The organism is Cytobacillus solani (assembly GCF_001420595.1).
Taxonomy (GTDB): domain Bacteria; phylum Bacillota; class Bacilli; order Bacillales; family Cytobacillaceae; genus Cytobacillus; species Cytobacillus solani.
In genome coordinates this window covers 4942792-4991450 of sequence record NZ_LJIX01000006.1, presented here as the reverse complement: position 1 = coordinate 4991450, position 48659 = coordinate 4942792, and the positions used below count along the sequence as shown (strand labels likewise).

The window sequence follows — 48659 nt, the reverse complement described above, 5'->3', positions numbered from 1 at the left end:
AGTAAGATTAGCTCTTAAGTTTTAAAACTTGAATTAACGTTGACGTTTTTTTGTTCGTTCAGTTTTCAAAGAGCAATTCATTAATAACGCACTTCTTTTTTAGAAGCAACTTTATTAATATACCATATAGGTTTCTGTGAGTCAAGAAGATATTTTCCTCTTTTAAGGAAACTCGTCTCCTGCTGACTTGAATTATTATATCAATCTAATATTATTATTGCAAGCATTTTTTAGTAAATATAAAATAGACCGTGTAATTACGGCCTATTTTAGTACTTCCTCTATAAATAATTGGCGGTTTTTTTCTAAATGGATAATCTCATCCGTATTGCTAATTTTTACGAGTGGTCTCGTCGGGGACTTTTCTTCAATAAATAGAATTTCTGCTACTCGATCATCGGATAGCTTTACGCTGCTCCCGATTGAAAATGTCATAATACCTGATCCAATAGCTTGCATTGCAGTAATATCATATTTACCAAACATATCTTGAAGCATCATTTCTAACACTTTAAACGGCGATTGTTTTCGTCTGTATAAACGGCTGCATGTCATAGCATGGAACGTATCAGCAACACCAATGATTTTAGCAAAAATATTAATTTTATTATTCTTCTCTCCTAAAGGGTACCCGCTGCCATCTAATCTTTCATGATGCTGCAAGATACCAATTTTTGTGCTTTCCCTTAAAAGAGAGATATTCTGAACCATTTTGTACGAATAGGTCGTATGTTTTTTCATTTCCTCAAATTCCTGTTTGGTTAATGTAGATTTCTTATTTAAAATTGCTGGTTTAATTTTTGCCATTCCAGCATCAGATAAACATCCTCCAATAGCTAACTGAACAATATCCCCTTTATTCATTCTAAGCTTTTTTCCTATAAACGCACTTATTAATCCAACTGCAACCGCATGTTGAAATAAATACTCATCTTGCGTTGATAGATGATGCAAGGAGAATAATTCAGATGGGGTTATTTCTGACTTCTCTACGAGAGGGATCATAATATTCCTAATTTTTGAAATATCAATAGGAAGACCTGCTTGCCAATTATTAAATTCTTTCTTATAATCCCTGACACCCATTAAAAATGAATCTTCTAAACTAGCCTCAATTATGGATGGGGCAATTTTTTGCTCATTTCCGTCATCATCCAAAATTTCCTTCGGCAGAAATGGAGAGCCGTTAACCATCAATTTGTCTACAGGAACCTCTTTAATTAAAAAAGCTTTTAATATTTCAATTAATTCATTCGTAATAATCGTCTTTTTACTAATGATTGGGCGATTTGTCAGACTATATATATCTTCTGTTAAAATACACCCTTCTTGAAGTTCATTTATATTTACACGCATGTCTTCACACCTCAAATGTCATGAGTCCTTAATACTATTCTACTCCATTTTAATAAAAAAGAGGAACACTAAATTGTGTCCCTCCTGCTTATTATTATTCTTGCTCATTATTCCCATCATCTTCAAGGTTTGCATCAGCACTTTCAATTGGCTTTGTTAATTCTTCATCTGATTTATCCTCATCTTTTTCAACCTTCGTAACAGTAGCAACAAATTCATTCTGACTTTCATCTAAACGGATCAATCTTACCCCTTGGGTATTACGACCCATTGTTGAAATATCACTTACTGCCATACGAATAAGGACTCCACCCGTTGTAATTAACATTAAGTCTTCTTCTCCAGTTACAGCCCGCATGGAAACAAGATTGCCGTTTTTCTCGGTTATATTACATGTCTTGATTCCTTTTCCGCCTCTTCCTTGAACTCGATATTCTTCAGAAGGAGTACGTTTGCCATAACCATTCTTAGTCACAATTAATATTTGAGATTGTTCTTCTAAAACTTCCATTCCAACAACTTCATCATCGCCATTTAAACTAATTCCCTTCACACCTGTGGCTGTACGCCCCATTGAACGAACATCCGTTTCTGGGAATCGAATAAGCAATCCATTACTTGTTCCAATAATGATTTCCTTATTGCCATCTGTTAAGCGAACAGAAATTAATTCATCATCTTCTCTCAAATTCAATGCAATTAATCCATTGTTTCTAATATGGGCAAATGAGCTTAAAGGGGAACGCTTGGAAATCCCCATTTTTGTTGTAAAGAATAAGAACCAGTCATCAACAAATTCTTCTACCGGAATGATCGCATTCACCCATTCATCCTTCTCAATTCCAAGGAGATTGATGATCGGTATCCCTTTAGCTGTTCTGCTGAATTCTGGAATCTCATACCCTTTTGAACGATAAACCTTCCCCTTATTTGTAAAGAAAAGGATCGTATCATGGGTGCAAGTAGTAATTAAATGCTCGACAAAATCGTCCTCATTTGTTCCCATTCCTTGAATTCCGCGACCTCCGCGCTTTTGAGAACGATAAGTCGATACAGGCAGTCGCTTAATATAACCCTTATGAGTCAGTGTGATGGCAATATTCTCACGCGGAATAAGGTCTTCATCTTCAATTTGCTCAATTCCACCTGCAACAATTTCTGTGCGGCGCTCATCGTCAAATCGTTCCTTGATTTCAATTAATTCTTCACGGATAATATCCAATAGTTTTTCTTCATCCGCTAAAATAGCTTTAAGCTCACCAATTAGTTTAACTAAGTTAGCATATTCTTCTTCAATCTTTTCACGTTCTAATCCAGTCAAACGCTGAAGACGCATATCAAGAATCGCCTGTGCTTGCTTATCGGATAAATTAAACTTCGACATTAATCCTTCACGCGCGATATCTGTTGTTTGGGAACTGCGGATTAATGCAATGACTTCATCTAAATGATCCAGTGCAATGCGCAAACCTTCCAGAATATGTGCACGAGCTTCTGCTTTTCTTAATTCAAACTCTGTTCTGCGGCGAATAACAACCTTTTGGTGGTTTAAGTAATAAACTAAGCATTGTTTTAAGTTTAATACCTTAGGTTCCCCATCAACTAAAGCAAGTAAATTAATACCAAAACTTGTTTGTAAAGCTGTCTGCTTATATAAATTATTCAATAAAACATTAGCATTTGCATCTTTACGAACCTCAATAACAATTCTCATACCTTCGCGATCAGATTCATCCCGAAGGTCAGTAATGCCATCAATTTTTTTATCCCTTACAAGCTCCGCAATTCTTTCTATCAATTTTGCCTTGTTCACTTGATAAGGAATTTCATTGACAATAATGACTTCCTTGCCACTTGGCTTTTGCTCAATTTCTACCTTCGCTCTTAAAGTAATGGAGCCTCTTCCAGTTTCATAAGCTTTACGAATCCCGCTGCGCCCCAAAATAATACCAGCAGTTGGAAAATCCGGGCCTGGAATAATATCCATTAGCTCTTGAATGGTTATTTCAGGATCCTTACTTACTGCTAAGACACCGTCGATCACTTCTCCAAGCTGATGTGGCGGAATATTCGTTGCCATCCCTACCGCAATCCCTGAAGTTCCATTAACTAATAAGTTAGGAAAACGTGCGGGAAGAACAACTGGCTCTTTTTCTTCTCCATCATAGTTATCTTGATAATCAATCGTATCTTTATTAATATCTCGTAGAAGCTCCATTGAGATTTTAGACATCCGAGCTTCTGTGTAACGCATAGCTGCGGCAGAGTCCCCATCAATAGAACCAAAGTTTCCATGTCCATCCACGAGCATATATCGATAGTTAAAATCCTGTGCCATCCGGACCATTGTTTCATATACCGCTGAATCACCATGAGGATGGTATTTACCAATAACATCCCCAACAATACGAGCTGACTTTTTGTACGGCTTATCCGAGTGCATACCAAGGTCATGCATCGCATATAGAATACGACGGTGAACAGGCTTTAAACCGTCTCGAACATCGGGTAATGCACGAGATACAATAACACTCATCGCATAATCAAGAAATGACTCACGCATTTCTGTGCTTATATTTCTTTCTTTTACCTGAGACTTCGGAGTTTCGGCCATTTAAAGAACCTCCCTTTTAAGTGAAACTTCCAGCATGTTTACATGCTTATCATCTGGCGACTTCATGCCTTTTCTCTTGTATCGAGGCCGGGCAGTCACCTTCGCTTTTCTACTTGTCCAGCTGCGGCTCCTAGCTCCTCGAGGTCATAAGCCAATCTAGCTAGAAGGTTAAAGAACAACCTTCCAGCTAGCTCGTCTTATGCTTGTCGGAGCTGGGCAGTCGCCTTCACTTTTCTATGTAAAACCAGGATAGAATAATCTTGTATCTATCCTGGCATCCTATTATATATCTAGATTTTTTACATATAGTGCATTTTCTTCGATAAAGTGACGACGTGGTTCAACTTTATCGCCCATTAATATTTCAAATGTCTCATCAGCTTCAATCGCATCTTCTAGATTCACTTGCAATAACGTTCTTGTTTCAGGATTCATTGTTGTCTCCCAAAGCTGCCCAGGGTTCATTTCCCCCAAACCTTTATATCGCTGTACATTTGGCTTTGGCTGACTTGGCAACCTATTCATGATTTCCTCTAGCTGACGGTCATTGTATGCATATTCAATTTTCTTCCCTTGCTGCACCTTATATAACGGCGGCTGGGCAATGTAAATATACCCGGCTTCAATAATTTGTCTTAAATATCGGTAAAAGAAGGTTAATAATAAAGTACGAATATGAGCGCCATCGACATCCGCATCCGTCATAATGATAATTTTATGATATCTCGCTTTGGAAATATCAAAATCTTCTCCTATACCGGTGCCTGCCGCTGTAATCATCGCTCGTACTTCATTATTTGAAAGAATACGATCCAATCTTGCTTTTTCGACATTCAGGATTTTCCCTCTTAAAGGGAGAATCGCTTGGAAATGGCGATCTCGCCCCTGTTTAGCTGAACCGCCCGCTGAATCACCCTCAACAATATAAAGCTCAGATATGGAAGCATCTTTAGAAGAGCAGTCTGCCAATTTCCCAGGCAAGCTTGACACTTCAAGCGCGCTCTTTCTTCTCGTTAATTCACGTGCCTTCTTTGCTGCAAGTCTTGCACGTGCTGCCATAAGGCCCTTTTCCACAATTTTTCTGGCAACTGATGGATTTTCTAATAGAAACTTTTCAAGTGTTTCTGAAAAAATAGTATCTGTAATTGCTCTAACTTCAGAATTTCCAAGCTTAGTTTTTGTTTGTCCTTCAAATTGCGGGTCAGGATGCTTTATAGAGATAATTGCAGTTAATCCTTCACGTACATCTTCTCCCGAAAGATTTGCATCATTTTCTTTAAATATCCCATTTTTTCTAGCGTAGTCATTAATGACTCGGGTTAACGCAGTTTTAAACCCTACTTCATGCGTTCCGCCTTCATACGTGTTGATGTTATTAGCAAAGGAATGGATATTTCCAGTGAAACCGTCATTATACTGCATGGAAACCTCAACATTTATACCGTCACGATCCCCTTCAATATAAATCGGCTCTTCGTGAATAACATCCTTCGTACGATTCAAGTGTTCAACATATGACTTGATTCCACCTTCGTACATATATTCACTTTTTTTATTTTCTTCACGTTTATCTTCAATCGTAATCTTTAATCCGCGATTTAAGAAAGCGAGCTCACGAATACGATTAGCAAGTGTGTCATAATCATATTCAGTTGTTTCCGTGAAGATTTCACTATCTGGCGTGAAGTGAGTAGTTGTCCCGGTATGATCTGTTTCACCAATTACTTTAAGATCCGCACAAGGAACTCCTCTTTCAAATTTTATATAATGGATCTTGCCATCACGATGGACATACACTTCCAGTTCTGTGGAAAGGGCATTTACTACCGAAGCACCAACACCATGTAATCCACCTGATACTTTGTATCCGCCGCCGCCAAATTTCCCTCCAGCATGCAGAACGGTCATGATGACTTCAACAGCCGGGCGACCCATTTTTTCTTGAATACCTACAGGAATTCCCCGGCCATTATCCGTTACGGTTATACTATTATCCTTTTCGATGCACACATTAATTTCTGAACAATATCCGGCTAATGCTTCGTCAATACTGTTATCAACAATCTCCCATACAAGGTGATGAAGACCTTTAGCACTGGTAGAACCGATATACATTCCAGGACGCTTCCTTACTGCTTCAAGACCTTCTAATACCTGTATCTGATTCGCATCATAGGACTGTTCCTGTGCAGCCTTTTGCTCTATTGACACATCGATCACCTACACTTTCATTATGCATAACTTACAAATCAATCATCTATATAAAAGCTGACGTTTAATGTCAGGTTATTTTTTTACTAGCTTCTCAATTATTTAGTAATCGTGGGTAACTGAATGTTGCGTACGTCTTTTCAATGTTCCTGAAGCTAGTGAGGAAAAATAGACTTTCTTTGAAGTGATAACTACTGATTTAAAAGACCCTTTAGAAAGGTTTACAACAGAATCATTCTGGCATTCTAAAAACTCTTCTATATACTTAGAAGAGTTAACACTTTCTTTATCTAAAATCGCAATGATATCCTTTGAACGAACTAAAATATCTTCTCCGACATGGATATACAAACACTCACCTCATTGAATCTTAGTTATTCCGCCAGCTTTAACATTAAATGCAGCTGCTTCTTTTAATGTTTGGTGATCAATTCCATCGACACTCGTTGTTGTTACAAAGGTTTGCACTTTCCCTTGTATTGTATTTAATAAATGGGACTGACGGTAGTCATCCAATTCAGAAAGAACGTCGTCAAGAAGAAGAATCGGATACTCGCCAATTTCTGAATGAATGAGTTCAATCTCTGCTAGCTTTACAGATAAAGCTGTTGTCCTTTGTTGCCCTTGCGACCCAAATGTTTGGACATCTCGGCCATTAACAAAAAAAAGAAGATCATCCCGATGTGGCCCAAATAGAGTAGTTCCGCGTTCTATCTCTCTATTTTTTATTTTAGCAAATTTTCCCTCGTACACATTTATCATTTTCGACAATTCTAGCTGTTCTGATACATCTGCTGACGGCTTGTACTCTATTTTCAGCGTTTCAAGTCCTCTAGATATGCCCTCATGGATGGGCAGCGCCCATTTTTCAAGCATCCTCAAAAATTCAAAACGCTTAGATACAATCTTCACAGCTATCTGAATAAATTGCTCTGTCAAAATTTCAAGCATCGTATGATCGGATTGTTTCTTTATTTGCATCTGTTTTAAATAATGATTACGCTGTTGTAATGTTTTTTGGTACTGGCTGATATCATGTAAATAAACGGGGGACACTTGGCCAATTTCCATATCAATAAAACGGCGTCTTACTTGCGGACTGCCTTTTACAAGATGAAGGTCTTCGGGAGCAAACATGACAACGTTCATATTTCCTACATACTGACTTAACTTTTTCTGTTCAATATGGTTACATTTAGCCTTTTTCCCCTTTTTGGAAATGATCAATTGCATTGGCAATGAACCATAGTTTTTTTGTATCCGTCCTTCTATTTTAGCATATTCTTGATCCCAGCGTATAAGATCTTTATCATTTGATGTTCGATGAGACTTTGCCATGGCTAATACATAGATGGATTCCATCACATTTGTTTTCCCTTGCGCATTCTCGCCTAATATAACATTCACTTTATTTTCGAAGTGTACCTCTAACTCTTCATAATTACGATAATTTTTCAAAAGTAATTGCTCTATATGCATAGACGCTACATCCTTTTAGCTATTTAAAGCTTCGGTCAATTGCTTTTTGCTTAATGTTGAATTTTTTACTTATGGAATAATTTGTTAAATAATTTCAAAGGAACCATAATCAGGGATTTCGATTTTATCCCCTATACGAAGCTTTCTTCCTCTCCTTTGATCCTGCTCTCCATTAACGAATACCTCATATTCACTTAAAAACCACTTCGCCATTCCACCTGTTTGGATTACATCCGCAGCCTTCAGGAATTGCCCTAAGGCAATATATTCAGTACTAATTTTTATTTTCGTCATCATTTCACTCTTTCTGCATCTAAAAATAGCTTCTAATACTTTATTCTACTAAATAACTGATTAATATTCAAAGGTAACATAATTAAAATAAAAAGCTACCCGCAAACGCACGAGCAGCTTTTAATTATATTTTAATATGTTCGAACTGGCAGAATTAATTGAAGTATCGAATCATCATTGATTGGACGTATGACAAAAGGTCTCATCGCCCCTGTAAAACTTATCGTAATTTCTGATCCTTCCAGTGTTTTTAATGCATCCATCATAAATTTAGCACTGAAAGAAATTTTTAATTCTTCCCCTTCAATCGATTGGCTTTGAAGTTCTTCAACTACATTACCAATTTCAGGAGTGTTCGAAGAAATTTCAATAATTCCATCTTGAATAGTTGTAAATTTAACAACATTATTTCTTCCTTCTCTAGCAAGCAGGGAAGCACGGTCAATAGCATGTAAGAAATCCTTTGTATTGACGACAATATTCGTCTTGCTTTCATTTGGAATTAATTTAGAAGTATCTGGGTAATTCCCCTCTAATAATCTTGAGAAAAACAAGAGATTCTTTGCTTTAAATAAAACTTGGTTTTCTGTAATAACAATATCAATTAAATCATTGTTGTCATCTAAGATTTTACTTAGTTCACCTAAGCTTTTTCCTGGAATAACCACATTATAGCTTTCATCCGCTTCTGTTTCAATTCTTGCTTTTCGTAATGCTAGACGATGACTATCTGTTGCAACACAGGTTAATTCACCATTTCCAACCTTCCAGTTTACACCTGTCAAGATGGGGCGTGTTTCTGAGGTGGACACTGAGAATACTGTTTGTCTAATCATAGCTTTTAATAAATCTGTTGGGATTTTAAAGATATTTTCTTCTTTAATTTGCGGCAAATGTGGATATTCATCAGCATCCAAGCCGTTTAGCTTAAATTCAGATTTTCCTGAACGGATAACAGTTTGCAATTGATTCTCGACATGAATCTCAACTGTATCTGTAGGCAATTTTTTTACAATCTCACTAAAGAATTTCGCTTGGAGAACGATCGCTCCTGGTTGTTTAATTTCTGCAATTTCGTCTCCAGCATCTTCTTTTGGGATAAAGGATTCAATTGAAATATCTGAATCACTGCCTGTTAATGTCACTCCGTCTGTAGTCGCAACAATTTTGATTCCCGTTAAAATAGGGATTGTTGTTCTGCTTGTCACAGCTTTCATAACATCTTGAACACTTTGAACCAAACGATCCCGTTGGATTATGAATCTCATTTTTTTAATCCTCCGATATAATTTTTTTATGGTGTATATTTATATATTTTCTTTTAAAAAAATAATAGAAGTACTAGTAGGTCTTGTTGATATGTGGATAACTCTGTTTATTGAATGGAAACACAGCCTATCCACATGTGGACAGACTGTGTGTAAGCGGAATAGAGTTATTCACATTATACCTTTAGAATTTCATGAATTTCACGCAGCTGCTTCTGGAACTGAGTATCCGTTTGGACTAGTTTAGAAATTTTCTCATGTGCATGAATAACTGTTGTATGATCTCTTCCTCCGAATTCTTCTCCAATCTTAGGCAGTGAAAAATCCGTTAATTCTCTTGATAGATACATAGCAATTTGTCGAGGGAAAGCAACTGATTTCGTTCTTTTCTTTGCCTTAAAGTCCTCAAGCTTTACATTATAATGCTCTCCTACAACTCTCTGAATATCATGAATGGTAATTACTTTCGGCTTGGAGCTAGGAATGATATCTTTCAGCGCTTCAGCGGCTAAATCAGCATTAATATCTTTATTTATTAAGGAGGAGTAAGCTACAACTCGTATAAGTGCTCCTTCTAATTCACGGATATTGGAATCGATTTGATTGGCTATATACAGCATCACTTCATTCGGAATATCCAGTCCTTCAGCCTTAGCCTTTTTGCGGAGAATAGCAATTCTTGTTTCAAGATCTGGAGGAGTAATATCAGTAATAAGACCCCACTCAAATCGGGAACGAAGACGGTCTTCAAGTGTTGGAATTTCCTTTGGCGGCCGGTCACTTGAAATGACAATTTGTTTGCTTTCTTCGTGCAATGTATTAAAAGTATGGAAAAATTCCTCTTGTGTAGATTCTTTTCCGGCTAAAAATTGAATATCATCAATTAATAGAACATCAACTTTACGATATTTATTACGGAAATCAATCGCTTTATTATCACGAATGGAGTTAATAAATTCGTTTGTAAATTTTTCTGATGATAAATAAACAACCTTAGCAGACGGATTATGATCTAAAACATAGTGTCCAATTGCGTGCATTAGATGTGTCTTCCCTAATCCTACACCACCGTAAATAAATAAAGGGTTATAAGCTTTTGCTGGTGCTTCAGCTACAGCAAGAGAAGCCGCATGCGCAAACCGATTACCTGAACCAATAACAAAAGTATCAAATGTATTCTTCTGATTAAGCATAATGGAAGGTATTTCTGGCTGCTCTTCTTCCTTCTTTGCTCTTTTTGGCGGATTAGGAAGATCCATATCATTTTCCGTTTGATTTTGCGGGATAATAAACTTTACTCCTAATTCTTCTCCAGTTATTTCATAGACAATTTCTGAGATCAGTTTGGAGTAACGTTCTTCAAGCCAATCACGGGCAAAATCATTTGGAACAGTAATGACTAAAGTATCGCCTTGAAGGGCGTGAGCTTTTGTTGATTTTAACCATGTTTCATAACTTGGTTTGCTTATTTTCTTCTCGATCTTAGCAAGAGCATTATTCCAAAGATCCGATATATTCTCCAACCAATGTCCCTCCTTTTGCCTTTTTGTTAAAGCTGCTAAATTCTGCATTAAAAATATAGGTTATACAAGTTGTACAACCTATATTTAGTGGTTTATGGATCCTTCTTCATCCTTGTTAGCCTATTAAATTAAAATCAATCAAAATTAAAATGTGGAAAAATATATAATAAGGAAGTAAAGTAGGGTTTCGACAATATCCACTACTTGTGGACAACGTTTTACAAACCGTTCGAATAAACTGTCCACAACATATCCACAATCTGTGGATAAAGAAGTTATGCACAATAAATTATTAAGAGTGAAAACACAATTATGATAACAGATAATACTAGGAGGTGCAACGGTTTTTCAGATATTATCCACAAGCATAACATATTGGGTATAAAAATTGTCCACATGACAGGATTATGTGAAAAAGCTGTCAATATGTGTTGTGGATAATGAAAAAACTGTCGAAATTTTATCCACAAGGCGGTGTAGCTATATTCCCTTGAAGAAATTTACTTTATTAAAATATAAATTTTAGAGTGACAGATAGCAGAAAAAAGGGTAAACTCTCCTAGTAGATCTTTTCAAATTTTAAACAAAGATGTTCAACTACTTTAATCAAGAGTTGACAATTTTCTAGTAGCATCTTTATAATAGTTAAGACTGTCTTTAGCAGCTATTCCTCAGGGAGGTGTCATATAATGAAAAGAACTTACCAACCAAGTAAGCGTAAAAGAAGCAAAGTTCATGGATTCCGTAGTCGTATGAGTACGCCTAACGGACGTAACGTACTTGCTCGTCGTCGTCGTAAAGGAAGAAAAGTATTATCTGCTTAGACCACTGAAACGTCAGTGGTCTTTTTTTCCATAATCATAGAATTTGTATTGGATTAAAGGTGGTGTAAATGACGATGAAAAAAGAGTATCGTGTAAAAAAAAATAAAGAATTTCAAGAGGCCTTTAAGAAAGGAAAGTCATTTGCAAATCGCCAATTTATTGTCTATTCGTTAAAAAAGCCAGGGCAAGAGCATTTTCGAATTGGTCTTTCAGTTAGTAAAAAAATAGGGAATGCGGTCACGCGAAATAAGATAAAAAGATATATCCGCCAGGCCTTTCACGAAATGGAGAATGAAGTACATAGCCAATTTGATTATATTATTATCGCTAGAAAACCTGTTGCTGAGATGGGATTAGAGGAAATTAAAAAAAGTCTGACCCATGTATTAAAGCTTTCTAGGGTTTTGAAAAAACAAAAATCTGGCAATAATGTACAACAGAATTTTCGACCAAATAATAACTGATGAGCTTTAATGGCATGGTAATTTTAAAGACATGAGTTAGTAAAAATGTTAAAATATATGCAAGTCTGTGTTTTATGCATGGAAAAAAATAAATATAATTATTTTCTAAGCAGTTAGGAGGAAAAAACGTTTGAAAAAAAGAGTATTTCTGGTAATCGGCTTAATTTTCGTGATCGCATTATTATCGGGGTGTACGGAGATTAAACAGCCAATTACTTCAGAGAGTGAAGGCTTTTGGAATGAGTACATAGTGTATCCGCTTTCACTGTTTATCATTAAAGTTGCAGAATTTGCAGGTGGCAGCTTTGGATTATCCATCATCCTAGTTACAATTATCATTCGCTTATTCTTGCTGCCACTTATGATTAAACAGACGAAAAGCTCAAAAGCAATGCAGGCAATTCAACCTGAAATGCAAAAGCTAAGAGAGAAATACAGCTCGAAAGATCAAAAGACACAGCAAAAGCTGCAGCAGGAAACAATGGCTTTATTCCAGCAGCATGGTGTTAATCCGCTAGCGGGATGTTTTCCATTAATAATTCAAATGCCAATCTTAATTGGTTTTTATCATGCAATTACTCGTACGCGAGAAATTGCCGATCATAATTTCCTATGGTTTGATCTCGGTGCCCCTGATCCCATTTATTTATTGCCATTAATTGCAGGAGCAACAACATTTATTCAGCAAAAAATGATGATGGCTGGAACAGCGAATCAAAATCCGCAAATGGCAATGATGCTATGGTTGATGCCGATCATGATTATTGTCTTTGCGATTAACTTCCCAGCTGCTCTTTCATTATACTGGGTTGTAGGAAATATCTTTATGATTGTTCAAACGTATTTTATTAAAGGACCGGAGCTTAAGAATGCGAAGGCAACCGGTAATGCAGGAGGAGCAAAAAAGTGAAACAAGTAACTGCTACGGGGACTACAGTCGAGGAAGCAGTAAAGTCGGCACTCGCTCAATTACAAACGACAGAAGAGCGCGTAGAGATTACAATTGTTGATGAAGGAAAAAAAGGTGTTTTCGGTATTTTTGGCGCTAGACCTGCAATTGTGAAAGCTGTTTTGAAGCAAGATCCAATCGAGGAAGCAAAGAAGTTTTTGTTGGATATTAGTGAAAAAATGGGTGCTCCAATTGCGATAGAAGTTGTTGGCGAAGGACGAAATATCCAATTTGTTCTAACTGGAGAAAAGATTGCTCTTTTAATTGGAAAAAGGGGTCAAACGTTAAACTCGTTACAATATTTAACACAGCTTGTCATCAATCGATACTCAGATCAATATATAAATATTTTACTTGATGCAGAAGATTATCGAAAGAGACGTAACGATACCCTTACACAATTAGCCGAGCGTTTAGCACAAAAGGCGTTAAGAACAGGTCAAAATGTCGCATTAGAACCGATGCCTTCATACGAACGAAAAGTAATCCATGCAGCTCTAGCAGAAAATAAGCGAGTAAAAACATATTCAAGCGGCAATGACCCGCATCGTCATCTTGTTATTTCACCAATAAAGTAGAAAAGCGAAAGTGGCTTGGTCACCCCCGACAAGCATAAGACCAGTCGGCTGAAAGGTTGCCTTTTTAACCTTTTGGACGGATGGGCTTATGACCTCGAGGGGGTAGCCGCTGGAGCTAGACAAATAGAAAAGCTGCTGGAGATAGACAACAAAAGAAGCGGCTTTGACTCCCAATCAATGAATTGGGAGTTTTTTTTTGTGCCTATTTTTATATGAAAATCGCCAGAATAGGAATTATCAAATGGTTTTATTGTTATTCACATGTGGATAAGTTAAAATAAAGCATAATAAATTTAATGTATGTGGATAAAAGGAATAGAGAATTTGAAAGACAAGACTTGTGGATAATTGTGATAAGGGGTACGCCATTCTTTTCTTAAAAATAGGCATGTGCTATTCTATTTATTTGGGATAAACGGATTTTGGTAAGGCAGTAAGTGAGGTGGATTTTAAATGGAATTTGATACAATTGCGGCTATTTCTACACCGATGGGTGAAGGAGCGATTGCCATTGTACGATTAAGTGGAGATCAGGCAATTGCTATTGCAGATAAATTATTCAAGGGGATAGGCGGAAAAAGGTTAAAAACAGTCTCCTCCCATACGATCCATTATGGTCAAATTATTGACCCAAAAACGGAACAAGTAGCGGAAGAAGTAATGGTATCCGTGATGAAGGGTCCAAAGACCTTTACGAAAGAGGATGTTGTTGAAATAAATTGTCACGGAGGCTTAGTTTCTGTTAATCGGGTGCTCCAGTTGTTATTAACGAATGGGGCAAGACTTGCAGAGCCTGGGGAATTTACAAAACGGGCATTTTTAAACGGGCGGATTGATTTATCTCAAGCCGAAGCGGTTATGGATTTAATTCGTGCTAAAACGGATCGTGCGATGAATTTAGCTTTAGGTCAAATGGAAGGGCGATTGTCGAAGCTTATTCGGAAGCTTCGTCAAGAAATATTAGAAACATTAGCTCACGTTGAAGTGAACATCGATTATCCTGAATATGATGATGTGGAGGAAATGTCACATCGAATGTTGTTAGAAAAGGGGTCCTATGTAAAAGAGGAGATTGAGAAACTGCTTCGTACTTCCCAGCAGGGGAAAATTTTGCGGGAAGGGCTTTCTACTGTTATCGTTGGTCGTCCTAATGTAGGGAAGTCCTCATTACTGAACAGTCTTGTGCATGAAAATAAGGCAATTGTTACGGATATTCCTGGTACAACAAGAGATGTAATTGAAGAGTATGTTAATGTTCGCGGGGTCCCGCTGCGATTATTAGATACTGCAGGGATTCGGGAAACAGAGGATATTGTGGAACGTATCGGTGTGGAAAGATCACGGCAAGTATTAAAAGAAGCGGATCTTATTTTACTCGTTCTAAATTACTCAGATGAATGTACGAAAGAAGATGAAAATTTATTTAAAGCAGTGGAAGGCATGGATGTTATCGTGATCGTTAATAAAACAGACTTGCCTCAAGTGATAGACATGGACCAAGTCCATAAACTTTCAAAAAACCACAAGCTTGTTACGACTTCTTTATTAGAAGATAAAGGTGTGGATGAATTAGAGGAAGCGATCGCCTCATTATTTTTTGAAGGCTCCATTGAGGCGGGGGATTTGACCTATGTATCCAATACCCGTCATATTGCCCTGCTAAATCAAGCTTTACATTCGATTGAAGAAGCGATACAGGCTGTCGAAATGGGCACACCTATTGATATTGTCCAAATCGATTTAACAAGAACATGGGAACTGCTCGGTGAAATTATTGGAGATAGTGTCCATGAGAGCCTTATCGACCAGCTGTTTTCGCAATTTTGTTTAGGTAAATAAAGGTCATTTCTAAAAGCTCGTTATTTTAAAAATAGATTTATGTTTTATGTTTGAAAAAAGCTTAGTTGATTGGAGTGGAAGGTGCGAGACTCCTGCTCAGAGTAGTGAGACAGGTGAGACCCCACAGGCACAAAAGTGCCGAGGAGGCTCACCGCCCCCCGCGGAAAGCGAGCAACCTGGAGCAGAAATCAACCTCTACCAATTATTTGTTAATTAGCTACAATGTTTACGAAAATAGATAAAGTAAAAGAAGTAATAAAGGAGGCAGCATCATGCCATATGAAGCAGGAAATTATGATGTCATCGTTGTCGGCGCAGGTCATGCAGGCTGTGAAGCTGGCCTTGCATCAGCACGTATTGGTGCAAAGACATTAGTTGTGACAATCAACTTAGATATGATTGCCTTTATGCCATGTAATCCATCAGTTGGCGGACCGGCTAAAGGAATAGTGGTTCGGGAAATTGACGCATTAGGTGGGGAAATGGGAAAGGTAATTGATAAAACCCATATTCAAATGCGAATGTTGAATACAGGTAAAGGACCAGCTGTCCGTGCCTTAAGAGCACAAGCAGATAAATTCATGTATCAGCACGAAATGAAGAAAATTCTTGAAGAAGAAGAGAACTTGACACTTATTCAAGGAATGGTCGAAAGATTAATTGTAGAAGATGGTGTTTGCAAAGGTGTAGTGACTCAAACGGGTGCAGTCTATACGTCTAAAACAGTTATTATTACAACAGGTACCTTCCTAAGAGGAGAAATCATTTTAGGGGAATTGAAATATTCAAGCGGTCCGAACAATCAACAGCCGTCAATTAAGCTTTCCGAACATCTTCAGGAGCTTGGCTTTGATTTAGTCCGATTTAAAACAGGTACACCTCCTCGAGTAAACAGTCAAACCATTGATTATAGCAAAACGGAAATTCAGCCTGGTGATGAAACACCAAGAGCTTTTTCATACGAGACTACAAAGTATATTACAGATCAGCTGCCATGCTGGTTAACGTATACGAGTGAAGAAACGCATCAGATTATCAATAGCAATCTTCATCGATCACCGATGTATTCAGGAATGATTCAAGGAAAAGGTCCGCGTTATTGTCCATCCATTGAAGATAAGGTTGTTCGTTTCAATGATAAGCCTCGTCATCAGATTTTCTTGGAGCCTGAAGGAAGAAATACACAGGAAGTATATGTTCAAGGTCTTTCTACGAGCTTACCTGAGGAAGTTCAGCATCGGCTAATTAGAAGTGTGCCTGGCTTAGAAAATGCACAAATGATGCGTGCTGGGTATGCTATTGAATACGATGCAATTGTGCCAACACAGCTATGGCCTACATTGGAAACAAAGCAAGTAAAAAACTTATTTACAGCTGGTCAAATTAATGGAACGTCAGGTTATGAAGAAGCAGCGGGACAAGGTCTAATGGCAGGAATGAATGCTGGTTTAAAAGCACTTGGAAAAGAAGAGGTTATTTTAAGCCGCTCGGATGCTTATATTGGCGTTATGATCGATGACCTTATCACAAAGGGAACATCTGAGCCGTACCGCCTGCTTACTTCACGTGCGGAATATCGTTTATTGCTGCGCCATGATAATGCCGACTTACGCTTAACAGAGCTTGGCTATTCAATTGGTCTTATTAAAGAAGAACGTTACCAAACATTCTTAGCAAAAAAGCAATCAATTGAAGGAGAAATTAAAAGACTTCAAAAAACAATGATTAAGCCAACTGCAGAAGTTCAAGAATTAATTCACAGTCTAGGCGGAAGTGAATTAAAGGATGGGATCAGGGCTTCTGATCTATTAAAACGCCCTGAAATGACGTATGAGCATATTCAAAAGCTTGTACCTAGTGAAGAGCTGCTAAATCCCGATGTTGAAGAACAAGCAGAAATTCAAATTAAGTATGAGGGATATATTGAAAAATCCCTTCAGCAAGTTGAGCGTTTAAAAAAGATGGAAGATAAGAAAATTCCAGAGAATATCGATTATGATGCAATTAACGGACTTGCCACAGAAGCGAAGTATAATTTAAAAGAAGTACAGCCTTTATCCATTGCACAGGCTTCAAGGATTTCTGGTGTAAATCCAGCAGATATTTCAATTTTGCTGATTTATATCGAGCAGGGGCGAATCGCAAGAGTTTCAAACGAATAGAGCGAGACAATTGGAAAGGACTAGGCGATGAATACAGAACAATTTATTGATATGCTGAGTGCGAAGGGGATATCACTTTCGCCTCAGCAGCTTCAGCAATATGAAACATATTATTCTACATTAGTGGAATGGAACGAAAAAATGAACTTAACGGCTATTACTGACAAGCCTGAGGTGTATTTAAAGCATTTTTATGATTCGATTACTGCTGCTTTTTATTTTGACTTCAAGCAGCCAATACATATTTGTGATGTAGGCGCCGGGGCAGGATTTCCAAGCTTGCCAATTAAAATTGCTTTTCCGGAACTGCATGTTACCATTGTCGATTCATTAAATAAACGAATTGGATTTTTAGAGCATCTCTCAAAGCAATTGGGCTTGAAGAATGTGCAATTTGTCCATGATCGTGCGGAAACCTTCGGCCAAAAAAAGGAGCATCGTGAAGCTTATGATGTAGTTACTGCACGTGCAGTAGCACGACTGTCCGTACTTAGTGAACTATGCTTGCCGCTTGTTAAAGTCGGTGGTACTTTCGTAGCTATGAAGGGGGCAAGTGCAAAAGAGGAATTGGATGCTGGGAAAAAGGCGATTGCTGTCCTAGGCGGTAAACTTGATCAATCCTATTCCTTCACACTTCCTCAAGAAGAAAGCGAACGGAATATTTTAATTATCAAAAAAGAAAAATCGACTCCGAAAAAGTACCCTAGAAAGCCAGGGACACCGAATAAAACACCAATTGAATAATGTTACTTTTTTCATAGAAATATGGCATAATGAATGGGTTAATACAATAGCTCTCTGTAAAAGTAAATATATTAGATAACTTAATGAGGAACAGAAATGTTCACAATTGCAGTGCGAAAAAACAAGTTAACATGGTTTTCGGAAGGACTTGTCATTTTTATAGAGAATATGTAATAGGGAGTTTCGTAAAGGTGGTGCAGGGTGATGAAGCATTCTTTCTCACGCTTTTTTGGCCTAGGCGAAAAGGGAGAACAAGTAGAAGCGGAAAAGATTGAAGAACAAGTGGATATAGAGAGGATTGGGGAATTTGAAGAGGTAAAGAAAATCCCCATTGACCTAATTGTTCCTAACCGTTTTCAGCCAAGAACGGTATTTGATGATGATCGAATTGAGGAACTGTCACGAACCATTCATACACACGGCATTATTCAACCGATTGTTGTAAGAGAATTCGAAAATGGCCAGTTTGAAATTATTGCTGGTGAACGTAGATGGCGAGCAATGAAAAAGCTTGGCTGGGATGAAGTTCCAGCTATTGTAAAAAATTTAAATGATACAGAAACAGCTTCTGTCGCATTAATAGAAAATCTTCAAAGAGAAGAATTATCCCCAATTGAAGAAGCTGTAGCATACGGAAAGCTGCTAGAATTGCATAATCTAACGCAAGAGGCATTAGCCCAGCGTTTAGGCAAAGGTCAGTCTACAGTTGCTAATAAACTTAGACTATTAAAGCTCCCTCAACCTGTTCAGGATGCCTTGTTAAGCAAGGCAATTACAGAACGTCATGCACGTTCTTTGATCCCACTAAAGAATCCTGAAAAACAAGTGAAATTGCTTGAAGAAATTATCGAAAAAAATCTAAATGTTAAGCAGACAGAGGATCGTGTCGTCAGGCTTCTTGAACAAAATAATTCAAAGCCTAAGCCGAAAATAAAAGCTTTCAGTAAGGATATGCGAATTGCGGTCAATACAATTCGTCAATCGTTGTCAATGGTATCTGATAGTGGAATTAATCTAGATTCCAAAGAAGAGGAATTTGATGAGTTTTACCAAATCACAATAAAAATCCCGAAAAAGAAATAGCTTTCATACATTATTGATACGAATAAGTATATGGCCTGTGGGGTATGCGTTTAGAACTTTGATCGTTCTTTTGGATCACTTTCGAAAACGTGTGCACTACAGGCTTTTACACATCTACATTTTTCCTTCTCCATATTTTTAACAAAAAGAATATTCTCTATCCTTTTTCATGTTAAAATAGATTACGTGATTGCCATTTTCCGATAATGGCAGTTTATCCATTTTCAAACGTTGATATTTTTCATATATATATGCTTTAAAACCTTAATTAGAAGATGAAGGTAGGTGATATCGTGGGCAAAGTCATTGCAATTGCGAATCAAAAGGGCGGAGTCGGCAAAACGACTACTTCAGTAAATCTTGGTGCATGCTTGGCATACATAGGCAAGAAGGTCTTGATCGTTGATATTGATCCGCAAGGGAATGCTACGAGTGGTGTTGGGATTGAAAAAGCAGATGTTGAACAATGTATTTATGATGTGCTAGTAGATGATGTAGAAGCTTCTAAAGTGATTATGGCAACTTCTGTTGAAAATCTTTATGCGATTCCAGCGACCATTCAGTTAGCAGGTGCAGAAATTGAGTTAGTGCCGACGATTTCCAGAGAAGTGAGGTTAAAGAGGGCATTGGAAGAGATAAAGGAAGACTATGATTATATCATCATTGACTGTCCTCCCTCATTAGGTTTGCTTACACTAAACTCATTGACTGCTTCGGATGCAGTCATCATTCCAGTTCAGTGCGAATATTACGCATTGGAAGGATTAAGTCAGCTATTAAATACTGTCCGCCTCGTTCAAAAACACTTAAATCATGAATTGAAGATTGAGGGTGTTTTATTAACGATGCTTGATGCACGGACAAATTTAGGATTGCAAGTCATTGAAGAAGTGAAAAAGTATTTTCAAGATAAAGTGTATAAAACAATTATTCCTCGAAATATCCGTTTAAGTGAAGCACCAAGCCATGGTGAGCCAATTATTACGTATGATCCTAAATCCCGTGGAGCAGAAGTATATATCGATTTGGCAAAGGAAGTGGTTTCGAATGGCTAAAGGCTTAGGAAAAGGACTAAATGCTTTTTTTACAAACATGGAAACCGTGAAGGAAGAAACGGTTCAAGAGGTCCGAACGAAAGAGCTGCGGCCCAATCCTTATCAGCCTCGAAAAGTATTTGACAAGGAAGCAATTGAAGAGCTTAAGCAATCAATTATAGAACATGGTATTCTTCAGCCAATCATTGTACGCAAAAGTATTAAAGGATATGAAATTGTTGTTGGTGAAAGACGTTTCCGAGCAGCAAAGGAAGCGAAGCTCGAAACGGTTCCTGTAGTTGTAAGAGAATTAAATGAACAGCAAATGATGGAGCTTGCTGTGTTAGAGAACTTACAGCGCGAGGATTTATCTCCAATTGAAGAAGGGGCAGCCTATCAGCTTTTAATGGAAAAGCTCAAGCTAACACAAGAGGAGCTGGCAAAGCGTCTTGGAAAAAGCAGGCCACACATTGCTAACCATATTCGACTGTTATCCCTTCCACCGAAAATACAGGCTCTTATTTCAGAAGGGGAAATTTCCATGGGGCATGGCCGGGCACTTTTAGGTTTAAGAAACAAGGACAAGATCCAGGCGGTTGTAGAAAAAACAATGAAGGATCACTTAAATGTCCGACAGCTTGAACAGCTTATTCAACAGCTGAATGATGTTCCACGTGAAACAAAGAAACCTGTTCAACAAAAGGATATTTTTATTAAAGAACGGGAGTCTTCCTTACGTGACCGATTTGGCACAACTGTTACGATTAAGCAATCAAAGAATAAAGGGAAAATTGAAATAGAGTTCTTTTCAAAGGAAGATTTAGAACGAATTATAGAATTGATAGAGAAGAAGTAATTCTTGTAAACCATCATATCGATGGTTTTTTCTTTGACGATTTTTCTTTAGAAAAAGCTTAAATTTTAAAAAAGGGTTGTAAAGAGTGCTCGATACATGATAGTGTATTTTAAAAATATTCGATTTTCGAAATAGACTGAATAAGGTGAAGAAGATGTTTCTACTAGGCACACTTGTCAACGGATTATTGATTATCATTGGAACATTAATAGGTAAGCGGCTTAATCGAATTCCTGAGAATATGAAGGGAACCGTCATGTATGCAATTGGGCTCGCTGTTATGGTTCTCGGTCTGCAAATGGGTTTAAAAGGTGAAAATTTTTTAATTGTAATCCTTAGTCTCGTTTTTGGTGCAGTAATTGGCGAATACTTTGCTTTAGAGGATAAATTGAACGCGCTCGGAAACTGGCTAGAAAAAAAGCTTGGTTCGAGTGATCAAGGCAGTATCTCACAGGGGTTTGTAACAGCTACCTTAATATTTGTCATCGGTGCCATGGCTATTATTGGTGCATTAGACAGCGGGATAAGAGGCGACCATGATGTTCTGTATACGAAATCAATTATTGATGGATTTACTGCATTAATATTAGCAACAACACTTGGGATTGGCGTTCTTTTCTCTGCGTTCCCTGTGGTTATTTATCAAGGACTAATTGCCCTTTTCGCCACGCAAATTGATCGGTTTGTACCAACAGAGCTAATGAATAGCTTTATTACGGAAATGACTGCTACAGGGGGAGTCATGATATTTGCTATAGGGTTGAATTTGGCAGGGATAACAAAAATTCGCGTGGCGAATTTACTCCCAGCTATTCTAGTAACAGGCTTAATTGTAACAATCGTTTATGTATATCGTTTGTATGTTTAGCAAATAGTGGAGAGGAACAGTTTCCTCTCCACTACTCGATTTATATCTTGCTGCCTTGAATGTCCTGTTCTTTGTCTGATTCCCATTTAAATGCAGAGATGATAGGATCGGACTCATATGTGAGGCTTGCTTTATAAATCCCGTTAGCAATCGTTTTAGCCATATTCAATACAAGATGAAGTCTTGTATTTTGCAAAACGAAAAACTCCATAAATCCGCTTACATTGACAATCCCTGTTATATGAATATGTCCGACTTCAGGAAGATCCTTATTTACACCTGCTCCAGGCTTTACAGGTCCTTCTCCTGCTTGAATGACTCCAACACTTTTTAAACGGCCTAAACAAGCATCAATTCCAATAATAAATGGGTTGAAATGCACCTTTTTAATTTCGTCCAATTTTTCAGCAAGATTGACTGCATGGACAGGATTTTCCAGTGTGCCATATACAAAAAAAGAGGATAGTCTTTTCTCTTCAAGCAATGTGCCGACAAGTGGTCCCAATGAATCACCGGTTGAGCGATCTGTCCCGATGCAGACAATGACAACTGGACGGCTAGTGACCCCAGCTGGCAATAGATGTTTAACTGCCTTTGCTAAATCTCCCGCCGCATTTGTCTCATCATATGGAATTCTCGCTGCACCGTCTTTTTTATCAAACAGATTATTTCGTAAATTCACTGGTTCCACCCCTTTTTCATAGATAAAAAAGCATATTCATAGGTGTTTTTATACACGCTTTTGATTAGTAGTAACAGTATACGGAAGATTTTAGTAATGTATACGTACCGATTAAATGAAAAATGGAATCCAGGTGAAAAGACCTGTGATTTATAAGAATATACAATTAATAGAAGGTAGCCTTTGATAATTTTGCTCATTTAAGCTTAAATAAAGTAAAAGAGCACTATGTTTGGGAGGGTTAGCAGTGGAGCAAAAGGAATTTAATTTAAATGATGTGGTTGAAATGAAAAAGGCACATCCATGCGGAACGAATCGCTGGAAAGTTATTCGGATGGGGGCAGATATCCGCATAAAATGTGAGGGATGTGCACATAGTGTGTTAATTCCCCGCAGAGAATTTGCACGTAAAATAAAAAAAATTCTTGTGAAAGGCGAGGAATAACATTCATCATGCATGGTTTTGGTGAGTGCTTGTCTTTTCCCCCTTATATCTCTATAATTGTGAAGGGTATTACCTGAATGAAACCATAGATTTTTAATAGATATTTTTTAATAGAGGAGTGGCAATAATGGCTTTAACAGCTGGGATTGTAGGATTGCCGAATGTTGGAAAGTCTACATTATTTAATGCAATTACCCAGGCGGGAGCAGAATCTGCAAACTATCCGTTCTGTACAATTGATCCGAATGTTGGAATCGTAGAGGTACCGGATGACCGCTTAAACAAATTAACAGAGCTTGTTCAACCTAAGAAAACAGTTCCTACTGCCTTTGAATTCACGGATATCGCTGGAATTGTAAAAGGGGCTAGTAAAGGTGAAGGACTAGGAAATAAATTCTTGTCACATATTCGTGAAGTTGACGCTATTTGTCAAGTTGTCCGCTGCTTTGCAGATGATAATATTACACATGTATCTGGAAAAGTAAATCCGATTGATGATATCGAGATTATTAACTTAGAGTTAATCTTAGCTGACTTAGAGACAGTTGATAAGCGCATCGCCCGTGTAGGAAAAATGGCGAAGCAAAAAGATAAAGAATCCATGTTTGAAATGGAGATTCTTGAAAAATTAAAGGAAGCGTTCGAAGCAGACAAGCCTGCGCGTACGGTTGAATTTACAGAAGAGCAGATGAAGGTGGCAAAAGGACTTCATTTGCTAACGATTAAACCTGTTCTTTATGTAGCAAATGTTGGCGAAGAAGATGTAGCTGATCCTTCTTCTAACGAATATGTAAAACAAGTGAGAGATTTTGCTGAAAAAGATAATGCGGAGGTCATTGTTATTTGCGCAAAGATTGAATCAGAAATTGCTGAGCTTGAAGGAGAAGAAAAGGAAATGTTTCTTCAAGAGCTTGGAATTGAAGAATCAGGTCTTGATCAGTTGATTCGTGCTGCATATAGTCTGCTTGGCTTAGCTACTTATTTTACAGCAGGTGTGCAGGAGGTTCGTGCATGGACGTTCCGTCAAGGAATGAAGGCCCCTCAATGTGCAGGCGTAATCCATTCTGATTTTGAAAAGGGCTTTATTCGTGCAGAGACTGTTTCCTATGACGATTTATTAACGGCTGGAAGTATGACAGCAGCAAAAGAAGCTGGAAAAGTACGTTTAGAAGGAAAAGAATATATCGTTAAAGATGGCGATGTCATGCATTTCCGATTCAATGTTTAATAGTGAATGAACTCTAAAACACTGTAGAATTCTATCTGCAGTGTTTTTTTTATGGGTTCAATTTTAAGAAAATAAATAATTTGTAGAATATTAAATTTATATTTGTTATGATTTTGTAAAACTAACATTTATTGGGGGTTTCTATGAGCGTAGCTAGAACATTTTTTAAAAATGTCGTTCTTTATGTATTGATCATTTTAGCCCTGATCTTGGTTGTATTGTTTCCGCGTAATCCTTCCATGGCTGTTAGTGGAAAAGCTATGACTGTGGAAATGGGATACAATTTTTCATGGAAAGAATATAAAAACAATATTTTCCAGTATTTCCGATCTGTCTGGATGGAAAAAAGTTTGGGAGATACACGCTATGAAAGAGTGACTGTAGAAGATGAGATTAAACGTTTTTTTCCAAATAGCTTAAAACTTATTATTCCTGCTTTCTTTTTAAGTCTTTGCTTAGGTATATGGAAGGGAGTTTTTGATTACAAAAATAAATTAAAGAGGAGAAACATATTTGGCAATGGATTGACATGGCTCCTGCAATCAATCCCTGATTTTTTCATTGTGGTTTGTCTTCAGTGGCTTGTCATCTTTATTTTTCCATCTTTACGTCTTTTTAGCCAGTTAAATTGGTATGGTTTTATCGTGCCTGCCCTATTAGTTTCCGTTTATCCGATGATGTATTTAGCTAGAATTACCTCAGCAGCTCTTTCGGATGAAGAGGGTCAATATTATATTCAAGTAGCAAAAGCTAAGGGAATTCCTATGAAAGATATCATTAACCGACATATTTTGCGCAATGGCTTAAAGAAAATTTTACCCCATATGACCTCATTGATGGTACATACTTTGTCAAGTCTTCTTATTGTTGAATATTTAATTGGATATGAAGGGATGGCTTATCGACTATTTACTGCACTTGACTTCAATCTATCCTTTAATATGGGCTCTTTAAATGGTTTTGAGCCAGGAGTCATTATTGGACTTGGTCTTTGCTTTTTGCTCATGGTCATCATGGCACAGGTGACAGGATTTATTATTAAGAGAAGTCTTCGGATTCCATAATGGGGTGGCTAAACTGAGAAATAACTATCTAATATTCGGAATCATTTTGGCGGGGATTTTAGCGTTTTTTACTATACTAGGACCTTTTCTTCCCTTTGTAGATAAAGAATTAAAGGGAGAGCGGATTACTTTTCCTGAACCAGGAAAAATCGAAATGGCACCTTTTCCGCCATCTGACAGGTTTCCTATTGGTTCAGACAGGGATGGCCGGGATTTATTAAGTTTGCTAGTAATAGGGGCAAAGGATACTTTCTTCCATATTTTTATGATTGTTATTATTCGATATTTAATTGCTATTCCTTTAGGCCTTCTTGGCTTGAAAAATAAAGGATTCTTTTCCTGGATCATTAAATGGTGGAATCAACTTTTTTCTAGTTTTCCAGTTGTGTTTACGACTGCTTTAATACTTTGTTTGCCCATTTTATTATTTAATGAGCAAAGATATTATTGGTCAATCCTTATTATTGCGCTTGTGGAGGTTGGAAGGGTAAGTTTCATTATCCAGCAGCAAGCTTATGTTCTTTCACAAAAAGCATTTATTGAGGCTGGAATTACAATTGGTGTCAAGCCAATTAGGATGATCATTTCTCATTATTTCCCGAACATCTTCCCAAGCATAGTAGTGAATTTTTTTATAGACGCAGGTCGTGTTGCGATATTAATTGGGCAACTAGCTATTATAAATATATTTATATCACAAGAGTTAATTCAGGTTAATTATGGTCAAAGCCAAATTTTTAATACAAGTGTGGACTGGGCAATCCTTATTAGGGAAGCACGAAAAGATGTGATTACAGCCATTTGGATTCCATTTTTCCCAATGCTATTGATTGTTCTATCAGCATTAACTTTTAATACCCTTGGAGAAGGACTGCGTAAGCATTTTAATCGGCATATGCAATAAAGTGAGATGCAGATATGTGCAAAACAAGGTGTCCGGCTGCTCTTCATAAAAGTTTTTGTATGTATGTAGGGCTTTCATTGCAAAAAACAATCTAATATGCTATACTTTCATCTTGTGAGTAATGAATAATTGCTCCTTGCCCGTATAGTCGGGCCGTTTAGACCAAAAGGAGGTGAAAGTGATGAGAAAGTACGAAATTATGTACATCATCCGCCCAAACATTGAAGATGAGGCTAAGAAAGTTCTTATTGAGCGTTTTAACACAATCTTAACTGATAATGGTGCGGAATTGACTGATTCTAAAGAGTGGGGTAAGCGTCGTTTAGCTTATGAAATCAATGATTTCCGCGATGGCTACTACCAATTAATACATGTGAATGCAGAAGCGAAAGCTGTAGATGAATTCACACGTTTAGCTAAGATCAACGAAGACATTATCCGTCAAATCGTTGTTAAAGACGAAAAATAATAGATATATTTACTAAAATGTTCCATGTGGAACAATGGTTGGAAGGAGTTGATTCTAATGATGAACCGTGTTGTTCTTGTCGGACGTTTGACAAAGGATCCAGAATTGCGGTATACCCCAAATGGAGTGCCGGTTGCAACTTTTACTCTTGCAGTAAATCGTACGTTTACGAATCAGCAAGGTGAACGAGAAGCGGACTTTATTAACTGTGTGATTTGGAGAAAGCCAGCAGAGAACGTAGCAAACTTTTTGAAAAAGGGAAGTCTTGCAGGTGTTGATGGGCGAATTCAAACGCGTAGTTATGAAGGCCAAGACGGAAAGCGCGTATATGTGACTGAAGTTCAGGCTGAAAGTGTTCAATTCTTAGAACCGCGCAATAGTAATAAAGGCGAAGGCGCTGGCTATGGCTCTCCTAGGGAACAGGATTTCCCATTTGGGAACAACAACAATCAGAATCAACAACCGCAGTACAACCGAGATAATCAGGGATATACACGTGTAGACAAAGATCCATTTGCCAATGACGGCCAAATTGATATTTCAGATGATGATCTACCGTTCTAACAGACCGATTATTTTATAACACAATATAAAGGAGGGAAATAACCATGGCTATGGGAGGACGTAGAGGAGGACGTGCAAAACGTCGTAAAGTTTGCTTTTTCACTGCAAACGGAATCACTCACATCGATTATAAAGATGTGGATCTTCTAAAAAAATTCATTTCAGAACGCGGTAAAATTTTACCACGTCGTGTAACTGGTACGAACGCTAAATACCAACGTAAGTTAACAACAGCTATTAAGCGTGCACGTACTATGGCATTACTGCCATATGTTTCAGGTGAATAACTTTTAAAAAGACATCGAATGAATCGATGTCTTTTTTTATGTCCAAAATTCACAACATTGGTAATTATTTTATTATGAGATTTACTATAAAAGTAGTAAAAGTATGTTGAATTATGTCGAAATAATGACTGATTAGTTATATTGGATGGAGTAAGGGGAGAAGAAATACAGGAATAATATACTGGGTCTAAAGGGGCATTATCTAACTAAATTTCGAGCAAACGATAGCTAGAATTAAATTAAAAATGGGGGAAAAATCTTGTTGAAATCTATAAAAGGCAAGCTTATTTTACTGATTTCTGTATTATTTATTGCTGTTCTTACCGCGGTTGGTTTTTTTGTATATCAGCAAACAGATCAAGAAATTGAAAAAGATGTAGTTGGCCAAACAAAGAGTATTGTTGCGGAAATGAATAATTCACTTCATTTATTTCTTGAAAAACATTCAATAAATATGCAGTTTTTATCACAATCTGGACGTGTAATCGATTATGTTAAGACGCATGGGGACGAAAAGGTAAATATTGAACTTGAAAAGGATTTTACCAATTTCCTGGATAAGAATAACGATGTTACTTCAATTTATGTAGCAAGTGCGAATAAAGACTTAAATATCATTCCAAAGGCAGATTTAGGAGCGGATTTCGATCCAACTTCCCGGGATTGGTATAAAAAAGCTGCTGCAAACCCTGATCAGGTAGTTTGGAGTGAACCTTATGAGGATGCGGCTACAAAGGAATATGTCGTGACAGCCTCGTATGCAGTAAAAGAAGGATCTAAAGTAATTGGTGTCATGGGTCTGGATATTAAACTTACAGATGTAACAAATATGATTAGCTCAGTCCGTATAGGATACAATGGATACCCATTTGTTTTTTCTCAACAGGGAACAGCAATCGTCCACCCTACAGAAAGAAGCAATAACTTGATGGATCTTTCATTTATTAAAGAAATGTATGAACATCCAAAAGGTGATGGCGTCATCAATTATGTGTATGAAGGGGCAAATAAAAAGTTAGTTTTTGATACTGTTTCTGGAACAGACTGGAAGGTGGGCGCAGCCTATTCTGATAAAGACTTGATGGTGACAGCTATAAAAATTAGAAATAGTATTGTTCTTATTTCTGTAATTGGCATAATTATTGCAATTGTAATTACGTATTTTGTTGCTATTGGATTGACAAAGCCTCTTGGATTACTTAAGAAGGCATTTAATCAAGTATCGAACGGTAATTTGATGGTGAAGGTAAATGTAACTTCCAAGGATGAAATTGGCGAATTAAGCGGTCATTTTAACACCATGGTGGAAAATATGAAATCGATCCTGACCGCAGTCAATTTATCTGTTAATAATGTAAAAGAATCAGCAGAAAGTTTAAGTGCTGTTTCTGAAGAAACAAATGCTTCTAGTGAGGAAATGGCTGCCGCTATTAATGAAATTGCTAAAGGCGCTACGCAATCTGCAGCAGAAGCGGAATCTGCGAATCATTTGTCTAATCAGTTAAGCACTCAAATTAATGATATTAGCGAAAAAGCTTCTGAGATGACTTCACTAGCGGAAAAAGCAGATGGCATCAATCAATCGGGAATCAAACAGATTGGTCATTTAAAAGGATCATTTACGACATCTAGGGAATACCTTGGTTCCATGGAAGAAGTAATCACTGACCTAGAGAATAAAATTGAAAAGATTGAAAAGGTGATGACCACCATTACGGAAATAAGCTCGCAAACCAATTTATTAGCTTTAAATGCTAGTATTGAAGCTGCTCGTGCAGGTGAGCATGGAAAGGGCTTTGCTGTTGTAGCTGAAGAAGTAAGGAAGCTTGCGGAGCAATCAGTTATAGCTACAGATGAAGTAAAGCTGACTATTACTGATATCCAAAACGGTGCTTTACAAGCCGTTGAATCGATGAATAAGACGAAAGAAACCTTTGATCAGCAATCTGAAGTGGTAAGTGAAACGGAGCAAAACTTCCAAAACATTTCAGGGCTTGTTGATAGAATGAGAAACTCCATCCTTTATATAAGCAATGAGATGATTCATCTTGCTGAAAGTAAAGAAGAAGTAGTAAGTGGCATTCATAGCATGGCAGCCATGGCTGAACAGGCAGCTGCATCTTGTGAGGAAGTAAGTGCTTCTACAGATGAACAGCTTCATGCACTTCAGTCAGTTGCTGCTTCAGCGGAACAATTAACGGAATTAAGTAATGAACTCAAAGATGTTGTTGAAAAGTTTAAAATTAATTAAAGTGAGAAAAGGGATATCATTGTATTGATATCCCTTTTCCATTAGAGCTAATTCATACTAAACCAAGCTGTGAAAACCACTCTGTGATTATATTTGTTCACCTGCAAAGTATCGCATGGTTGAATCTGACTATATTACTAGCTAAAATAGACTTTATGAGTGCCCATTTAGGGGGTGGAAATTTGAGAAATGCACATAAATTAACAGAAGGAGCACTTTGTTTAGCTGTTTTTGCTGTTTTAATTTTAATGACTATCTATATCCCAGTGTTAGGGATTGTTACGAACCTATTTTTAGCAGTCCCGTTTATCTTATTTGCGGCAAAGAATACACGGATCCATTCTTTAGTTTTTCTCATTGCTGCGATCATTCTGTCTATCTTAGTAGGGACGATTCTTTCGATCCCGCTTACGCTTTCTTATGGACTAGCGGGTCTTGTTATCGGGGATTTTATTCAAGGGAAAAAGAGTAGAATGTCTACTTTTGTTGCTGCTACACTAGTCTTTTTAATTACATTATTAGTACAATATGGCGCATCGGTTGTCTTTTTTAAGCTGAATTTAATTGAAGAATTTATTCAGGTGATGAAAGAATCCATTGATCAATCAGTGGCCATTGTTGAGGCTCTGGGACAAAAGGTCGATGGAACTGTTTTGGATAATTTTGATGCATTTATTAAAATGATTGAGACCTTGACCCCAAGTTTGTTCGTTATGACCTCTATCGTTGCTGTTTTATTGATTGAGTCGGTTTCCCTTCCAATTGTTAAAAGATTTGGAGTGATCCCACAGGAAAGACCACCTTTAAGAGAGCTTACTTTGCCAAAAAGTATCCTTTGGTACTATTTGGTTATCATGCTTGCTTCGCTTATTTTAAAACCTGAAGAGGGAGATTATTGGTATTTAGCCTTGGCTAATCTTTCATTTATACTTCAGCTATGTATGGTTATTCAAGGGCTGGCATTTTTATTTTATATTTGTCATATGAAAGGCATATCCAAAGCAGTTCCTATCATTGCAGCAGTCTTCACATTCTTTCCCCCAATTCTCCTTCCTATTGTTAGGATATTAGGTATAATTGACTTAGGGTTTGAATTAAGGAAAAGGTTAGAAAACAAAAATTGATAAACGAGTGTTCAAAAGGAAAATTCATCTTTTGAAAAACATCTAACACTACTGTTAGGGAGCTGAAAAGAATGCCATCTTATTTAGAAAAGCGGTCCATTCGCTATCCGATTTTTGGGTTGATGGGCATAACAGTGGTGCTTCTCGGATTATTAGCGTATTATAACTGGCTTTTGAGTATATTGGGAGTTATTCTCTCCTTTCCTCCTTTTTATTATATTTTTAAAGTGGATGCAGTGCAGAGGAAGGAAACAGAGGAATACATAACCACTCTATCTTACCGGGTAAAAAAAGTCGGTGAAGAGGCTTTGATGGAAATGCCGATTGGGATCATGCTGATTAATGATGAATATTTCATTGAATGGACCAATCCCTTTTTAGCGTCATGCTTTGATGAAGATACGTTAGTGGGAAGATCGCTTTATGATGTTGGGGATTTACTCATACCCTTAATTAAGCAGGAAGTGGAAACAGAAATCATTACTCTGCATGATCGGAAATTTCGAGTCATTTTAAAACTTGAAGAACGGCTGTTATACTTTTTCGATGTGACAGAACAAACAGAAATTGAAAAAATGTATCAGGAAGAAAGAACTGTGCTATCAATTATCTTCTTGGATAATTACGATGATTTGACACAAGGAATGGATGATCAGACGAGAAGCAGCATGAACAATGTTGTGACTTCCATTTTAAATAAGTGGGCAGTCGATAATGGTGTATTCTTAAAGAGAGTATCATCAGAAAGATTCATTGCTGTCTATAATGAGCAAATTCTTCAGCAGCTTGAAAAAGGGAAGTTTACCATTCTTGATGAGGTAAGAGAAACAACCTCAAAGCATAATATCCCTTTAACTTTAAGTATTGGTGTGGGAACAGGCGTATCATCTCTTCCTGAACTTGGCGTTCTTGCCCAGTCCAGTCTGGATTTAGCACTTGGAAGGGGCGGAGATCAAGTTGCCATAAAGCAGACGAATGGAAAAGTGAAATTTTTCGGAGGGAAAACAAATCCAGTCGAAAAAAGGACGAGGGTTCGTGCCCGAGTTATTGCCCATGCATTGAAGGAATTAATTACTGAAAGTGATAAAGTAATTATTATGGGACATAGAAATCCGGACATGGACGCGATTGGGGCAGCGATTGGTATTCAAAAGATTGCCGAAATGAATAAGCGTGATGGGTATATTGTTGTGAATTTCCAGGAAATTGATACAGGGATCCAGCGATTAATGACGGAAATACAAAAGAAAGAAGAATTATTTTCGAAGTTTATCAGTCCTGCACAAGCTCTGGAAATCGCGTCAGAGGATACTTTATTAGTAATCGTTGATACACATAAGCCTTCCATGGTGATTGAAGAAAAGCTTATTCATAGGCTTGAGCATGTTGTTGTTATTGACCATCATCGCCGTGCCGAGGAGTTTATTAAAAATCCTTTGCTTGTTTATATGGAGCCATACGCTTCTTCAACTGCGGAGCTTGTAACAGAGCTGCTTGAATATCAGCCAAAGAATGTAAAGGTTGAAATGCTTGAAGCAACTGCATTATTGGCGGGAATTATTGTGGATACGAAAAGCTTTTCATTAAGAACAGGTTCTCGGACGTTTGATGCAGCATCTTATTTGCGATCGCTTGGAGCGGATACTGTTCTTGTGCAGAAGTTTTTAAAAGAAGATGTAGAGACGTATATTAAACGCTCGAAAATTATTGAGAATGTATACTTTTATCGAGAGGGAATTGCCGTTGCAAAGGGGCAGCCTGATGAAGAGTATAGCCAGGTACTGATCGCGCAGACAGCTGATACCTTATTAACGATGGATGGAGTAATCGCCTCATTTGTTATCTCGAAAAGGTCAGAGTATACAGTGGGTGTGAGTGCGCGTTCGCTAGGCGATGTAAATGTTCAAGTCATAATGGAAAATCTGGAAGGCGGAGGGCATTTAACTAATGCAGCTACCCAGCTCTCAGATGTTTCATTAGATGAAGTGGAAGAACGTTTGCAAAATGTAATTGATGAATATATGGAAGGGAGAAAAAAGGTATGAAAGTTATATTTCTGAAAGACGTAAAAGGTAAAGGAAAAAAAGGCGAGGTAAAGAATGTTGCTGACGGGTATGCACAAAACTTTCTAATTAAACAAGGCTTAGCGGTAGAGGCAAATCAGGCAAATGTCAGCACATTAAATGCCCAAAAGAAAAAAGAAGAAAAACTTGCAGCTGAAGAGCTTGCAGATGCAAAGAAACTTAAGGAAGTAATGGATAAAATTACTTTAGAGTTCTCAACAAAAGCAGGTGAAGGCGGCCGTTTATTCGGTTCTATTACAAGCAAGCAGATTGCAGAAGAACTGCAAAAGGCTCATAATTTAAAAGTGGATAAGCGAAAAATTGAACTGCCTGATGCGATACGTACACTAGGCTATACAAAAGTGTCTGTTAAGCTTCACGCTGAAGTGGCAGCTACTCTAAATGTTCATGTAAAAGAAGCAAACTAAATTTGGAAGTTCCATTTACACATAAACATGATAAAATAGAAGAGTTGAAAAAATGTGATCGGTTTTCGCTGATCACATTTTTTCTAGGTGTTTGTATGTATGACGGTGCTTTATCTAAATGATAATTTTATAGATTTGATTAATAGATTTTAACTTTCAGTGCCCTGATCAAGGCGCTTTTCGTATTTAGAATTATCCAGCAGCAGCGCCTAGCCTCTCGAGGTCATAAGACAATCCTCTCAGAAAGGTAAAGAACACCTTTCCGGGAGGCTTGCCTTATGCTTGTCTGAGCTGAACACTAAGGAAAGCTCCTTTGAGTAATCCACGCAGGAACAATCTGCATTTGATTGTTCCGAAGGCGCTTCCGCTTTTATAATAAGGAGGTTTTATAGATGAGTGATTTATATGCAGATCGTCTTCCGCCTCAAAACATTGAAGCGGAGCAGGCGGTTCTTGGTGCGATCTTCCTTGAACCATCTTCCCTCACATTAGCCTCTGAAATTCTAATTCCAGAGGATTTTTACCGTGCGGCTCATCAAAAGATCTTTAATGTCATGCTGAAGCTAAACGATCAAGGAAAAGCGGTTGATCTAGTTACGGTGACAGAAGAATTGAGTGCAGCTAAGCTTCTCGAAGATACTGGCGGAGTCAGTTATTTAAGTGAGCTCGCCGGGTCGGTCCCAACTGCGGCAAACATAGAATATTATGCAAAAATTGTTGAAGAGAAATCTTTGCTCCGCCGGCTTATTCGAACAGCAACTAGCATTGCTCAGGACGGATATGCACGTGAGGATGAGGTTGAGGTCTTACTTGGAGAAGCTGAAAAAAATATTCTTGAAGTAGCCCAGAGAAAAAATGCAGGAGCTTTTCATAATATAAAGGATGTTCTCGTACGTACCTACGATAATATTGAAGTGATGCATAACCGAAAAGGGGACATCACTGGAATTCCAACAGGTTTTGCTGAGCTTGATAAAATGACTGCAGGCTTTCAGCGCAACGATTTAATCATTGTCGGTGCCCGTCCTTCAGTTGGTAAGACGGCCTTTGCTTTAAATATTGCCCAGAATGTTGCAACAAAGACAGAAGAGAATGTCGCGATATTCAGTCTTGAGATGGGTGCTGAACAGCTTGTGATGCGTATGCTTTGTGCAGAAGGAAATATTGATGCGCAAAGACTTCGTACCGGATCACTTACAGATGATGATTGGGGCAAGCTGACGATGGCAATGGGAAGTTTGTCAAATGCGGGTATTTTCATTGATGATACACCAGGAGTCAGGATTACAGAGATTCGTTCAAAATGTCGCCGTTTAAAGCAAGAGCATGGTCTTGGGATGATCCTGATTGACTATTTGCAGCTGATTCTTGGCAGTGGACGTTCAGGAGAAAACCGCCAGCAGGAAGTTTCAGAGATTTCTCGTTCTTTAAAAGCGTTAGCACGTGAACTGCAGATTCCTGTTATCGCTCTATCTCAGCTTTCCCGTGGAGTCGAGCAGCGTCAAGATAAGCGGCCGATGATGTCAGATATCCGTGAATCAGGGAGTATTGAGCAGGATGCGGATATTGTGGCCTTTTTATATCGTGATGACTATTATGATAAGGAATCAGAGGATAAGAATATCATTGAAATTATTATTGCTAAACAGCGTAATGGCCCAGTAGGTACAGTACAATTAGCCTTTGTTAAAGAGTATAATAAATTCGTAAACTTAGAGAGGCGGTATGATGACTCAGCGATGCCGCCAGGGGCCTAGAGGAAGAGGACTAGTGTATATACTAGTCCTTTTTTATATATCAGAAGCATGTAAGCGATATAGTAACTTGGGCGGAAAATAATCTCGCTATTTAGACGAACATATTTTCATATTTTCATATAAAATGTTCGTGTTTTGTTGACTTTTATCTGTAATACTTGATAAAATAGGAATGTTTGAAAGGGATATAAGGAATATTTGATTATGATTTTTAATGCGTATGTAAACTTACATTTTTAATAATGAATATCTCGGAGGTGCTTTTTATGTCATCAGTAGTTGTCGTTGGAACACAGTGGGGAGATGAAGGGAAAGGGAAAATTACCGATTTTCTTTCTGAAAATGCTGAGGTTATTGCTCGCTACCAAGGTGGAAACAATGCGGGACATACAATTAAGTTTAATGGAGAAACTTACAAGCTTCACTTAATTCCATCCGGAATTTTTTATAAGGATAAAGCATGTGTGATCGGAAACGGAATGGTTGTAGATCCGAAAGCGCTTATAAAAGAACTAGCTTATCTGCATGAAAAGGGAGTAACAACTGATAACCTCCGTATCAGCAACCGTGCTCATGTCATTCTGCCATATCATTTAAAATTAGATGAGGTGGAAGAAGAGAGCAAAGGTGCAAACAAAATTGGTACAACGAAAAAGGGAATTGGCCCTGCTTATATGGATAAAGCAGCACGAATCGGGATTCGAATTGCTGATTTATTAGACCGTGAAGTATTTGAAGAAAAGCTTGCACGTAATCTTGAAGAAAAAAATCGTCTGTTTGATCGAATTTATGAAACAGAAGGATTTAAAATCGAAGATATTTTAGATGAGTATTATGAATATGGACAGCAAATTAAGCACTATGTATGCGATACATCCGTAGTTCTTAATGATGCACTTGATGAAGGACGCAGAGTTCTATTTGAAGGGGCACAAGGAGTCATGCTTGATATTGATCAAGGAACATATCCATTTGTTACATCTTCAAACCCTGTTGCAGGTGGCGTAACTATCGGATCTGGTGTAGGTCCTTCAAAAATTAAGCATGTGGTAGGTGTTTCTAAAGCTTATACAACTCGTGTGGGTGATGGTCCATTCCCTACTGAGCTTGATAATGAAATTGGTCACCAAATTCGTGAGGTTGGCCGTGAATATGGAACAACTACTGGCAGACCTCGCCGTGTTGGCTGGTTTGATAGCGTTGTTGTGCGTCATGCTCGCCGAGTAAGTGGACTGACAGATCTTTCACTGAATTCCATTGATGTATTAACAGGAATTGAAACACTGAAAATCTGTGTAGCTTACCGCTACAAAGGAGAAGTTATCGAAGAATTTCCAGCAAGCTTGAAGGTACTAGCTGAATGTGAGCCAGTATATGAAGAGCTACAAGGCTGGACAGAGGATATTACAGGCTGCAAGACTTTAGATGAGCTTCCTGCCAATGCTCGTCATTACCTTGAGCGTGTATCTCAATTAACAGGCATTCCGCTTTCAATCTTCTCAGTTGGTCCAGACCGTATACAAACAAATGTTGTTAGAAGCCCTTGGCGCCAAAACTAATAGCAGAAGGAGCCCTGATCTTATCAGGGCTTTTTTGTTTTTAAGGAAAACCAAAAAAGTTATTGCTTTAAACATAGTTTATATGATATTATAAAAAACGTCGTCATAATAATAGTTTTATTCCGAGCCATTAGCTCAGTCGGTAGAGCATCTGACTTTTAATCAGAGGGTCGAAGGTTCGAGTCCTTCATGGCTCACCATTTTTATAAATGGCCCCTTGGTCAAGCGGTTAAGACACCGCCCTTTCACGGCGGTAACACGGGTTCGAATCCCGTAGGGGTCATGGCACATGACAGTCAGTAAGCGGCTGGCAAGCACAGCCTCCTTGCTGACTGTCATATTTTATATACGGCTCAGTAGCTCAGTCGGTAGAGCAAAGGACTGAAAATCCTTGTGTCGGCGGTTCGATTCCGTCCTGAGCCATCAAAAAAATAACGGAAAAAGGAGTATGATTCTATCATACTCCTCTTTTTGTTACATAACTGTAACATTAAAACCATTTTCTTGAAGTTGAAAGGACTTTCTCTTTTTTTCTTATCGCTTTGCAGCTCCGATCAAGAAACATTCAAAAACCTCCATATATAGGCATTTTATACCTGTATATAAGATTTATTATTTCGACAATTCCTGCTAAGCTTTATGCTTTTATATTCATTAATAGTAATAAAATGTCAACTATTATACATTTTTGTTACATTATGAAGTCTAGTTATCTAAGAAGTGGCTTTTATGATAAAGTAGAGAAGTGAAATTTTACAGGAATTAAAAAATAGTTACATAGCACTATATGAAAGTTTGTTTGGTACCGTAGTCTAGGAGGATGTAACATGCAAGATTCAATTAAAAAAATATTTTCGTTAAAGAATGATACATATAAGAAAATGACAACAGGATTTAAAAAGACAGCAGTTTCAGCAGTGGCTGTTGCTGCACTCTCGTTTGCGGGAGGTGCTTCTGCTTTAGCAAATGGTGAAAAGTTAACAACTGTTTATTATGTTTACATGAATGATAAATACATAGGAACTGTTTCCGATAAAAGCGTAATTGAAAATATTGTAAATGATAAATTGTCTGAGTCAAAAGATACATATCAGAATCTTAACCTATCTGTAGCGTCCGAGGTTACATATGTTCCGGAGCAGGTTTTTCATTCAAATGCTGCTACGAATAATTCAGAAGTAGCAGAACAAGTTGTTAAAGAAATTGGTGTAAAGGCTGACGCCTCAGCGTTAGTAATTGATGGCAATCCAGTTGCTTATGTTGAAAATGCAGAGATGGCAAAAACAGTATTAGACCAATTAAAGTTAAAATATGTATCCGAAGATCAATTGAAAGCTCTGGATGCACAAAAAGCTTCTAATCATACATTACCCCCATTAAAGGAAAATGAAACTCGTATAGTAGACGTTCGTTTATCAAAAGAAGTGACAGTTTCCAATGAACAAATTGAACCAGGGAAAATATTATCTGTTGCAGATGCGATCAAGCTCCTTGATAAAGGTTCAGTAGAAGAAGTGAAATATAAAGTAAAAGAAGGGGATGTGCTTGGAGGAATTGCCCATGCGCATAACCTTGAAACAAAACAGCTGCTAGCCATTAATCCTGAGTTAACGGAGGATTCGCTTCTTCAAATTGATCAGGAAGTTAACGTTACTGTTTTGAAACCGTATGTACAAGTGGTAGTTGAAAAGGAAACCTTTACAAAGGAACAGGTTCCATTTGAAAAAGAGGTTGTGGAAGATTCTTCTATGTTTAAAGGTGATACAAAGGTTAAACAAGAAGGTAAAGACGGTATGCGGGCAGCAACCTATCATATTTCTGAACAGAATGGCCAAGTCATTACAAAGAAACTAGCAAAAGAAGAAGTTCTTCAAGAGCCGGTTAAACATATTGTGGTCAAAGGGACAAAAGTAGTCCCATCTCGTGGAGAAGGAAGCTTTATCTGGCCTGCTAATGGTGGATACATTTCCAGTAAGGTCGGACATCGCTGGGGCAGAATGCACAAGGGAATTGATATTGCCAGACCGAGCAATCGCACAATTAAGGCAGCCGATAATGGAGTGATCGTATCAGCAGGCTATGATGGAAGCTTTGGAAATAAGATTGTCATTGACCATAATAATGGCTATAAAACAATCTATGCTCATCTTTCATCGATAGATGTAAATGTAGGACAAACTGTTTCCAAAGGTTCAAAAATTGGTGTCATGGGTTCTACTGGAAATTCAACAGGTGTTCATCTGCATTTTGAAGTTCACAAAAATGGGGAAATACAAAATCCCTTAAATTATATTCGCTAATAAATCGACAGGAAAAAGTCTCTAGTGCTGCATACTAGAGATTTTTTGCTATTTCGTTTTGAAAAGAATGAATAGCAACTATGATCATACTGTAACATCTTTCTAATACGTGTATTCTCATTTATAAAATGGTAAAGTAAAAGTGAGAACATATATGAAAAAAATAAAATCTACTTCCTTCAAATAATCGATTGAAAAAGGAGCGCCATATGGAGAAAAAAATTCTTGTTGTAGACGATGAAAAACCAATTGCTGATATTTTGCAATTTAATTTAAAGAAAGAGGGCTATGAGGTTTTCTGTTCCTATGATGGAAACGATGCCCTGGACAAGGTGGAAGAAATAAAACCCGACCTTATTCTGCTTGATATTATGCTTCCGCTAAGAGATGGCATTGAGGTTTGCCGAGAAGTTAGAAAAAAGTACGATATGCCAATTATTATGTTAACAGCAAAAGACTCTGAAATTGATAAGGTCATCGGGCTTGAGCTCGGGGCAGATGATTACGTAACAAAACCTTTTAGTACGAGAGAGCTGATTGCACGTATTAAAGCGAATCTAAGACGTCATCAGCAAATTACAGCAAATGCGGTGGAAGAAGATGAGTCGAATGAAATTACGGTAGGGTCCCTTACCATTCATCCAGACGCATACATCGTTTCTAAACGGGGAGAGACGATCGAGCTGACACACCGTGAATTTGAGCTTCTTCACTATTTGGCTAAGCATATTGGACAAGTAATGACAAGGGAACATCTTCTGCAAACGGTTTGGGGCTATGATTATTATGGAGATGTCCGAACGGTTGACGTAACCGTTAGACGACTTCGGGAAAAAATTGAAGATAACCCAAGTCATCCTACCTGGATTGTTACGAGAAGAGGGGTAGGGTATTACTTGCGAAATCCTGAACAGGAGTAAGGAGCATCAATGAAAAAAGTTGGCTTTTTCCGTTCGATTCACCTTAAATTTGTCATTATATATGTCCTTTTAATTTTGATTGCCATGCAGATTATTGGTGTTTACTTTGTACGGCAATTAGAGTTTACATTGAAGGATAATTTTAAAACAACGATTCAAGACCGTGTGAATTTGCTTGCCTATTATCTTGAAGAACAAATGACGAAGGATCGTCTGCCTGATGATGAGACTACCAAAGAAGAAGACGTTTATAAATTATTGAGAGACTTTTACTCACCTGATATTACGGAAGTAACTGTCATTGACGATTCGCTGAGGATTCTTGGCACATCGGATCCGGATAATCAGGGTGTTGTTACGCAAAGGACAACAGACACGCTCATTAGGATGACACTTGCAACTGCCCAGCAATCAAGCGAGGATCGGATTGACCATAGGGGAAATCGTATCTGGGTATTAGTTACCCCAATTAAGCATCATGGGGAAGTAAAGGGTGCTATATATTCAGTTGCAAAAATAGAAAACGTCTTTCAGCAAATGAGACAAATCAATAATATTTTTATTACTGGTACAGCCATTGCACTTGCAATTACTGCTGTTTTAGGTGTTCTTTTGGCACAAACAATCACAAGGCCAATGTCAGATATGAGAAGGCAGGCACTTGCGATGACAAAAGGGAACTTTTCGCGCAAGGTTAAGGTTTACGGGTATGATGAAATTGGCCAGCTCGCAATGACATTTAATAACTTAACGAAAAAGCTGCAGGAAGCGCAGGCAACAACAGAAGGGGAACGACGAAAGCTGTCTTCTGTACTCTCCTATATGACGGATGGCGTGATTGCGACTGATCGGAAGGGACGTGTCATTTTAATAAATGAGCCTGCGGCAGAAATGCTGAATGTTTCACGTGAAACAGTCCTGTCCTCTCCAATTGTTCCACTTCTTGGTCTGGAGGAGGACTATACCTTCGATGAACTGCTTGCAGAACGAGATTCAGTTATTTTAGATTACAGTGAACCTACAAATACATTAATCTTACGGGCAAACTTTTCCGTTATCCAAAAGGAAACTGGATTTGTAAATGGCCTTATTACTGTGCTTCATGACATTACAGAGCAAGAGAAAATTGAGACGGAGCGCCGTGAATTTGTTGCAAATGTATCTCATGAACTAAGAACACCATTAACGACGATGAGAAGCTATTTAGAAGCGCTAGCTGATGGTGCGTGGCAGGATAAGGAGATTGCACCAAACTTTTTAGAAGTAACCCAAAATGAGACAGAACGGATGATTCGTCTTGTGAATGATTTGCTGCAATTATCAAAAATGGACAGCAAGGATTACCGTCTGACAAAAGAGTGGATCGATCTTATTTCCTTCTATAACCGGATTATCGATCGATTTGAATTAACGAAGAAACAAAATGTGATTTTTGACCGAAGACTACCTAATCAGGCTGCATTTGTTGAGATTGATGCGGATAAGCTTACACAAGTGCTGGATAATATCATATCCAATGCACTGAAGTATTCTCCAGAAGGTGGAAAGGTTACATTCCGTGTAGAAGAAAAGCTAGGTATGATAGTTGTGAGCGTTTCTGACCAAGGAGTGGGGATACCGAAGGAAAATATTGATAAAATATTTGACAGATTTTATCGAGTTGATAAAGCAAGAACTAGAAAATTGGGTGGTACAGGTCTTGGTCTGGCTATTGCTAAGGAAATGGTTGAAGCACATGGTGGTGAAATATGGGCAATGAGTAAAGAGGGGAAAGGAACATCGATATTTTTCAGCCTGCCTTATGATGCTCGTACTGAAGAGGATGATTGGGAATGACATATGAAAATATTAAATCAGTCATATTAGTCATTTTAGTCTGTTTTAGTATTTTATTAACATGGAGTATTTGGACATACCAGCCAAATTTAGAAGTGATTGAAAAGCAAAATACGGTTGAAAAAGTAGCGATAAGTGACAAAAAGGAAGTCGGAGAAATTGTTAGGCCTGATCGGATTATCTATCATCTTGATAAAGAGAGTCATTTCGGAACAGTTGATATAAATGAAATTAATAAGGTTATAGCTGAAATAAGCAGATGGAATTATGCTGATTTTGAGAATATTTCAGGTGGAATAGGCAGTTACCCCTCCTTTATCCATAATTCAGGAAAAGCAGTTATTGAATTTCCAGACCTGATTCCAATTGATCTTTATCGGTCAATTATTGATATTAAAGATAAAAAACTGCCTCATTTTCAATTTGATCGTATTGTTATTGATATAGGTGCAACGCAGAAGGAACAAAGCTATGTCTATTTTATATCTTCTAAAGAAAAAAAGGCATATAGAAGCCATGTTGCTTCATCTTTCGTCCATAATTTTAATAATGCATTCTTTAAAAATGTGGAATACAATTTAAGTTATTCTTCCTATTTTCAATATAAAGTGTCTGAGGATCGAGTGCTCTTTTTGCTGTCTGATGAAACAAAAATGTTAAGCTATCAATATGTATCCAACCCATTAGACCCTGAAAAGTATAAGAACGCTTTATTTAAAGATCCAAGTGTGGTTCAGAAGAATTGGCAGTCTTCAGGTTCAGGGGTAGAGTTTAAGGATTATTCAAGTCTGATGAGAGTGGATGAGGATAAAAATACACTTTCATATGTGAATCCGGTTGAAAGCAATGAGAGCCAGTTTCCTACAGATAATCTCTTGAAAAGAAGTATCGATTTTGTCAATGAACATGGCGGCTGGACAGGAAATTATCAATATGTGAAGATTGATGAATCAAATCATCGAGTATTGTTTCGCCTTTATGAGAATAATGGGTATCCCGTGTTTAGTGATGCGAATGGAATCTCCGAAATAAGCCATACTTGGGGACAAAACGAGATTCTGGAGTATTCCCGCAGTAATTTTTCGTTTGGCATTCAAACACCGGATGAATCTGAAACAACTCTGCGTTCTGGTCCAGAGGCATTAGAGTGGCTAGAGCAAATGGAAGGTGTTCATCTTAATCAGCTGCAGGATATGGCAATAGGGTATACGATGACAAAGGATTTACATACTCGATTAGTTTATCTTGAACCGGCTTGGTACTATCAATACAATGATATATGGAATAAAATTTCCTTCGAGGAAATAGGAGGGGGCAATCATGGATTGGAGTAAAATTAAAACAATCTTTATATTGACCTTTCTTGTACTCGATATCTATTTAATGTATGAGTTCTTTAAATTAAAGGATTCAAGTCAATATGAATTAATTGTGGAGCCATCATTTGATAAAAGACTGAAAGCGGATGAAATTGAGTATAATGATCTTCCGAAAAATATTCAAAAAGATAACTATTTAAGTGCTACGCCTAAAAACTTTACGAATGATGATGGATTGGATGATCCAAAGCTAAAAGGGCAGCAAGTAACGGTAAATGATGGCTTGGTCTTAACAGCCACCCTAGATAAGCCGTATGAGTTAAAGGATAAGTTAGATACGGCAGAGATTAATTCTTTTGTTAAAAACCATGTGATATATGGTGATCAGTATCGTTTCTGGGGAAAAGATGAAAACAAAATTACCTACTATCAGCAGTTTAAGGACAAAGTTTTCTATAAAAATATTAGCGGGGAATTGACGATATGGCTAAATGCTGAAAATGATATTGTTTCCTATCAGCAAACGATTTTAGAGAAAATTGAAGAGCTTTCAGAAAAGGAAAAAATAATCCAGCCGCTTAAAGCGATTGAAACATTATATGAAAAGGGCTCCTTAAAGCCGAAAAGCAAAATCTCAAAAGTCGAGTTAGGCTATGTAACCTTTCTTCATACTGGTACATCCCAGGTGCTGACACCTGCTTGGCGCTTTGTGATTAATGGGGAAGAGAATATATTTGTCCACGCGTACGAGGGGCAGATAATGCAATTAAACAATGAAGAGAAAAAAATAGTGGAGTGAGAGAATATGTCCTTGGAATTTAGCGTTCTCGCAAGCGGAAGTACGGGGAATGCGATCTATGTTGAGACAGAGGATCATTCATTTTTGGTTGATGCTGGTCTAAGCGGGAAACAGATGGAAGCCTTATTTCAAAAGATTGACCGGGATATGGGGAAGCTCTCAGGTATTTTAGTTACACATGAGCATAGTGATCATATTAAAGGTGTCGGAATTGTGGCTAGAAAATATAAATTACCTGTGTATGCAAACGAAAAAACATGGCAGGCAATGGATGGCTTAATTGGACAAGTACCTGTTGAGCAGAAGTTTGTTTTTAATATGGAAACCGTAAAGACATTCGGTTCTTTAGATGTCGAATCATTCGGTGTTTCCCATGATGCGGCAGACCCGATGTTCTACGTTTTTCATCATGGGCAAAAGAAAGTGGTTATTATAACAGATACAGGCTATGTAAGTGACCGGATGAAGGGCCTTATTTCCAATGCGGATGCGTATGTATTCGAAAGTAATCATGATGTGCAGATGCTTAGAATGGGAAGGTATCCTTGGAGTATTAAACGAAGAATCTTAAGCGATGTTGGCCATGTCTCTAATGAGGATGCGGCGATTGCCATGAGTGAAGTAGCTGGGGATCGAACAAAGCGCATTTATTTGGCTCATTTAAGCCAGGACAATAATATGAAGGATTTAGCGAGAATGGCTGTTGCACAAACGCTTGAGGGCAGAGGGATTAGAGTAGGGGAGCAGTTTGACCTGTTTGATACAGACCCGAAAATTCCGACGGCATTAACAGCGGTTTAATAGAATGGGCATCGCTTAAGGCGATGCTCATTTTTTTTAACAAAATTCATCAAACTTATGAACAAAGTCGTAAGATTGAGTTTTACAATTGCTTTTTTCTTAGCTTATAAAAATTGAGGGAGTATAATAATGGGTAAGAAGGAAGAATAAATCTTAGGACTAATCATGACATTAAAGGTAAACATGTAGCTCTCTCATTTTTTAAATAGACGTGAAATGAAAGGACTGGTGCAAGGTGGGCTATTATGATCAAGATTATCAAAATCGATCCAATAAACAAAAAGGAAACAAAGGCGGGTATTTTTTAGCAAGCCTAGTAGGTGTGATTCTAGGAGCCATTCTTGTCATTATTGCAATCCCTAAGCTCGCAGATTACAATGTTTTGCCGTATTCAATCGAGCCGGATAACCAATTGGAAGAGGAAGCGGCGAATAATGAAAGTGCGAACGTTCCTACGCAAAATGTATCCCTTAATGTCGTAACAGATGTAACGAAAGCCGTTGATAAAGCGGGGGATGCAGTCGTTAGTATTACAAATATCCAAGCAGCAGGCTTCTGGTCCAGAGAAGCTGGTGAAGATGGGGTGCCAGCTGGAACTGGTTCAGGTGTTATATATAAAAAGCAGGGGAAAAGTGCTTTCATCGTAACGAATCACCATGTGGTTGAAGGTGCCCAGCAGCTTGAGGTAAGTCTTGCAGATGGAACAAAAATACCGGCAAAGCTTGTTGGCAGTGATATTTGGACAGATCTAGCTGTATTGGAAGTGGACTCAAAGGATATTAAAACGGTTGCTGAATTTGGTGATTCAGGTGCATTGAAAACTGGGGAACCAGTCATCGCAATCGGAAATCCATTAGGCACATTTGAGGGCTCTGTCACACAAGGGATTATTTCTGGCTTAGAACGGACAGTACCAGTTGATATTGACCAAAATGGAACAGCTGATTGGCAGGCTGAGGTTCTACAAACAGATGCAGCCATTAACCCAGGGAATAGCGGTGGAGCCTTAATTAATATTAGTGGCCAAGTCATCGGCATTAATTCAATGAAAATTGCTGAGTCAGCGGTTGAAGGAATCGGATTGGCTATTCCAATCAATTATGCCCGGCCAATTATTGAGGACCTAGAGAAATTTGGTGAAGTAAGAAGACCATACATGGGTATTCAGTTAGCATCGGTAAGTGAAATCCCTGGCTACTATCAGCAAGAGGCATTAAAACTTCCTCGAGATGTGAAAGCAGGAGTTGCGATTACATCTGTTGAACCTAATTCACCTGCTGCTCAAGCAGGCTTAAAGGAAATGGATGTAATTGTTGAAATGGATGGCGAAGCAATAGGGGATGTCATTCAGCTTAGAAAGCATTTGTATAATCAGAAAAAAGTTGGCGATCAGATGAAAGTGAAGTTTTACCGAGCAGGTAAGCTTCAAGAAGCAACCATTAAACTGAGCGGTGAAACATTCTAATAACCAAGATAAAAGCAGGAAAGCACAATGAGGCTTTCCTGTTTTTTATTGGTTTGATATGATGAGATGTGGATAAGTAGAAAATGTGAATGGAATGAAAATTATCCACAATTCAAATAATAATCACAAGTGAAAATGAAGAAAGAAGGAATGCTTAAATGATTTACAGCTGCGAGGAACATGTTGATATAGCAATAGATACAGTCGTTGATGAGTACGAAACCTTTCCGCAATTATCGAAAATTTCAAAGGAAGAAGAGTTATCAACAGCCTGTGAATATTGCCAAAATCACGCTGTATATCTTGTGGCGAACGAATGATCTCACACAAGATGTGGATAGAAAATGTGGATATGTGGATAACTAATGTGGATATCTTGTTTACAAAGTGAGGATGACCTGTGAATATCTCAATAATTACGGTTGGCAAACTAAAAGAAAAATACTTAAAGCAAGGAATAGATGAATACTTAAAAAGACTATCGGCCTACGCAAAAATAGAAATCATCGAAGTCCCAGACGAAAAAGCCCCAGAAGAATTAAGCGATACTGAAATGCTCCAAGTGAAACAAAAGGAAGGCGAGCGGATCCTATCAAAAATCCATCCAGACGCACATGTCATTGCTCTAGCGATTGAGGGGAAAATGAAAATATCAGAGGAGCTGGCTGATGGTCTGGATAAGTTAGCTACATATGGTAAAAGCAAAGTGACGTTTGTGATCGGAGGATCGCTAGGGCTGAGCTCTGAGGTCTTGCAGCGGGCGAATGAGAAACTGAGTTTTTCGAAAATGACCTTTCCACATCAGTTAATGAGGCTAATATTGGTGGAGCAGGTTTATCGGGCGTTTCGGATTTTGCGGGGAGAACCGTATCATAAGTAAATGAGGTTATTACCACAAATGCCGTTAGTTTATAAACTAACGGCATTTTAAATATCAAGGTAAACAAGTAATATGTACAATAACTCCCAATTATTTACAAGTAGAAATAAATGAATAGAGCAACCATCATATCTGATACTAGTAAATTTTATGTATTAGCTAAGCATTCAATACTCTGTATTTATCATTTCTTTGTTTTAAAAGAATTAAAACAAAGAATATATCCTAAAATCAATGTGGGATACGAATTAAGGAAATGACTGTAATATTTAACAGAGAGAAGTTACTACTTCTTTACTACATAAAATGGTAAAATTGGTAAAAAATGTTGTTATGGACCTATTTTATCGATACAATTGAGGAAGATGATTTATTCATATATTAACAAACTCTCAGATTGAGAATGAATAGGATTGATTACATGGATAAACTAAAAGACTCATTTGTTAAGCAGAGAGACATTAGTGGTCCACGTTCTTCAAATAGATTTGATTACCAAAAAGATTGGGCTATTTTAAAGATGATGGAAATGTATGGAGTTGAAGGGGATTTCTTATTAGTTATGGACTATTACGATGATGTTGTTATTTATGATTCAGCTACAGACCCTGAAAACAATTCCTTTTTTCAGATAAAAACTAGTTCAAAAAACTGGACTTTAAACTCTTTGACAAATAGAAAACCAGGAGCGTAAGGGCGGAGAGGAATATCAATTCAACAAGGTTTTCCATTTTCATAGTATGATTATGTTGAGAAAAGATAGAACACGCGGAAAGGCAGAAGACAATGAACGAATTGCAGAAAGAAGCGCTGGAAGAGATGAAAACGGCCATCAATAATTGGTTTGACGAACAGGAGAATCGAAAGAACGCAGAGGAAGTGGTCTTACGCACCACGCTGCAAGTAGGCATCTTTAACTTTGTCAAGCTGGATTATCGACCGGGCAGGACTAGGGTCGACAGTTCGAAATCTGTGGGGAGTGCCGCAGGCAAAAAGTCGATGAAAGCTTCACCCTTTACGCGGGAGCAGATATTGCATGAGATTCAGCCCCTGCTGGCGGAAATCGTAAGGAAGAGGCTGAACAAGCTGGAAACGTCGCCGTTGATCAACTACCGTTTTACCTTCCAAGGAACTTTCGCAACGATGGACGGGCTTGTGGAATTAACGGTGCTGGAAACTGTGTATGAAGCGAAAAAGAGGCAGCTTCTAGAGCAAATTCGGTCCTATATCGAGAAAAAACTGGAGAAGGACTCTTACCCGACAAAGCCGCTGGAAACTTTCTTTTTGGCGCGTCATCTGCTGAATCCGGATTTGTTCCCCGAACCGGAAGCCGCAAAGACGATCACCTTATTTGATCGGATTCAAGAG

44 protein-coding genes and 3 tRNA genes (1 of these 47 running past the window's edge) are annotated in these 48659 nt (G+C 37.9%); 38 read left to right on the top strand and 9 right to left on the bottom strand.

The features are described from left to right. Window positions 1-264: 264 nt before the first annotated feature. The 8 genes from AN957_RS26500 to dnaA form a co-directional block, all read right to left on the bottom strand. On the bottom strand, window positions 265-1356 hold the full coding sequence (locus AN957_RS26500) for an HD-GYP domain-containing protein (RefSeq protein WP_053478296.1): 1092 nt from the start codon (window positions 1354-1356) through the stop codon (window positions 265-267). A gap of 94 nt (window positions 1357-1450) precedes the next feature. Beyond that, window positions 1451-3970, bottom strand: coding sequence for a DNA gyrase subunit A (gene gyrA / locus AN957_RS26495; RefSeq protein WP_053478297.1), 2520 nt, complete (start codon window positions 3968-3970; stop codon window positions 1451-1453). A gap of 282 nt (window positions 3971-4252) precedes the next feature. After that, complete coding sequence (gene gyrB, locus AN957_RS26490) at window positions 4253-6175, bottom strand: DNA topoisomerase (ATP-hydrolyzing) subunit B (RefSeq protein ID WP_053478819.1); 1923 nt, start codon at window positions 6173-6175, stop codon at window positions 4253-4255. Between the two features lie 108 nt (window positions 6176-6283). Continuing rightward, the gene (gene remB, locus AN957_RS26485; RefSeq protein WP_053478298.1) at window positions 6284-6532 is read right to left on the bottom strand and encodes an extracellular matrix regulator RemB; all 249 of its coding nucleotides are present in this window, start codon (window positions 6530-6532) and stop codon (window positions 6284-6286) included. A 9-nt stretch (window positions 6533-6541) separates the two neighbouring features. Next, window positions 6542-7660: a DNA replication/repair protein RecF gene (recF, locus tag AN957_RS26480; RefSeq protein WP_053478299.1), complete on the bottom strand. Its 1119-nt coding sequence runs from the start codon at window positions 7658-7660 to the stop codon at window positions 6542-6544. Window positions 7661-7744: 84 nt separating this feature from the next. After that, the gene (gene yaaA / locus AN957_RS26475) at window positions 7745-7957 is read right to left on the bottom strand and encodes a S4 domain-containing protein YaaA (protein WP_053478300.1); all 213 of its coding nucleotides are present in this window, start codon (window positions 7955-7957) and stop codon (window positions 7745-7747) included. 128 nt (window positions 7958-8085) lie between these two features. Beyond that, the gene (gene dnaN, locus AN957_RS26470) at window positions 8086-9222 is read right to left on the bottom strand and encodes a DNA polymerase III subunit beta (RefSeq protein WP_053478301.1); all 1137 of its coding nucleotides are present in this window, start codon (window positions 9220-9222) and stop codon (window positions 8086-8088) included. Between the two features lie 176 nt (window positions 9223-9398). After that, the gene (gene dnaA / locus AN957_RS26465) at window positions 9399-10745 is read right to left on the bottom strand and encodes a chromosomal replication initiator protein DnaA (RefSeq protein WP_053478302.1); all 1347 of its coding nucleotides are present in this window, start codon (window positions 10743-10745) and stop codon (window positions 9399-9401) included. 689 nt (window positions 10746-11434) lie between these two features. On the opposite strand from dnaA, the gene rpmH reads away from it, so the two are divergent. The 11 genes from rpmH (at window position 11435) to AN957_RS26410 (ending at window position 22146) form a co-directional block, all read left to right on the top strand. Then, on the top strand, window positions 11435-11569 hold the full coding sequence (rpmH, locus tag AN957_RS27280) for a 50S ribosomal protein L34 (RefSeq protein ID WP_053478303.1): 135 nt from the start codon (window positions 11435-11437) through the stop codon (window positions 11567-11569). 74 nt (window positions 11570-11643) lie between these two features. Beyond that, window positions 11644-12033 (top strand): ribonuclease P protein component, encoded by a 390-nt coding sequence (gene rnpA, locus AN957_RS26460; RefSeq protein ID WP_053478820.1) that lies wholly within the window; start codon window positions 11644-11646, stop codon window positions 12031-12033. A gap of 130 nt (window positions 12034-12163) precedes the next feature. Next, window positions 12164-12943: a YidC family membrane integrase SpoIIIJ gene (gene spoIIIJ, locus AN957_RS26455; RefSeq protein ID WP_053478304.1), complete on the top strand. Its 780-nt coding sequence runs from the start codon at window positions 12164-12166 to the stop codon at window positions 12941-12943. Then, window positions 12940-13560, top strand: coding sequence for an RNA-binding cell elongation regulator Jag/EloR (gene jag, locus AN957_RS26450; protein ID WP_053478305.1), 621 nt, complete (start codon window positions 12940-12942; stop codon window positions 13558-13560). The genes spoIIIJ and jag overlap by 4 nt, the downstream gene beginning before the upstream one ends. A 453-nt stretch (window positions 13561-14013) precedes the next feature. Continuing rightward, complete coding sequence (mnmE, locus tag AN957_RS26440) at window positions 14014-15399, top strand: tRNA uridine-5-carboxymethylaminomethyl(34) synthesis GTPase MnmE (protein WP_053478307.1); 1386 nt, start codon at window positions 14014-14016, stop codon at window positions 15397-15399. Window positions 15400-15671: 272 nt separating this feature from the next. Beyond that, entirely contained in the window at window positions 15672-17561 is a 1890-nt protein-coding gene (gene mnmG, locus AN957_RS26435; protein WP_056687021.1) for a tRNA uridine-5-carboxymethylaminomethyl(34) synthesis enzyme MnmG, read from the top strand. Between the two features lie 27 nt (window positions 17562-17588). Next, window positions 17589-18305, top strand: coding sequence for a 16S rRNA (guanine(527)-N(7))-methyltransferase RsmG (rsmG, locus tag AN957_RS26430; protein ID WP_053478309.1), 717 nt, complete (start codon window positions 17589-17591; stop codon window positions 18303-18305). Window positions 18306-18509: 204 nt separating this feature from the next. Next, the gene (gene noc, locus AN957_RS26425) at window positions 18510-19388 is read left to right on the top strand and encodes a nucleoid occlusion protein (protein ID WP_056687019.1); all 879 of its coding nucleotides are present in this window, start codon (window positions 18510-18512) and stop codon (window positions 19386-19388) included. A gap of 293 nt (window positions 19389-19681) precedes the next feature. Beyond that, entirely contained in the window at window positions 19682-20443 is a 762-nt protein-coding gene (locus AN957_RS26420; protein ID WP_053478311.1) for a ParA family protein, read from the top strand. Further along, a complete protein-coding gene (locus tag AN957_RS26415) occupies window positions 20436-21278 on the top strand; it encodes a ParB/RepB/Spo0J family partition protein (protein WP_053478312.1) in 843 nt (280 codons plus the stop codon). Before AN957_RS26420 ends, AN957_RS26415 begins: the two co-directional genes overlap by 8 nt. A 154-nt stretch (window positions 21279-21432) precedes the next feature. Beyond that, complete coding sequence (locus AN957_RS26410; protein ID WP_053478313.1) at window positions 21433-22146, top strand: DUF554 domain-containing protein; 714 nt, start codon at window positions 21433-21435, stop codon at window positions 22144-22146. A 40-nt stretch (window positions 22147-22186) separates the two neighbouring features. Here AN957_RS26410 and yyaC read toward each other — a convergent pair whose 3' ends face one another. Next, on the bottom strand, window positions 22187-22828 hold the full coding sequence (gene yyaC, locus AN957_RS26405) for a spore protease YyaC (RefSeq protein ID WP_053478314.1): 642 nt from the start codon (window positions 22826-22828) through the stop codon (window positions 22187-22189). A 247-nt stretch (window positions 22829-23075) separates the two neighbouring features. On the opposite strand from yyaC, the gene AN957_RS26400 reads away from it, so the two are divergent. From AN957_RS26400 to AN957_RS26275, 27 genes are all read left to right on the top strand, one after another. Continuing rightward, on the top strand, window positions 23076-23273 hold the full coding sequence (locus AN957_RS26400; RefSeq protein WP_053478315.1) for a DUF951 domain-containing protein: 198 nt from the start codon (window positions 23076-23078) through the stop codon (window positions 23271-23273). A gap of 127 nt (window positions 23274-23400) precedes the next feature. Next, window positions 23401-24501: a redox-regulated ATPase YchF gene (ychF, locus tag AN957_RS26395; protein WP_056687015.1), complete on the top strand. Its 1101-nt coding sequence runs from the start codon at window positions 23401-23403 to the stop codon at window positions 24499-24501. 143 nt (window positions 24502-24644) lie between these two features. Continuing rightward, window positions 24645-25565, top strand: a complete 921-nt coding sequence (locus tag AN957_RS26390) for an ABC transporter permease subunit (protein ID WP_053478317.1) — start codon at window positions 24645-24647, stop codon at window positions 25563-25565. Between the two features lie 4 nt (window positions 25566-25569). Next, entirely contained in the window at window positions 25570-26469 is a 900-nt protein-coding gene (locus tag AN957_RS26385) for an ABC transporter permease (protein WP_082446776.1), read from the top strand. Window positions 26470-26650: 181 nt separating this feature from the next. Then, entirely contained in the window at window positions 26651-26938 is a 288-nt protein-coding gene (rpsF, locus tag AN957_RS26380; protein ID WP_056687012.1) for a 30S ribosomal protein S6, read from the top strand. 57 nt (window positions 26939-26995) lie between these two features. Beyond that, window positions 26996-27502, top strand: a complete 507-nt coding sequence (gene ssb, locus AN957_RS26375; protein ID WP_053478319.1) for a single-stranded DNA-binding protein — start codon at window positions 26996-26998, stop codon at window positions 27500-27502. 50 nt (window positions 27503-27552) lie between these two features. Next, window positions 27553-27789: a 30S ribosomal protein S18 gene (gene rpsR / locus AN957_RS26370; protein ID WP_053478822.1), complete on the top strand. Its 237-nt coding sequence runs from the start codon at window positions 27553-27555 to the stop codon at window positions 27787-27789. A gap of 259 nt (window positions 27790-28048) precedes the next feature. Next, window positions 28049-30040, top strand: coding sequence for a methyl-accepting chemotaxis protein (locus tag AN957_RS26365; RefSeq protein WP_056687009.1), 1992 nt, complete (start codon window positions 28049-28051; stop codon window positions 30038-30040). 182 nt (window positions 30041-30222) lie between these two features. Further along, window positions 30223-31164, top strand: a complete 942-nt coding sequence (locus AN957_RS26360) for a YybS family protein (protein ID WP_053478321.1) — start codon at window positions 30223-30225, stop codon at window positions 31162-31164. Window positions 31165-31235: 71 nt separating this feature from the next. Then, entirely contained in the window at window positions 31236-33209 is a 1974-nt protein-coding gene (locus AN957_RS26355; protein ID WP_053478322.1) for a DHH family phosphoesterase, read from the top strand. Continuing rightward, the gene (gene rplI, locus AN957_RS26350; protein ID WP_056687006.1) at window positions 33206-33655 is read left to right on the top strand and encodes a 50S ribosomal protein L9; all 450 of its coding nucleotides are present in this window, start codon (window positions 33206-33208) and stop codon (window positions 33653-33655) included. The genes AN957_RS26355 and rplI overlap by 4 nt, the downstream gene beginning before the upstream one ends. Before the next feature lie 392 nt (window positions 33656-34047). Continuing rightward, the gene (gene dnaB, locus AN957_RS26345; RefSeq protein WP_056687003.1) at window positions 34048-35412 is read left to right on the top strand and encodes a replicative DNA helicase; all 1365 of its coding nucleotides are present in this window, start codon (window positions 34048-34050) and stop codon (window positions 35410-35412) included. A gap of 266 nt (window positions 35413-35678) precedes the next feature. Next, complete coding sequence (locus tag AN957_RS26340) at window positions 35679-36971, top strand: adenylosuccinate synthase (RefSeq protein ID WP_056687000.1); 1293 nt, start codon at window positions 35679-35681, stop codon at window positions 36969-36971. A 124-nt stretch (window positions 36972-37095) separates the two neighbouring features. Continuing rightward, window positions 37096-37171, top strand: a tRNA-Lys gene (locus AN957_RS26335). Window positions 37172-37182: 11 nt separating this feature from the next. Further along, window positions 37183-37254 (top strand) — tRNA-Glu (locus AN957_RS26330). Between the two features lie 67 nt (window positions 37255-37321). After that, window positions 37322-37394: transfer RNA gene (locus AN957_RS26325), tRNA-Phe, on the top strand. A gap of 404 nt (window positions 37395-37798) precedes the next feature. After that, on the top strand, window positions 37799-39271 hold the full coding sequence (locus AN957_RS26320) for a peptidoglycan DD-metalloendopeptidase family protein (protein ID WP_053478326.1): 1473 nt from the start codon (window positions 37799-37801) through the stop codon (window positions 39269-39271). Between the two features lie 209 nt (window positions 39272-39480). Next, entirely contained in the window at window positions 39481-40191 is a 711-nt protein-coding gene (gene yycF / locus AN957_RS26315; RefSeq protein ID WP_053478327.1) for a response regulator YycF, read from the top strand. A gap of 9 nt (window positions 40192-40200) precedes the next feature. Then, window positions 40201-42027 carry a cell wall metabolism sensor histidine kinase WalK gene (walK, locus tag AN957_RS26310; RefSeq protein ID WP_053478328.1) on the top strand — a complete coding sequence of 609 codons (1827 nt, stop codon included), beginning with the start codon at window positions 40201-40203 and terminating at the stop codon, window positions 42025-42027. After that, on the top strand, window positions 42024-43361 hold the full coding sequence (locus AN957_RS26305; protein ID WP_053478329.1) for a YycH family regulatory protein: 1338 nt from the start codon (window positions 42024-42026) through the stop codon (window positions 43359-43361). The genes walK and AN957_RS26305 overlap by 4 nt, the downstream gene beginning before the upstream one ends. Further along, complete coding sequence (locus AN957_RS26300; RefSeq protein WP_053478330.1) at window positions 43348-44145, top strand: two-component system regulatory protein YycI; 798 nt, start codon at window positions 43348-43350, stop codon at window positions 44143-44145. Before AN957_RS26305 ends, AN957_RS26300 begins: the two co-directional genes overlap by 14 nt. 6 nt (window positions 44146-44151) lie before the next feature. After that, window positions 44152-44946, top strand: a complete 795-nt coding sequence (locus AN957_RS26295) for an MBL fold metallo-hydrolase (RefSeq protein ID WP_056686998.1) — start codon at window positions 44152-44154, stop codon at window positions 44944-44946. Window positions 44947-45181: 235 nt separating this feature from the next. Further along, the gene (locus AN957_RS26290) at window positions 45182-46411 is read left to right on the top strand and encodes a S1C family serine protease (protein WP_053478332.1); all 1230 of its coding nucleotides are present in this window, start codon (window positions 45182-45184) and stop codon (window positions 46409-46411) included. Window positions 46412-46569: 158 nt separating this feature from the next. Then, window positions 46570-46731 carry a CxxH/CxxC protein gene (locus AN957_RS27275; RefSeq protein WP_075209268.1) on the top strand — a complete coding sequence of 54 codons (162 nt, stop codon included), beginning with the start codon at window positions 46570-46572 and terminating at the stop codon, window positions 46729-46731. Window positions 46732-46811: 80 nt separating this feature from the next. Further along, a complete protein-coding gene (gene rlmH / locus AN957_RS26285; RefSeq protein WP_056686995.1) occupies window positions 46812-47291 on the top strand; it encodes a 23S rRNA (pseudouridine(1915)-N(3))-methyltransferase RlmH in 480 nt (159 codons plus the stop codon). Window positions 47292-47712: 421 nt separating this feature from the next. Further along, window positions 47713-47985, top strand: coding sequence for a dsDNA nuclease domain-containing protein (locus tag AN957_RS26280; protein WP_053478334.1), 273 nt, complete (start codon window positions 47713-47715; stop codon window positions 47983-47985). Window positions 47986-48077: 92 nt separating this feature from the next. After that, on the top strand, window positions 48078-48659 hold the 5' end (the start) of the coding sequence (locus AN957_RS26275) for a DUF6138 family protein (RefSeq protein ID WP_053478335.1). 1092 nt of this gene lie beyond the right edge of the window; only the first 582 of its 1674 coding nucleotides appear in the window; its start codon is at window positions 48078-48080; the stop codon falls past the right edge of the window.

Bases quoted from the DNA above. Each gene is read 5' to 3' on its own strand.
- AN957_RS26500 (WP_053478296.1), bottom strand. From the start codon at position 1,356: ATGCGTGTAAATATAAATGAACTTCAAGAAGGGTGTATTTTAACAGAA.
- gyrA (WP_053478297.1), bottom strand. From the start codon at position 3,970: ATGGCCGAAACTCCGAAGTCTCAGGTAAAAGAAAGAAATATAAGCACA.
- recF (WP_053478299.1), bottom strand. From the start codon at position 7,660: ATGCATATAGAGCAATTACTTTTGAAAAATTATCGTAATTATGAAGAG.
- yaaA (WP_053478300.1), bottom strand. From the start codon at position 7,957: ATGATGACGAAAATAAAAATTAGTACTGAATATATTGCCTTAGGGCAA.
- dnaN (WP_053478301.1), bottom strand. From the start codon at position 9,222: ATGAGATTCATAATCCAACGGGATCGTTTGGTTCAAAGTGTTCAAGAT.
- rpmH (WP_053478303.1), top strand. From the start codon at position 11,435: ATGAAAAGAACTTACCAACCAAGTAAGCGTAAAAGAAGCAAAGTTCAT.
- rnpA (WP_053478820.1), top strand. From the start codon at position 11,644: ATGAAAAAAGAGTATCGTGTAAAAAAAAATAAAGAATTTCAAGAGGCC.
- mnmE (WP_053478307.1), top strand. From the start codon at position 14,014: ATGGAATTTGATACAATTGCGGCTATTTCTACACCGATGGGTGAAGGA.
- mnmG (WP_056687021.1), top strand. From the start codon at position 15,672: ATGCCATATGAAGCAGGAAATTATGATGTCATCGTTGTCGGCGCAGGT.
- rsmG (WP_053478309.1), top strand. From the start codon at position 17,589: ATGAATACAGAACAATTTATTGATATGCTGAGTGCGAAGGGGATATCA.
- noc (WP_056687019.1), top strand. From the start codon at position 18,510: ATGAAGCATTCTTTCTCACGCTTTTTTGGCCTAGGCGAAAAGGGAGAA.
- AN957_RS26415 (WP_053478312.1), top strand. From the start codon at position 20,436: ATGGCTAAAGGCTTAGGAAAAGGACTAAATGCTTTTTTTACAAACATG.
- AN957_RS26410 (WP_053478313.1), top strand. From the start codon at position 21,433: ATGTTTCTACTAGGCACACTTGTCAACGGATTATTGATTATCATTGGA.
- ychF (WP_056687015.1), top strand. From the start codon at position 23,401: ATGGCTTTAACAGCTGGGATTGTAGGATTGCCGAATGTTGGAAAGTCT.
- AN957_RS26390 (WP_053478317.1), top strand. From the start codon at position 24,645: ATGAGCGTAGCTAGAACATTTTTTAAAAATGTCGTTCTTTATGTATTG.
- rpsF (WP_056687012.1), top strand. From the start codon at position 26,651: ATGAGAAAGTACGAAATTATGTACATCATCCGCCCAAACATTGAAGAT.
- ssb (WP_053478319.1), top strand. From the start codon at position 26,996: ATGATGAACCGTGTTGTTCTTGTCGGACGTTTGACAAAGGATCCAGAA.
- rpsR (WP_053478822.1), top strand. From the start codon at position 27,553: ATGGGAGGACGTAGAGGAGGACGTGCAAAACGTCGTAAAGTTTGCTTT.
- AN957_RS26355 (WP_053478322.1), top strand. From the start codon at position 31,236: ATGCCATCTTATTTAGAAAAGCGGTCCATTCGCTATCCGATTTTTGGG.
- rplI (WP_056687006.1), top strand. From the start codon at position 33,206: ATGAAAGTTATATTTCTGAAAGACGTAAAAGGTAAAGGAAAAAAAGGC.
- dnaB (WP_056687003.1), top strand. From the start codon at position 34,048: ATGAGTGATTTATATGCAGATCGTCTTCCGCCTCAAAACATTGAAGCG.
- AN957_RS26340 (WP_056687000.1), top strand. From the start codon at position 35,679: ATGTCATCAGTAGTTGTCGTTGGAACACAGTGGGGAGATGAAGGGAAA.
- AN957_RS26320 (WP_053478326.1), top strand. From the start codon at position 37,799: ATGCAAGATTCAATTAAAAAAATATTTTCGTTAAAGAATGATACATAT.
- yycF (WP_053478327.1), top strand. From the start codon at position 39,481: ATGGAGAAAAAAATTCTTGTTGTAGACGATGAAAAACCAATTGCTGAT.
- walK (WP_053478328.1), top strand. From the start codon at position 40,201: ATGAAAAAAGTTGGCTTTTTCCGTTCGATTCACCTTAAATTTGTCATT.
- AN957_RS26305 (WP_053478329.1), top strand. From the start codon at position 42,024: ATGACATATGAAAATATTAAATCAGTCATATTAGTCATTTTAGTCTGT.
- AN957_RS26300 (WP_053478330.1), top strand. From the start codon at position 43,348: ATGGATTGGAGTAAAATTAAAACAATCTTTATATTGACCTTTCTTGTA.
- AN957_RS26295 (WP_056686998.1), top strand. From the start codon at position 44,152: ATGTCCTTGGAATTTAGCGTTCTCGCAAGCGGAAGTACGGGGAATGCG.
- AN957_RS27275 (WP_075209268.1), top strand. From the start codon at position 46,570: ATGATTTACAGCTGCGAGGAACATGTTGATATAGCAATAGATACAGTC.
- AN957_RS26280 (WP_053478334.1), top strand. From the start codon at position 47,713: ATGGATAAACTAAAAGACTCATTTGTTAAGCAGAGAGACATTAGTGGT.